The organism is Shewanella sp. TC10, assembly GCF_009663145.1.
In the GTDB taxonomy this organism is placed as follows: Bacteria; Pseudomonadota; Gammaproteobacteria; order Enterobacterales; family Shewanellaceae; genus Shewanella.
In genome coordinates this window covers 1-57,671 of the sequence record NZ_VKHR01000002.1, presented here as the reverse complement: position 1 = coordinate 57,671, position 57,671 = coordinate 1, and the positions used below count along the sequence as shown (strand labels likewise).

At 41.7% G+C, this 57,671-nt stretch carries 33 protein-coding genes; 14 read left to right on the top strand and 19 right to left on the bottom strand.

All coding sequences use genetic code 11. The annotated features are described in order from the left end of the window. Nucleotides 1-118: 118 nt before the first annotated feature. Nucleotides 119-1,042, top strand: a complete 924-nt coding sequence (locus tag FNZ24_RS00930) for a TAXI family TRAP transporter solute-binding subunit (protein ID WP_153912550.1) — start codon at nucleotides 119-121, stop codon at nucleotides 1,040-1,042. A gap of 150 nt (nucleotides 1,043-1,192) precedes the next feature. Continuing rightward, nucleotides 1,193-3,151 carry a TRAP transporter permease gene (locus FNZ24_RS00925; RefSeq protein WP_153912549.1) on the top strand — a complete coding sequence of 653 codons (1,959 nt, stop codon included), beginning with the start codon at nucleotides 1,193-1,195 and terminating at the stop codon, nucleotides 3,149-3,151. Nucleotides 3,152-3,226: 75 nt separating this feature from the next. Here the strand turns inward: FNZ24_RS00925 and FNZ24_RS21865 are convergent, their stop codons facing one another. Next, nucleotides 3,227-3,778, bottom strand: a complete 552-nt coding sequence (locus FNZ24_RS21865; RefSeq protein ID WP_324187460.1) for a prepilin-type N-terminal cleavage/methylation domain-containing protein — start codon at nucleotides 3,776-3,778, stop codon at nucleotides 3,227-3,229. Nucleotides 3,779-4,368: 590 nt separating this feature from the next. Between FNZ24_RS21865 and FNZ24_RS00915 the strand changes: the two genes are divergently transcribed. Then, nucleotides 4,369-7,200: a hypothetical protein gene (locus tag FNZ24_RS00915; protein ID WP_153912548.1), complete on the top strand. Its 2,832-nt coding sequence runs from the start codon at nucleotides 4,369-4,371 to the stop codon at nucleotides 7,198-7,200. 184 nt (nucleotides 7,201-7,384) lie between these two features. Then, nucleotides 7,385-10,057, top strand: a complete 2,673-nt coding sequence (locus tag FNZ24_RS00910) for a TonB-dependent receptor domain-containing protein (RefSeq protein ID WP_153912547.1) — start codon at nucleotides 7,385-7,387, stop codon at nucleotides 10,055-10,057. Nucleotides 10,058-10,930: 873 nt separating this feature from the next. Here FNZ24_RS00910 and FNZ24_RS00905 read toward each other — a convergent pair. The 5 genes from FNZ24_RS00905 to FNZ24_RS00885 all read right to left on the bottom strand — a co-directional run bounded on the left by FNZ24_RS00905 (nucleotide 10,931) and on the right by FNZ24_RS00885 (nucleotide 16,272). Further along, nucleotides 10,931-11,671 carry a cupin domain-containing protein gene (locus tag FNZ24_RS00905; RefSeq protein WP_153912546.1) on the bottom strand — a complete coding sequence of 247 codons (741 nt, stop codon included), beginning with the start codon at nucleotides 11,669-11,671 and terminating at the stop codon, nucleotides 10,931-10,933. 284 nt (nucleotides 11,672-11,955) lie between these two features. Then, complete coding sequence (locus tag FNZ24_RS00900) at nucleotides 11,956-13,041, bottom strand: hypothetical protein (protein ID WP_153912545.1); 1,086 nt, start codon at nucleotides 13,039-13,041, stop codon at nucleotides 11,956-11,958. A gap of 166 nt (nucleotides 13,042-13,207) precedes the next feature. Continuing rightward, nucleotides 13,208-14,341, bottom strand: coding sequence for a hypothetical protein (locus tag FNZ24_RS00895; protein WP_153912544.1), 1,134 nt, complete (start codon nucleotides 14,339-14,341; stop codon nucleotides 13,208-13,210). Between the two features lie 39 nt (nucleotides 14,342-14,380). Further along, nucleotides 14,381-14,749, bottom strand: a complete 369-nt coding sequence (locus FNZ24_RS00890) for a cytochrome c3 family protein (protein WP_102528482.1) — start codon at nucleotides 14,747-14,749, stop codon at nucleotides 14,381-14,383. Nucleotides 14,750-14,760: 11 nt separating this feature from the next. Further along, nucleotides 14,761-16,272, bottom strand: coding sequence for a flavocytochrome c (locus tag FNZ24_RS00885; protein WP_153912543.1), 1,512 nt, complete (start codon nucleotides 16,270-16,272; stop codon nucleotides 14,761-14,763). A 323-nt stretch (nucleotides 16,273-16,595) separates the two neighbouring features. On the opposite strand from FNZ24_RS00885, the gene FNZ24_RS00880 reads away from it, so the two are divergent. After that, nucleotides 16,596-17,387 carry a TetR/AcrR family transcriptional regulator gene (locus tag FNZ24_RS00880; RefSeq protein ID WP_153912542.1) on the top strand — a complete coding sequence of 264 codons (792 nt, stop codon included), beginning with the start codon at nucleotides 16,596-16,598 and terminating at the stop codon, nucleotides 17,385-17,387. A 41-nt stretch (nucleotides 17,388-17,428) separates the two neighbouring features. Here the strand turns inward: FNZ24_RS00880 and FNZ24_RS00875 are convergent, their stop codons facing one another. Both FNZ24_RS00875 and mgrA read right to left on the bottom strand, forming a co-directional pair. Beyond that, nucleotides 17,429-18,031 carry a protein tyrosine phosphatase family protein gene (locus FNZ24_RS00875; protein WP_228768325.1) on the bottom strand — a complete coding sequence of 201 codons (603 nt, stop codon included), beginning with the start codon at nucleotides 18,029-18,031 and terminating at the stop codon, nucleotides 17,429-17,431. A gap of 10 nt (nucleotides 18,032-18,041) precedes the next feature. After that, entirely contained in the window at nucleotides 18,042-19,058 is a 1,017-nt protein-coding gene (mgrA, locus tag FNZ24_RS00870; protein ID WP_153912541.1) for an L-glyceraldehyde 3-phosphate reductase, read from the bottom strand. A gap of 230 nt (nucleotides 19,059-19,288) precedes the next feature. On the opposite strand from mgrA, the gene FNZ24_RS00865 reads away from it, so the two are divergent. Next, nucleotides 19,289-20,569 (top strand): glycerophosphodiester phosphodiesterase family protein, encoded by a 1,281-nt coding sequence (locus FNZ24_RS00865; RefSeq protein ID WP_416384804.1) that lies wholly within the window; start codon nucleotides 19,289-19,291, stop codon nucleotides 20,567-20,569. A 220-nt stretch (nucleotides 20,570-20,789) separates the two neighbouring features. Continuing rightward, nucleotides 20,790-21,287 (top strand): hypothetical protein, encoded by a 498-nt coding sequence (locus FNZ24_RS00860; RefSeq protein WP_153912539.1) that lies wholly within the window; start codon nucleotides 20,790-20,792, stop codon nucleotides 21,285-21,287. 239 nt (nucleotides 21,288-21,526) lie between these two features. Here FNZ24_RS00860 and FNZ24_RS00855 read toward each other — a convergent pair whose 3' ends face one another. Further along, entirely contained in the window at nucleotides 21,527-22,294 is a 768-nt protein-coding gene (locus FNZ24_RS00855; RefSeq protein WP_153912538.1) for a hypothetical protein, read from the bottom strand. Between the two features lie 227 nt (nucleotides 22,295-22,521). Continuing rightward, nucleotides 22,522-22,869: a DUF4156 domain-containing protein gene (locus tag FNZ24_RS00850; RefSeq protein ID WP_228768324.1), complete on the bottom strand. Its 348-nt coding sequence runs from the start codon at nucleotides 22,867-22,869 to the stop codon at nucleotides 22,522-22,524. A 304-nt stretch (nucleotides 22,870-23,173) separates the two neighbouring features. On the opposite strand from FNZ24_RS00850, the gene FNZ24_RS00845 reads away from it, so the two are divergent. Then, nucleotides 23,174-23,491, top strand: coding sequence for a hypothetical protein (locus tag FNZ24_RS00845; RefSeq protein WP_153912537.1), 318 nt, complete (start codon nucleotides 23,174-23,176; stop codon nucleotides 23,489-23,491). A gap of 120 nt (nucleotides 23,492-23,611) precedes the next feature. Here the strand turns inward: FNZ24_RS00845 and FNZ24_RS00840 are convergent, their stop codons facing one another. From FNZ24_RS00840 to FNZ24_RS00825, 4 genes are all read right to left on the bottom strand, one after another. After that, a complete protein-coding gene (locus FNZ24_RS00840) occupies nucleotides 23,612-24,532 on the bottom strand; it encodes a manganese-dependent inorganic pyrophosphatase (protein ID WP_153912536.1) in 921 nt (306 codons plus the stop codon). A 308-nt stretch (nucleotides 24,533-24,840) separates the two neighbouring features. Continuing rightward, entirely contained in the window at nucleotides 24,841-25,161 is a 321-nt protein-coding gene (locus tag FNZ24_RS00835; RefSeq protein ID WP_153912535.1) for a hypothetical protein, read from the bottom strand. Nucleotides 25,162-25,269: 108 nt separating this feature from the next. Then, nucleotides 25,270-25,650 (bottom strand): hypothetical protein, encoded by a 381-nt coding sequence (locus FNZ24_RS00830; RefSeq protein ID WP_153912534.1) that lies wholly within the window; start codon nucleotides 25,648-25,650, stop codon nucleotides 25,270-25,272. Nucleotides 25,651-26,808: 1,158 nt separating this feature from the next. Further along, entirely contained in the window at nucleotides 26,809-29,097 is a 2,289-nt protein-coding gene (locus tag FNZ24_RS00825) for an aminotransferase class V-fold PLP-dependent enzyme (RefSeq protein ID WP_153912533.1), read from the bottom strand. Between the two features lie 231 nt (nucleotides 29,098-29,328). Between FNZ24_RS00825 and FNZ24_RS00820 the strand changes: the two genes are divergently transcribed. Next, a complete protein-coding gene (locus tag FNZ24_RS00820; protein ID WP_153912623.1) occupies nucleotides 29,329-30,768 on the top strand; it encodes a sugar porter family MFS transporter in 1,440 nt (479 codons plus the stop codon). Between the two features lie 75 nt (nucleotides 30,769-30,843). On the opposite strand, the gene FNZ24_RS00815 is transcribed toward FNZ24_RS00820, so the two are convergent. Next, the gene (locus tag FNZ24_RS00815; RefSeq protein WP_153912532.1) at nucleotides 30,844-31,305 is read right to left on the bottom strand and encodes a YhcH/YjgK/YiaL family protein; all 462 of its coding nucleotides are present in this window, start codon (nucleotides 31,303-31,305) and stop codon (nucleotides 30,844-30,846) included. A gap of 206 nt (nucleotides 31,306-31,511) precedes the next feature. Here FNZ24_RS00815 and FNZ24_RS00810 point away from each other — a divergent pair, with 206 nt between their 5' ends. The 5 genes from FNZ24_RS00810 to FNZ24_RS00790 all read left to right on the top strand — a co-directional run bounded on the left by FNZ24_RS00810 (nucleotide 31,512) and on the right by FNZ24_RS00790 (nucleotide 37,990). After that, nucleotides 31,512-32,567, top strand: a complete 1,056-nt coding sequence (locus FNZ24_RS00810) for a patatin-like phospholipase family protein (RefSeq protein ID WP_153912531.1) — start codon at nucleotides 31,512-31,514, stop codon at nucleotides 32,565-32,567. An 892-nt stretch (nucleotides 32,568-33,459) separates the two neighbouring features. Continuing rightward, nucleotides 33,460-34,038 carry an LON peptidase substrate-binding domain-containing protein gene (locus FNZ24_RS00805; RefSeq protein ID WP_153912530.1) on the top strand — a complete coding sequence of 193 codons (579 nt, stop codon included), beginning with the start codon at nucleotides 33,460-33,462 and terminating at the stop codon, nucleotides 34,036-34,038. A 137-nt stretch (nucleotides 34,039-34,175) separates the two neighbouring features. Next, complete coding sequence (locus FNZ24_RS00800) at nucleotides 34,176-35,108, top strand: pseudouridine synthase (protein WP_153912529.1); 933 nt, start codon at nucleotides 34,176-34,178, stop codon at nucleotides 35,106-35,108. 53 nt (nucleotides 35,109-35,161) lie between these two features. Then, nucleotides 35,162-36,688, top strand: coding sequence for an EAL domain-containing protein (locus tag FNZ24_RS00795; protein WP_153912528.1), 1,527 nt, complete (start codon nucleotides 35,162-35,164; stop codon nucleotides 36,686-36,688). A 297-nt stretch (nucleotides 36,689-36,985) separates the two neighbouring features. After that, a complete protein-coding gene (locus tag FNZ24_RS00790) occupies nucleotides 36,986-37,990 on the top strand; it encodes a lipid A deacylase LpxR family protein (RefSeq protein WP_153912527.1) in 1,005 nt (334 codons plus the stop codon). A gap of 94 nt (nucleotides 37,991-38,084) precedes the next feature. Here the strand turns inward: FNZ24_RS00790 and FNZ24_RS00785 are convergent, their stop codons facing one another. From FNZ24_RS00785 to FNZ24_RS00765, 4 genes are all read right to left on the bottom strand, one after another. Next, complete coding sequence (locus FNZ24_RS00785; protein ID WP_194944964.1) at nucleotides 38,085-52,988, bottom strand: VCBS domain-containing protein; 14,904 nt, start codon at nucleotides 52,986-52,988, stop codon at nucleotides 38,085-38,087. 15 nt (nucleotides 52,989-53,003) lie between these two features. Continuing rightward, complete coding sequence (locus FNZ24_RS00775; RefSeq protein ID WP_153912525.1) at nucleotides 53,004-54,329, bottom strand: HlyD family type I secretion periplasmic adaptor subunit; 1,326 nt, start codon at nucleotides 54,327-54,329, stop codon at nucleotides 53,004-53,006. Then, nucleotides 54,322-56,385 (bottom strand): peptidase domain-containing ABC transporter, encoded by a 2,064-nt coding sequence (locus tag FNZ24_RS00770; protein ID WP_153912524.1) that lies wholly within the window; start codon nucleotides 56,383-56,385, stop codon nucleotides 54,322-54,324. Before FNZ24_RS00770 ends, FNZ24_RS00775 begins: the two co-directional genes overlap by 8 nt. After that, nucleotides 56,382-57,671: ATP-binding cassette domain-containing protein (locus FNZ24_RS00765; RefSeq protein WP_153912523.1), on the bottom strand; the 1,290-nt coding region annotated here is incomplete at its 5' end. The genes FNZ24_RS00765 and FNZ24_RS00770, both read right to left, overlap by 4 nt.

Sequence of the window (57,671 nt, the reverse complement as noted above, 5' to 3'; positions counted from 1 at the left end):
CATAAGTGATTATCGATGGCTAATTAAAAATCGTAACTGTTAACAAAAAGTTATTAATAAACAAAGGTTTTTAATCATATCCTAATATAAGGGCGTGATTGAAATTAAGGGGAAGGCTATGTTTTATCGTGCGTTGATACTGTCTTTGTTACTAGTGTTGCCAACTGCGGTTAAAGCCGAAAATTATTCAATAGGTACGGGTGGTCAAAGTGGTATTTATTACCCATTTGGCGGTGCGTTAGCTAAGGTGTGGTCTGATGAAGTTCCACAGGTTAATGTCAAAGCTGAAGTGACAGCTGCGTCTGTTGAAAACACCATTAAAGTGGTTCGCGGCGATATGATTGCAGGTATTGCGATGGGCAATGTTGTGCTTGATGCTTATAAAGGTGAAGGAAAGTTTAGAAGTGCCATGCCAGTGAATACACTGTTTGCACTGTATCCAAATCTTGTACATGCCATTAGCCTTGAAAAGTCGGGTATTAGCTCGCTTGCCGATCTTAAAGGTAAACGTATTTCATTAGGCGCTCCTGCCAGTGGTACAGCTGTGACCTCTGCTGCATTACTTGAGTCTATTGGTATTGATGTGAAAAAAGACATCACAGCGGTGTACCTAAACTATTCAGAAACCACTAATGCATTAGCCAATGGCCAAATTGATGCTGGCTTTATTGTTGGCGGTCAAGGTGTTGGCGCTGTTACTCAAGTGGCGTTAACCCATAAAGTGAACATTATTCCTGTTTCTGCTGAAGAAAGTGCGGCGTTTATTAAGCAGAACGCTGCTTACAGTAGCTACACAATCCCTGCTGATGTGTACAACAATGTAGGCGAAGTGCCGACGTTAAGTGTGTGGAATGTCATTGTTGTTAGCGCCAAAATGAGCGATGAAATGGCGTTTAATTTAACTAAAGCAGCATTTGAAAATATGTCAGAAGTGCAAAAAGTGGTTAAGGTTGCTGAAGCAACAACCCCTGAGAATGCTGACCGCTTGCAAGGTGTGCCATTACATCCAGGTGCGCAAAAATATATAGATAGCCTTAAGTAATCTTAATTAAGTCATCTTTGAGTGACGAGCTTAAGCTAGATTTACCATCTTATGGTGAGTGTTAGAAACACAAAGGCAACTTATGGTTGCCTTTGTATATTTAGGTCAATGATTGTGGCTTAACTCAATCATTGGCACAGAGGAAAAACTATGACCCAAGAACAAGGCAAAAAAGCCGAGCAGTATGTGAGTGGGGATAATGAGCAACAGGTCGATATTGACGCAGGTGTTGCCAGCGCTCTTCCTTATGAAAGAACCGTTAAAATTATTGGCTACACGACGCTAGTTATCGCAGTACTCTTATCATCATTTCAAATCTGGCAAGGTATTACCTCAACGATATCAGCAACCTATTTCCGTCCAGTTCATTTGTGTTGGGTGCTGATACTGATTTTTTTACATTATCCACTAGTTAAAAATCGTCGTAAAAAAGGCTATATGCTTGGCAGGGTATTTGATCTTGCGTTGTGTGGCGTGACCGTGTTTGCTGGTTATCGGATGTCGATCTTTGATTACAACGATATTGACCATTTGCTTTATGGTTTAGGCACAGCCGACTTAGTCGCAGGTAGTGCATTATTACTTTTATTATTAGAAGGTTGTAGACGTACCGTTGGTTGGGTAATGGTATTGATTGCGGGTATTTTTTTAGCTTACAGTGGCTTTGGCGACTTATTACCAGGCGCGATGGCAACCAAAGCGTACTCGCTACAAGAATTGATTCAATTTCAAATATATTCTGCTAATGGTGTGTTTGGATCCGCCTTAGGTATTGCAGCGACTACCGTGTTTATTTTCGTATTATTTGGTGCCTTTTTAGAGGTCACTGGCGCTGGTAAGTTCTTTATTGATCTAGCCTTTTCGATTGCTGGTAAATATCGCGGCGGCCCAGCGAAAGCAGCCGTATTGGCATCTGCTGGACTTGGTTCGATTTCAGGATCGGCAATTGCAAACACAGTAACCACTGGCGCAGTGACGATTCCAATGATGAAAAAACTGGGTTATACCCCAGAGCAATCGGCAGGTATTGAAGCATCAGCATCGACAGGCGGGCAAATTATGCCACCGATTATGGGGGCTGGCGCCTTTGTGATGGCACAGTTTACCGGAGTGCCATATAGCGACATTATGCTGGCATCTATTGCACCCGCTATTTTGTATTTTTTCTGTACCTTACTTTATGTGCATTTAATGGCATGTAAGCTAAACCTTAAAGCCGCGAGTCGAACAGAAGCGGTTATAGAAGTGATGAAGCAAGGAGCACATCATTTAATTCCGTTAGTGATTATTACTGTGCTACTAATGATGGCTTACTCGCCTTTATTGGTTGGTGTCGCAGGTTGCGCCGCGATTCTGGTTACTGCGGCGCTACGTAAACATAGCCGAATTGGCCTTAAAAAGTTTATTGAAGGCATGAAAAATGGTGCGCTATTAGCGTTGCCAATTTCAGTTGCTTGTGGCGCTGCGGGCATCATTGTTGGTGTAGTAGGGCAAACAGGTATTGGACTGCAATTTACTCAATTTGTGATGGATTTTTCCGGCGGTTACATGTTGGTAGCGCTTGGGTTAATCAGTATTGTGGCGTTAGTGTTAGGCATGGGATTACCTGTGACTGCTGCTTACATTGTACTTGCTGTTATGGCTGTGCCAATGCTGGGTGACTTTGGTTTACCATTACTGACAGCGCACTTAATTGTGTTTTGGTTATCGCAAACTTCAAATGTGACTCCGCCGATTGCGCTGGCTGCATTTGCTGGAGCAGGGGTGGCAAATGCCAACCCAATGAAGTCATCAGTTGAGGCGTTTAAGCTAGCAGGCGGCTTGTTCATAATCCCAATTATGATGGCCTATACCGATTTGCTTAACCCTGATGCAGGCATGATGGCATTTACTTTTGCGATTATTCAGACCGCTAGCATTATCGTGGCTATTGCAATATCGATTGAAGGTTACCTTTTACGTCCTCTTTCAACGGTTGAGCGACTGGTTGCAATCACCACAGTCCCTTGGGTGTTGTTTAATCCATTTGGCACTGGTTTTATAGGTGTGGCAGTTGTACTGGGGTTAATGGCTGTACAATGGAAAACGCTAAATAAAGCAGTGGTTTAGCAGGACTAGTTAACAATATAGGTTTAGCTTGAACGGCTAAACCTATTTTTTATCTACATAAAACCACATCGGTGGCTAACAACCTGAAATATCTACAGTTAACGTATAAGTGGTATCTGAACCATTGGTGCCAGTTGGTTCAATATAACGAACATGACAGTTTATCGTTTCATCATCTAAATCATAACCATAGCGAACATTAGACGAACCCACTTCAACATTAGGTGTACAGGTTCCACTACCAAAACAGAAGTCAATTTCAGAGCCTATATCAAGCATTTCTGGGAGTCCGCCACCCGCATTTTCGCCAAAGGCTTCCGGATAGCCTAGCTTCATTTCAATGATTTCACCGTTGTAGTCAATTACGCTGCGATCGTCTTTCTCAACCCCATCAATTGCTGCTCGAGAGTAGGCTAAATCCAGTGATGATTGTATTGCTGCTTTAACACCTTGAACGGTGGAGATTTTGGCATCACTTTGTAAATTGATGAATTTTGGCGCAGCAACGACAGCTAAAATGCCAAGAATAATAATCACTACTACTAACTCAATTAGGGTAAAACCCTTGTTACTTTTTGAGTCGATAGTCATTGAAGATAAAGTCTTAGAGGTGGCGTTAATGGTCATCTTTTAAATCCCTAAATTGAAACGCAAATTCGTTTTTTATCGTTATTTTTAGCTCCCCTAATCCATTCTAGGGCGCAAAAGAAGCTCAATCTTTAGCCTCTATAATATAGCGTTCACGAGAATGTCATACTCAATACTGTTCACACTATTTTTGTTTATTAAGCTTGACTGATATTTGGCGAATTTTAAAGCAAATCAGCAAAATGCGTAAGTAAATATGACTTATTCATATAATTAGTGTTTTTTCAATGGTTTAATGAATGAGGCTTGTTTTTTTAGTTAGGAAATATTATCCGCTTTTCTATCAGATTTTTTTATGGAATTTTCGTCGTTTTTTTGTGGAAATGTATCCTAATATTCTTTTGTACTAAGCACTTTTTATTACCTAGGTAAACTTTTTGTTAAATATGTGACAATATTTTCATATGATTTTCTGTTTTTAAGTGGTTGTATTTAAAGTGTTTTAATAATTCCTTCACATTTGGGAAACTTTTGTGTCATGTTTGCGCAGTCTTTTTGTCATTTAAGCAGGTTAATTTGTCGTCCATTCAAATTACTTAACACGCTTACATCCGTCCTCGGAGATGACAATGGAACTGAAAAACATGTTTAAACTTAGCGCTGTTTCAGCTGCACTTTCTGCAACTTTACTACTGTCTGCTTGTGGTGGAGACATCAATATTGATACAGGTTCAGAAACTGAAACCCCTTCAACGCCAGATACACCGACGACACCAGATATTAGCGATCAAGAAGCTGCATACGGTGGTTTTGCTGAGAAGAGTGCAACTATTGCAGCAATCGACGGTAAAGAAGTTTGGGTATTGTCAGGCACATTAGCGCCTTCTACTGCTGCATCGACAGTGAATGTTGGCGGCCAAGATGGCGACAGCATCATCCTTGGTAACGATGTAGTTTGGATGCTTGATGGCGCAGTTATCGCTGGTAGCGATAAAGCCGATTCAGTTGAATTATCTATCATGCCTGGCACTAAAATTGTTGGTGGTAGTGAGTCTTACCTAGCGATTAGCCGTGATTCAAAAATTATGGCTGAAGGTACTGCTGAAGAGCCTATCGTATTTACTTCACTTGAATCTGCACTAGGTCAAGAAGGTCAAGCGGGTCAATGGGGTGGTTTAGTCGTTTTAGGTAATGCACCTGTTAACTCTTGCCCTGACTTAACCAGTTGTGATGCAGCATTTGAAGTAGGAAGTCACAGCTACGGTGGTGACGACACTGAAGATAACTCAGGTGTTATCCAATATGTTCGCGTTGAGTTCGGTGGTTTTAAAATCAACGATACTCAAGAAATGAACGGTATCAGCTTTGCAGCAGTCGGTGCGGGCACCACGGTTGACCATATTCAAATTCATAAAAACAACGATGACGGTGTTGAATTCTGGGGCGGTAACGTATCGCTTTCTCACGTTGTGTTAACTGAAAACTTTGATGATTCTTTAGACTGGACAAACGGTTGGCAAGGTAGCGCACAACACGTTTATATCCGCCAAGAAGATAACGGTTCTAACCGTGGTATTGAAGCCGACAGCAACAGCAGCGCTGATGCAGAGCCACAATCTCGTCCAACTTTAGCTAACTTTACTATTCAAGTGGCTAATGGCACTAACAGTGGCGGCGACGATGCTGAAGGTATCTTATTCCGTAAAGGCACTGCAGTAGACGCATACAACATGTTGGTTAAAGGTGATGTTGCATCTGGCGAGTGTTTAGAAGTGAATGATGACAACACGGTTATTACTGCAGAAGCTGGCAACTTAAACATGCAAAACAGCTTAATCGACTGTGTTGAGCCGTTTAAAAATGCATCACCAGATGCTGATGAAGGTCGTGAACTTGCTCTTGACGTTGAGCAATGGTTCCTTGAACAAGAAGGTAACCTAGCGGGTGCATCAGACCTAACTGATTACATGCCTAACTCATCTTCAGTGGCATTAACTGGCGGCGCAGCTGATTTAGCTAACATGGATGACCGTTTAATGGATGCTGAGTATATCGGTGCATTTGACGGTACAACTGATTGGACTGAAGGATGGACAACAGCGATTCATGACGAAGCAGATGCAGCGCCAACTGAATTACCTGTTTTAACTTCTTGCCCAGTTGGCACAACTTCAGAAGATGTGGTTGCAGGCCTTTATAAAGATGACAGCGTGACTTTAGTCTGTTCAATCGAAGGTAACATTACCACGAATACAACACTGCTTGCTGGTCAAAACGTGATGTACAAAGTGGATGGCGGTGCAGTGGTTGTTGGCGGTGATAACACTGATTCAGCAACTTTAGCCATTCAAGCAGGTACACAGTTATTTGCAACAGATAACAGCTACATCGCGATTAGTCGTGGCTCAAAAATCATGGCTCAAGGCAGTGCTGAACATCCAATCGTGATGACTTCACAGCAAGACGTGATAGCGGGTGCTGAAGGTGAGCGTGGCCAATGGGGTGGTTTAGTACTTCTTGGTAACGGCGAAACAAACACTTGTCCTGATAAAAATGCTTGTGATGCTTCTTTTGAAGTGGGCGACTTCCCTTACGGCGGTAACGACAATGCTGATAACAGCGGTCAACTTAGCTATGTGGTAGTCAAGTATGCTGGCTTTAAAGTGAACGATACTCAAGAAATGAACGGCATCTCATTTGCGGCAGTGGGTAGCGGTACGCAAGTTGACCATATCCAAGTTCATGCCAATGGCGATGATGGTGTTGAGTTCTGGGGCGGTGCAGTCAACCTTAAATACGTTTACTTAACTGACAACTTCGATGACAGCTTAGATTGGACTAATGGCTGGCAGGGTAAAGCACAATATGTGTATATCACTCATGAAGATGGCCAAGCAAACCGTGGTTTTGAAGGTGATAGCCATAAAGGTACTGACGATACGCCAGTGTCTAACCCAACTATCTCTAACGTGACCATCCTTCCTGGTACTGATATTGAAAATGCCAGTGGCGACAAAGGTGAAGGGATTATCCTTCGTGTAGCTACAGCAGCATCAATTCACAACCTATTGATTCAAGGTCGTAAAGGTTCAACTTCGGAGACTGAATCAGGTGAGTGTCTAGAGCTAGACGGTACGTATGCCGGTCTTGTTGACAATGTTAATGATGGTTCATTAATGATTTCTCACTCAGTAATCGATTGTAACGAGCCATTTAAGTACAGCTCAGATAATGATGCGACAACTGATGCGGTTGATACTGAAGCGTGGTTCTTAGCGCAAACAGGTAACTCTGCTCAAGAAGTTACATTAACAGATGGCATGCCAGCAGGTACTGACACTGTGTTACTGGGTACAGGTCTTGATATGAGCACGACTGATACTTTCTTCGACGCTACTGATTATATCGGTGCATTCGATGGCCAGACTGACTGGCGTGAAGGTTGGGCATTCATCAAGTAAATCAGCCCTGATAATGCCAGCAAGCTTAGCTTGCTGGCATTAATTAAAACCCTTACTCCAGGGTTTTATTAAGTGACATTGAGTCAATAAGACAATACTTTCTGCCTCGTCTGTGTAAGCCATGTAAATAGAGTTTCTCAAGACGAAGGCGCAACCTGAACTGTGTACAGGATTGAAAAACGCTATGAAAACCAAGCCGAGTTTTATCGCTAACAAGCTAAGTCTAGCTGTTGTCACTGCCATTTCTGCAGCCTCTCTTTTTACAACACTACCAGCTTACTCGGAAGAAACACCTGAGGTTGATCCAGGTGAAGATTTCCCAATTGAAGTGATTGCCGTAACGGGTCGCTTGCGCACTTCTGCATCAGCAGCAGTTGAAGAACGTCGTGAACAACCAACGGTTGTTGACATCATGGGTGCAGACCAAATTTCTCGCACCGGTGACAGTGACGCCGCTGCAGCGCTGCGCCGTGTGACCGGTTTGACACTAAAAGATGGCAAGTTTATTTACGTACGTGGTTTGGGCGAACGCTATTCAAGTACTTCTTTAAATGGTGCAGTTGTGCCATCACCAGATCCAACTCGTAACGTGGTTCCGCTGGATATGTTCCCAGCCTCTATTATTGAATCACTATCAGTACAAAAAGCCAGTACAGCCAGTACGCCAGCAGCTTTTGGTGGTGGTCATGTTGATATTCGTACTAAATCTATTCCGGCTGACTTCTTTTTTAAAGTGTCATTAGGTGGCCGATACAACACCAACGATTCTGACGATACCTTCACTTATAACGGTGGCGGTGACGACTGGATGGGCCAAGATGACGGCACCCGCGCAATGCCTAACAGCATTAATGATGTCACTAACATGTATGGCGGTATCAGCCCAATTGATATTGTGACTGGTTCAAATGGTACGATTGATTTTGCTGAGGCGCAGGAAATTAACCGCGGTTTAGCCAGTGACATGTATCGTGACATGACGGTATTTACTGAAAGTACTGACCCAGGTATTCGCGGTAACATCGCCATTGGCGATCGCTGGGATATTACTGATGACATTATTTTTGGTGCAATGTCGGCGGTTTCATATAAGAAACAAGCTGAAAATTACACCAAAACGGAAGTGGAATTAGCGGGTGACGCTGACAACGTGCAAATCGAAAACTCAAAAGATGTTATGGGTACCGATTCGATTGTGCAAATGTCTGGCATGCTCAATCTAGGTTTAGAAATCGGTTACGACCATAAAATTCAGACCTTTTCGACATACCTGCGCGACACTTCAGATGATGTGTCTGTGGCAATTGAAGAAACTATCGATACGATTTCTGAGCCAAATGCTCTGCAAGTGTATGACGTATCATATGAAGAACGTAACCTTATCAGTAACCAAATTCAGGGTAACCATTTCTTCGAATACCTTTGGGACTTAGAAGCAAATTGGATGTACTCAAATGCGAGCTCTAAGCGTTATGCACCTAATGAGCTTTCATACACTTACAACGTATTGTTTGATGATGCTAATAACATGACAAGCCGTAACTTGAATACTCAAGATGCGCCTAAATATGTTTATAGTCGCCTTGATGATAATACCGAAAATTACAAGTTCGATTTAACCCTACCGTTTGAATTTGGCATGAACGTGCTAAAAATTAGTGGTGGTTACGAATACTTTGAGCGCACCCGTGAAAGCTATGCAACACGTTTAGGTTTTGATGTTGGCTTAAGTCCAACGGATCCTAATGGCGACATTCTATCAACTGACTTTGATAATATTTTCTCTGATGACAATATTGCCAATGACACACTTGATTTAGAACTTAAAGATGCTTCAACAGACACCGAAGATTACATTGCTGCAGAAATGATTGATGCAGGGTTTGTGAATCTTGATATCGACTTTGATGACGTATGGCGCTTTGTTGCTGGTGTTCGCTATGAAGATTTCCGCCGAGTGACATTACCACTAACGCCTGATGGAGAAATCTCAGATGAAGGTGGTCGTTATGACATGGAAGACTATGCTATCGCTGAAGATGGTTGGTTCCCATCAATGTCGTTAACTTGGAAATCATCTGATCAAAGTCAGTGGCGATTCGGTGCAAGTAAAACATTGGTGCGTCCTGACTTACGTGAAGTTGCGCCAGTTCGTTTCCAAGACCCTGTTACAGGTTTTGATTTCTTCGGTAATCCAGAGCTTGAAAGTTCAGATATTTACAACTTGGATTTACGCTGGGAATACTACTCAGAAGATGGTGCTAACTTAAGTGTTGGTGGCTTCTATAAAGACGTAGATGCCCCAATTGAAGCGATTCAACGTATTTCTGAAGCTGGCCGTCAGCTTAAGTTTTACAATGCTGAATCAGGCGTTATTTACGGTATCGAAACCGAGTTTTTACATGACCTTGGCTTTATCGGCAGTGAAGGCGGCTTCTGGGAAGACTTCTTTGTCGCGGGTAACTTGACCTTAAGTGATTCAGAAATTGAAATCTTAGCGAATGGTGAGATTGACCCAACTAATAATAAACGCCGTATGACAGGTCACTCTGAGTGGGTTGCCAACATGCAGTTTAGCTATGATTCTGCTAATGAGTCACATAGTGCGACACTGGTATATAACGTGTTTGGTGAACGTATTGCTTATGGCGGACGCGGCGGGTTAGATGATGTTTATGAGCAACCTTTTCATAGTTTAGATTTCACTTATAGCTACCTGCCAACAGAAAGCTTTGGGGTGAAATTTAAAGTTAAGAATATCCTAGGTGAAACAACCGAATATGACCAGCAAGATGTGGTGGTATACGCAAAAGAGCCTGGTACAGAATTCACTCTGCAGTTTGATTACCAATACTAAAAATAGTAATAGGGTTATCTGTCACTGCATTGCGGATATATGATAACCCTTTGGTTTTATTGAGTGTAACAAGGTACTGATTTTTAGCATTATTACTTCATCCTTTTAATGCTAAAAATCCAGTGCATAGTGTGGTTTAGTATATGAAGTCTGGAACACTTCTTTGCAATGAATCACACGCTTCTTTATTGATAAGACGTTATTTAAGACAGGCGTTTTTAAAAGAAGTGATAAGTAAAAATAGCAAGATCAGTGTTTAGTTTAGCAATATTACTTCATCCTTTTATTGCTAAAAAATAACACTAGGCCACTTTCTTCTGGAACAAGAAAGTGGCCGTTTTTGTTTATGGCTATTTGTCTTTTATACAGCTCGCTACAGAGCATTTAAACAAAGACTAGGCTAGTTATTTTAAACTTCTGGAACAAGAAAGTGGCCGTTTTTGTTTCTGGCTATTAGCCTTTTATACAGCTCGCTACAGAACATTTAAACAAAGACTAGGCTAGTTATTTTAAACTTCTGGAACAAGAAAATAGCCGTTTTTGTTTCTGGCTATTTGTCTTTTATACAGCTAGCTACAGAGCATTTAAACAAAGACTAGGCTAGTTATTTTAAACTTCTGGAACAAGAAAGTGGCCGTTTTTGTTTCTGGCCATTTGTCTTTTATACAGCTCGCTACAGAACATTTAAACAAAGACTAGACTAGGCTAGTTATTTTAAACTTCTGGAACAAGAAAGTGGCCGTTTTTATTTTTAAAACATGAATAAGTGACCTACTTTAATAATAAAAGTAGATCACTTATATTTGGAAATGATATTTAAATGGGGATTATTAAATACTTAACTATCGATAAATTATAAATGCCAGTCGCTATTTATTTTTTAAAGATTGCTTCATTTGTTCCGTACGGTCCTAAGTTTAGATCGCGCTTACGGATTTCATCTACGCGGTCAAAGGCTTCTTCTGCAACGCGAAGGTTTTTCACATCACGGCGCCAGTAGTATTTGAACCCGTCAAAGTTAGCATTATTTGGATACCAGTACATTACTCCAAGACCTTTATCTTCAAGGATTGGTGTGTTGTGGATCGCATTGCCTGGGATATAGAAATATTGGCCTTTTTCCAATGGTTGGAATTTGTTTTCTGCTAACGTTTTACTGCCACCGTTTACCACGTAATAACACTCAGGTTGGCCATGGAAATGAGGCTCATGATCTGACTTGCCACCGTTAGTAATACCGATAACCACTGGTGAATCAGCCAAGTCTTTCCAGATGTATCCTACTGGAGAGTTAGCAACTTCACAGTTTTTAGCTTCAAGTACGTTGCCCTCATTATCAAGAGTTTTACAGAAACGTTGATCTTTAGCGATGCTGTCATTGGCTTGGATAGTGTTGAAATCAATCTTGCCTGCTTCCCAATCAGCAATATATGCTTCAACTTCAGGGTTACTACACTGGATTGGCATAGTGTTTTGTGGAGCATGAACACTGCTGTCAAATGGTACAGGCGTTGTTTGTTGGTAAGGAAGTTGTGCGTGATTACATTGTGGGCCTTGGGCAACAGCAGCTGTTGATGCAAGCGCTGCAATGCCAAAAATCATTTTAAGTTTCATTGTTTATCCTATTTGGAACTTTGAGATATTAATCTTTATTTTTGCTATGCATTAACTATAAGTTCATCTTAGTCATTTAAAGGTGAAATAGATCACGCAGATATTGCAACGACAATTTTATTCGTGACTAGTATCGCTAATCTTAATTAATTGAGAATATGTTCAAATATTCATTTAATTTGTTGTCGTTGGTCAATGTTTATAAGTTTTATTTGTTCATTAATTCAAATGATTATATAAAGTTGGATTTTTAATCCTGCATTAGATATTAAATTTCATCTTTATTACCTAAATGAATATTGCATACTGAGCTGGGCGTATTGAGAGTGCCCTGTATCTACTGCCCCATTGCTGTAACTCGGTGATTTATCGTTAATGGCATATTGACCCACTTCAACACCCACTGAAAGCTCAGGAGTAAGGTTAGTAAAAATATTTGCGCCAAAATGATTTCGACGAGTGCGTTCAATTTCTGTCGTTGTATGGCCTATAAAAAAGGTACTTCGTAGTCTGTGAGTCCAGAAATGGCGATAAGCCATCATAGCTGACAGCGTGGTTTCTAATTCACCATCAATAATATCTTTTGCGGCATCAGTCCCAACATAACGCCCTAAATGACCATAATGTAGTTGTAGACGAAGGTCGTCTTTGCCGAAGGTTCTAAACTTTCCAGCCACAGAAATACCTTTACTCAATTGCTGGGTATCCTCAGGGTCGAGATAACGAATAATGCCTGATGCAGATATGTTGCCCCATTCGCCTTTTTTGTTATAGCGTACGATGAGATCAGGTACATAGTCGTTGCGGGTATCAATCCACTCTTGTTGGCTTGAGTCGTTACTTTCAGTGACCGCATCTGTACCGTAGGTATAAGGATTTTCAAGTGCAAATTGCCAATCGTTATGGGTGTAACGAATTAAAGCTTGTCTCACCATAGCCTGTCCAACTAATGGCCCACCTAAATCGGCAGTTTCAGCAAAGGCTGAGGTATTGACTAACGTTGACCAAGTTTGCCCAGCAATAACATCTTGATATTCGATAAAAGCATGGCGTAGACGGGGGCTGTATGAATTTGAAATAACTGGGTTACCTTGAGAGGAACCGACAAAATCCATTTCAATGAAACTTTTTACCTCCTCGGAAGATATAGCGAGATTTAATCGTGATTCTTGAGCACTAAATTGTGTCCGTTTAGTGGGCTCAGAAATTGAACCTCCACCTGTCCACAAGTCTTGAAATTCGACATCACCACTCACATAGCGAGCGTTCATTTTTATGAACCCACCGAGTTCGACATCCATGGCATGTGAAGAATGAGCAACTACCGCCATACAGGCCAGTAGAGGCAGTTTAACTGAAGGTGTTTTCATAGTTGGAGTGATTACTGCTTAGTGGTTTATGGCATTGGCTTTAGTTGATAAAGACAATGTTTGATTGATAAAGTGAGCAATCAAACAGACAGAAATGAGGGAGTCAGTTCCTGCCTGTCTGAGAGTATTGCGTTAACCGTTGGTAACGGTGTTGATTACGACGTCATTAGAAGTAGTAACCAAAGTTGATGTTAATGCGTTTGTCCCAATCATCACCCATTTCAGGTAAACCTACGTGGTCATTATTCGCGGTAGAAAACGTCATGTTTTTGCCTAAAATAAAGTCAATCATGGTGTAAGTTGCACCAGCAGAAATCGCACAACCTGTGACGTTTTGCATGCTGTTGTCATAACTGTCATCAGCAACATCTGGGGTCATTAAACCGAAATCGTTGTAACATTTAACGCTACCAAAGTCAGTTGCAAAGGTTTTAGCTATATTGGCACTATACGCTTGGCCTTTAGAGGCGATTTCGTATTGCCAACTCACTACAGCAATACCGATTTTATTGTCATCAGCAGAATCTGCCGCGTCATATTCGTATTGCATCGCTTGCAGTTGCAGGTTCCAGCCTTTGTAAGTGCTATCTAAATGTAGTGCTACAGCATAACGGTCGCCCATGTTACCTGTTTCACTGTTATAGATTTGACCATATTGAGCAGAACCACCAAACGTTGTAGAACCACCTTCATACTCAGAGGTATAGGTTTGTCTAAAGTTAAACCCATTGGTTTCTTCGTTATGATATTCAGTTCCGTTAATTTCGCCGCTGAATAATGACGCTGAATAACGCTTGTTTTCAGTTGCACTGTAAACTGGGTTTTTGTAGAACGCGAAATCAGTGTTCCAGCCGTTATTGTCGTAAGAGGCTTTAATACCCACATCGTGATTATCTTCAAAACCTAGGTAGTAAGGTAAACCAAACCACCAACTGTTAGAGATAAACTCTGGGTTGCCAAAAGGCACTTTATTAATACCGACTTGTAGTTGCCAATTTGGGTCAATATCATAATAGCCGTAACCATATTTGATGTAATTGGTGTTTGCGGTAAAGCGGTATTCAGCAGCTAAACCCCAGTCACCTTTTTTACCATCAAACTTAATTGCAGCCATATCGAAATCAAGCTCACCTAATTTATCTTTATTAGATTCGTCATAATCTCTATACGCATAATTGACACGCACTGCGCCTCCGATGTTAATACCATCTTCTTGTTCTTCTTCAGCCATTACTGGCGCAGAAGACATAGCAATCGCTGTGGCCACCATCGACAACATAAACTTGGCGGTTTTCTTCATTCTCGTTCCCTATAAAATCATCGTTATTTTATTGTTGTGTTACATTTCATGGAACCAAGTACGGTGACAGTCAGCACAGGTAGGAGCTTTTTTCGTATGCTCACTATGACAGGCTAAACAGCTTGCGCCTTGGTTATAATGCAAAGACTTATGTGGGTGTGCTTCTGGTACTGCTAAAATTGATTCATCAATTTCAATTGTTTCAACAGTGCCATGACATGCCACGCAGGCCTCATCTGTGGTATTCGCTCTTGGTGAACCTTGATGGCAAGCATTACAGCCATCTTGATAAAGCATCTCGTGGTTCACTCTGCCTTGTGTTTTCCCTTTGACGGTATAAAGCTCGCCCGCATTTGCGGTGGCTAAAAACGCAGTAGATAAAAAAGCGACTAGTAATAATTTTTTCATGGTGGTTCAGCCTACAGATCAGATTTAATAGTTTCAGAAACGATAATGCCCATCGCTAAGCACTCAAGACATGAGGTCGAACTTAAGCGAGCTTCACCATGAATGCCGCCAGTAGCTTCACCGATGGCATACATTTTTCTAATCGGTTTCATTGAGCGACCATCAATCACGCGGCCACCTAAATCTGTTTTTAATCCACCCATGCAGTAATGCACTTTTGGCCAAATACGTGAAACAACAAATGGCCCTGTTAAAACCTCAGCAGTGTCCATCTTACGGTTGAATAACGGATCCTTTCTGTCTACAACATGCTGGTTATATTCAGCAATTGTGTCTTTTAAGGCTGTCGCAGAAATATCAAACTTCTTGGCAACATCATCCAATGTGTCCAATTTCCAAGCCATTTCGTCACGTAATGAACGAACAACGCGGTCGTCGTCTTTGTAGTTTTCATAGTTGAACAGCACAATTGGGTAGGCTGGACTGTTGTCTTCATAACGATTTTTCATAATCGCTTCTGAGCAGGTCTTGCGATCTGCGCGCTCATCCATAAAGCGTTTGCCATTAAGCACACTAATAGCTGCACCTTGGTGCCAACCGATCGAAAGTAATGCATTCGACCAGCCGAATCCGCCTTCATCAGGAGAACCCCAATGACCCGTTTGGATTAAGTTCATGTGGACAGGTAGGGCGCCGTTGGCCATTGCGGTTAAGGTTACTTCACCTGTAGCGCCGTGAGCATTGGTGCAATCTAATGTTGGATCCAGTGATGGATCGACCATTTGGCGTAATTCCATATTCTGGGCAAAACCACCGTGCGCGAGGATAACGGCTTTGTTGGCCTTGATATAGATTGTTTTACCAGTTTTCAGATCTGGGTAACGATAATTCTGTCTAACCTTCACACCAACGATCTCTTGGCCGTTCATAATGAAGTCTTCAATGTAATGTTGTAAGCGATATTCCACGCCTACCTTTTTACCTGCTTCGAATAATTTAGTGGTGATATCACCGCCAGTACCATGCTGAGTTCTGATAGCGCGCGCTTTATTATGACCACCCACTTGGATGTTAAATCCTTCGCGAAATTTAACGCCGGTTTCAATACATAGGTCATAAGAATCTAATGAACGATTCGCGATGGTTCTCAGCATATCGACATTTTGCATGCCTCTGCCTGAGATAATTTGGTCTTTAACTAATTCTTCTGGAGAATCATCGTTAATACCTTGAGCTAATTGAATTGGATTTTGAGGAATCGCTAACCAACCGCCATTAATTGCAGAATTACCACCAATTACCTGCATTTTTTCTAATACAAGTACACTACCGATTTGCTGCTTTTTGGCATTAATAGCAGCCGATAGTCCTGCAAACCCAGAACCAACAACAAGAACATCAACTGATTCATCCCAGTTAATTTCTTCACATTGACTTTGTTGTGCGCTAGCTGGCATGGCTGCAGTTAATCCGCCGATTGCGGCACCTGCGCTTAATTTTAAAAAGTTACGTCTGTTGTGCATTTATCTTTCCTCGCATTTTGATGCGACTAAGATAAACAAATTGATGCCGTCCAAATTTGAATGGCATCACGCTTTTTTTGGGGGGGCAATTTTATTCGTGAAGTGGGTCAAGAACATTGTTCATGAGCTTCTGAGTTATCAGTTCTTTTTTACGGGAATAAACAGGGGTTAATTATCACTATTGAAATAAGATATGAACTGAATCACAAAGACCAATCAAAAAGCCTAGCTAGCGTGAACTTAATCCCGATTATCTATCGATTTTATACCTATAAAGAGTAATAAGGATGATAATTGAGTTAATCAAATATTAGGTGTGCATTATGAAATGTCCTACAGAAACATTGACTCAACTTCGCTGTGACCAAATTCTAGATGTCGCTGAGCTTTTGATTGAGTCCCAAGGGATTGTGTCATTTAAATTCTCACAAATAGCCAAAGATGTCGGCTGCTCAACGGGGACTTTGTATAAGTTATTTGAACGCAAAGAAGATGTATTAGTGTGTTTGTTTTTACGAAGTGCGACTTCAAATTACATGCCGCTATTTGTAGAACAAAACCCTCTACTATCTGCGCAAGAAAGATTACTGCTACCTATTTTATTTACTTTTGAAACCATAAAAAGGAGCAGAAGCTTTTTTACCTTACGTTCTGTATCGGTCAATGCAATGATTTGGAAGTTAGCCAGTGATGAAAAGGTAAAACTATTCAAACAACGTATTAATTCGTTTTGGCAATGGTTAACTGATGCGGTGCAATTAGCTATTGAAAATGGTGAGTTAACAGCAACACCTTTACAAGCCAAGGAGTTGGTTCAAGGGATAACTTTTTATTTAACAGGCTCACTGACTCAATTTGAGAGTAAATTAATTTCACCAGAGTTTTTGTCAGATCAATCTACAACATGTTACCGCCACTTATCGAGATTGATGGCTCAATATCAGTGGCAAACGGCACTCAACCAAGAATTGTTCCAGAGCCTAGAAAATAGAACTTCAGAGTTTTTTGAAAAGAACTATAAAAGGCGCTTAAGCTGCAGTTCGTGCAAAGCATTATCCGCTAAACTTGATGGACATCATCGTGGCTGCTTAAGTCACTCAAGTGCAAGCTGCTAAGGTGTAGGCAAGCCACTGATAATTTCCTTTAAACGCTTAGGTTATTGATTTGCATATTTGATCTTTACTTGTTCAATGAGTGCTTGCCATTGTGGATATTTAGCAAAGCTTTGTTGTAAGTTCCCCCAAGGCGATAATGTATCTTCTAGTACTTCTCCAGAAACATCGATACCTTGGGTAGCTAAGTACAAATAGTAAAATGCTGAGGCGCGATAGTTTGCCGCGCAATGTACCAATATCGATTTGTCGTTATGACGTTCCATCACTGTAAAAAACTGCTCAACGTCTTCAATTGTCGGCTGTTGCCAATCCACTTCAATATTTTCGTACTTCATGCCTGACTTTTCGACTAAGTCTGCTTCTTGCTGCAAGTAGTTAGGGTTATTGGTGGGAATTAAATTGATCACGACTTCAACCCCCGCATCTGCAAGCATAGTAAATTCACTTTTAGTGGGCAGCCCTGCGGTGATGACCTGGTTGTTATTGATTTTTATTGCTTTGATATCATCTAGATGAGTTGGGTTTATCTCAGCGGCAACCGGATTAATTATTGTCATCAAAAGTGTCCCAATTAACGCGCATTTTGTCATTGTTTTTGCCAAGGTAGTGTTAAGGTATTGCTGAAAGCTGGTGTCGTTATTCATGGTTTGAGTCCTATTCCTTTAGGATGGTATTAATAAGAGATATTTCATCGATGCTAAATTCAAGATGATTAAGTGCTTTTACTGAATCAGTAATTTGGGCTGGGCGACTGGCGCCAATTAAACAGCTAGTAACAGCATTATTATTTAGTGTCCATGCGATGGCCATTTGCGCTAGTGATTGCTGACGTCGTTGTGCTAATTCGTTTAATGCGGTCACTTTGTTTAGCCTTGCAGGGGTGATGTCTTTATCAGCTAAATAAATCTGGTGATGCTGCGCTGCGCGCGAGTCCTGCGGGATCCCTTTAAGATATTTATCAGTTAACACCCCTTGAGTTAAAGGTGAGAACACAATTGAACCAACGCCTTCATCTTGTAGCACTTGGGTTAAACCATCTTCAATCCAGCGATCGAACATATTATACCGTGGCTGATGGATCAGCAGTGGTGTGCCTAATTCACGTAGTATTTTTACCGCTTGCTGAGTTTGTGCTGGCTGATAATTTGAGATTCCTACATACAAAGCACGTCCTGAACGGACGATATAATCTAATGCTTGCATGGTTTCTTCTATGGGAGTGTCTGGATCCATACAGTGATGATAAAAAATATCAAAATACTCAAGCCCAGTACGTTTGAGGCTTTGATCGCAACTTGCGACTAAATATTTACGTGACCCCCCCATACCATATGGCCCTGGCCACATGTCATAACCAGCTTTACTAGAAATAATTAACTCATCACGATATTGCTTAAAGTCTTGCTGATAAATAGCCCCAAATGTTGACTCGGCTGCACCGTAATGTGGCCCGTAGTTATTGGCTAAATCAAAATGGGTGATACCAGCATCAAAAGCCGTTTGCAGCATGCTGCGGGCATTACTTTGCGAATCATCTGCCCCAAAGTTTTGCCACAAGCCTAAGGATAACTTCGGTAATCGAATACCACTTCGGCCACAACGTTCAAAGGCCATGTTTTTATATCTATCAGGGTTGGCAAGGTAATGAGGCGTTGGCTCGTGAGTGATCATTTATCATCCTAAAAATGAGTCGTTAGTTACGGTTGAGATTAACCATAATTATCCAAATACGATAACGAAAAACGTATATTCGTAATAACTAATTATTGTCATATTTTGTTGTTTTTATAGTCACATATTCTGTTTAGCTTATGCAAGGTTACATTACCCCTTATCACTTACACAAAGCATTTACTGCTTTGTGGTAAGTGTTTCAAATTTAAATGGAGCTAAAAATGTTGATGAAAAGGATAAACAAACTTGCCCTAGTAGGGATGGTAGGGAGTTTGTTGTTGATTTCAGGTTGTAATGACGACGATGACAATAATGAAGCAGGTGAAGTTAGTCCATTGTTAAATCGAACAGTTGTTGTGAGTGTAGGTCCTAGGCCGACTTTTCTAGTTGAGCAAATGCAAGAGAGTGATCTTAAAGCGCAGTTAGCTCAATGCGCAGGTGATGTTATGTATCGACATGACTTTTCCATCGGTCATCGCGGCGCGGCAATGCAGTTTCCTGAGCATACTAAAGAGTCATATCAAGCTGCGATTGATTCAGGCGCAGGGATTGTTGAGTGTGATGTCACTTTTACCCAAGACAAAGAGCTTGTTTGCCGACATTCGCAATGTGATTTGGCGACAACAACTAATATTTTAGCGATACCAGAACTTGCTGCAAAATGTTCAGTCCCTTTCAGCCCTGCAGACTTAGCAAATGGTGTTATGGCGACGGCGCAATGCTGCACCAGCGATATCACCTTGGCTGAGTTTAAAATGCTTGAAGGTAAAATGGATGGGGCGAACCCGAATGCCACAACCGTTGAAGAGTTTATGGCTGGAACGGCTAACTGGCGCACCGATTTATACTCAGGTAGCGGTACTCTAATGACCCATGCTGAAAGTATCACTATGTTTAAAGCGGCAGGAGTCAAAATGACACCAGAACTAAAGTCCGCCAGTGTAGTGATGCCATTTGATGGTTTTAGTCAGCAAGATTATGCCCAAAAAATGTTAGATGAATATGTGGCAGCAGATGTCAGTCCTGCAATGGTGTATCCGCAGTCATTTAATTTAGATGATGTGAAATATTGGATTTCGAATACCCCAGACTTTGCCGATCAAGCCGTATATCTAGATGATCGTTATGATCTTGCTGATTTTGATCCTCAAAACAGCATGACTTGGTCACCGACTATGGATGAGCTTGCGAATGAAGGAGTCAAGATTGTTGCTCCGCCGTTATGGGTGTTGGTGACGCTAGATGCCGAGAATCAAATAGTTCCCTCAGAGTATGCTGTCGCAGCTAAAGCGGCTGGATTGAATATTATTACTTGGACGTTAGAGCGTTCTGGTTTATTAACCCAAGGCGCAGGCGGTTGGTATTATCAATCGATAACTGATGCTGTCGATAATGAAGGTGATGCATTTGAATTACTGGATGTGTTAACAAAAGAAGTCGGTGTTATGGGCGTGTTTTCAGACTGGCCCGCCACCGTCACTTATTATGCTAACTGCGTCGGTATTTAATACGTAAGATTTTTCCGCCAAATGTGTTGAGTTAATTAATATATTTGGTGGTTTTAGACTTTGGGTATAACGTCTTTAAAAATACTCCCATTTAGCAATTAGTTACTAAGTCATTAATCTAATTGATCGTAATGGGTCCCACACAAATATTTGTTTTATCAAATTGGTTAAGTTAGCTTAGATTCAAGTTTATACATCAGCTAATCTAAAGGGATTTAGAGTGGGAAAAATTATAAAATTTGCCTTAATTGGCATTATCGCAATGGTTATATATAAACACTTCAACACGAAGGAACAGGTAGATGGTCAGAATTGGCTTCAGTATCAATTTGACTCTGATAATGTGGTGGTAAAGTTCCCTGATAAGCCTAAAGTTGAGAATATCAGTGTTGAAAATTTACAAATTGAAATGGTGCGATTAAGAAGGGAAAATGTTGAGTATGGAATCAGTGTATTTCGCGGTGAAAGCATATTACATGCGCAGTCTGGTCCAGCTTCCTTAATCAAAAAAGGTGCTGAATTAATCTCATCGAATAATATTTATGTGATGGATTATTTGGGCGATGAATATCATTTGATTTATGAGGGCCGAAATGTCACGCAACGTTTTATTCACTTAGATGATAGCCTAGTGAGTCAAATCGTTTTTTTTGGGGAGGGTGATATTCCTAAAAGAAGTTCGCAATTGTTTTTAGGCTCTCTTAAGGTTTTAAAGTAGACGTGTTATCTATTATGTAACTTCCGCAAAGTAACACCTTGTTGCAGGGCTATCTAAATAGCCCTGCAACAAGGTTAGCTTAACCTCTATCATATCGACTTTGGGCATATAAAGTCTTGGCTACAAAATTCCCAGAAATGCTGAAGGTTCTAAATTGGTATAAAATGATTAAGTAATATCACTCTGCTAGAAATTAGTATCTCTTTAGAAATTGTTAATTACCTTTTAATACCATATGGTTAATTATCGACTTTTCTTGTCAATAACATGTAAGAACTCTCTCCAAACTCTGCTGTTACTTGCTGTCCACTATATTCTACGGGAAGTTTAAAGCTGCTTCGAAACCAAGACTCACTGACTAAGTCTCTAAAAATTGGCATGAGCCCAGATGCATCTTGAGTAAACGCCCATATTTCACAAGTATTGGATTTACAAGTTACTTTAAACTCTTTGAGGTTATCTACATTAGGATGCAACTTGAAGAAATCACTAATTCGAGTTTGTATATCTATTGCCCAATCATAGTCTATTGTTTCGCTATAGAAATCCTGATAAGTAGACACTAATTTGGGATTTTTTGATTCAAAAATCCAATTAGCGAATGTTTCTGGTAATACGGCTTGTAGCTCATCATTGGTAAGGTAGGTTTCAAGTTGCTCTGGTTGCTGCGCAAGTTCTGTAGCCTTGATGTTAGAGTGGCTTTCATTATTTCTTAGTTCATGGCTTTTAGTCGTTGTATCTTCAATATCTGAAGCTTTTGATTCAAGAACGGTTGTAGAAGATGACTCCATTTTTATTCTTGAATCTTTTGCGTTGTTTTCTAGATTAATTTGTTTTTGAGTTAATTGTTGAGTTGACCTCTCGAATTGTTTGTATTGATTTTGGCTCGAGCTTAACTCTTGATTTTTTGAGTTAATTTTTAGTGGGGGATTTGTCAGGTTTTGAAAAAGTAGAGTTGAAATAATGCCCAGTACAAATGAACAACTAATAGATAAAAAGCGTTTCATAAAATTCCTTTTAAAGTAAATTCTTAAGTCCGTTTAAGTATTTGTAATCTTGATTAGATTATTTGTTTTAGTCTATAAAGATTTGGTTGTAAAAGTCTATAGCTCTAAGTAACTAAGTAACTAAGTAACTAAGTAACTAAGTATCTAAGTATCTAAGTATCTAAGTATCTAAGTATTAGTTTTATCATGTAGAAATGACTCCATTTCAAGCTTTAATCTAAAGTGAGTCAAGGACACACATAAGCGTTAGCTAAAAATGTCACTGACGTGGCAAAGGTTTTAGGTTTATAAAGGAAAACCGTGTTAGCGCCCATATCGCTGGCTTCATTGCGTAGCTGGTTAATAGCACCTTGAGTTAAATCTTTATTTGAAATAAATAGATAGTCATACCAATGGCCTTGAGATCCAATCAAAGTGCCTTTTAGTTCACAAACATCCATATTCCCTTGCTCAGACCATAGCACTGATACCTCTTCAGTCTGAGTATTTGGTAAGGTAATACAAGCGCTTAGGCTTGTCATCATAGCGAAGGCTACAGCGAGTTTTGGATATACTGATTGAGGGCTTTTCATCATTTTCTTGTCCATATTTGCTTGGTTCAATGGCTGTTCAGCTATGGCTGTCTATACTTATATTTGAGAGGTTAAAAAGTACTAACAAATAGTGTTGAGAAAGCATTAAGTATCTTGTTATTAAACTACTTGATTATGGTGATTTAGTCAGTACATATAAGTTAGTAAGTAGCTGTTTTTTTATTCGATTAAAAACTCTCATTGTAGCCATTAGAAAGCCTGTTATTAATGTATCTAAATGGAATTTAGTTTAATAAAGACAAATTGTAGATTCTTAATATTGTCACAAGATGATAAGGAACAATGAATGAGCGCGATAGATTTTGGTCATGAAACAATTATCAAATCCACATTTGCTACTGCACAAAATGGTGCTTTCAGTGGTGATGGAAAATTATCGCTAACAGAAAGTCGTTTATGTTTTGAGGCCTCAAATAAGATATTTGAAATGGGACCTTATGAAATAGCGCTTGATGAAATTGAAAAGGTGGAAAAATGCTGGGGTACAGGCGGTGGTATTTTACCTGTGACAGCTGATGCTATAAAAATTGAGCTGAATAATCATAAAAGCTATAAATTTATGGTGGCAGATTCAGAAGCTTGGATTGAGCTTCTTACAGTTTGATAAACAAAATGAGTAAGAAGTAGAAAGAAGAGAAAAGCTTAATATCTTAATACGAAAAAGCTGAATCAAAGGACTCAGCTTTTTGCTTTATAAGATGTTGATTAATATTGCCGAAACAGCTTAGGCAAACACATCTTGCAGTGAAGGAACGACTTGTTTCTTACGGCTTAATACACCGTCTAACCACACTCGACCATCAACAGTTGCTTTACCGTATGCTTGTTCAGTTAAGTCAGCATTGTCTGAAACGACGAGCATTTCAGAGCCTTCTTTCATGATATCGGTAAGCAGTAATAATACGCTGTGACGATTACCTTCCGCTTTAAGTGCTGCAATATCAGCTTCTAACTCAGCTTTAATATCATCAAATACAGCTAGGTCGATCACTTCTAGTTGACCGATACCGACAAGGTTACCGTTCATGTTGAAGTCTTTAAAGTCACGCATAACAAGGTCACGTGCAGGAGTGCCATCTACCGCAGACTTCACTTTGAACATTTCCATGCCCACTTCTTTAAAGTCTTCGATGCCAGCGATTTCAGCTAATGCTTCAACACAGCGGATATCAGCAGTGGTGCAAGTTGGTGATTTGAAGATAACTGTGTCACTTAAAATTGCGCACATCATGATGCCAGCGATGTTTGCTGGGATTTCTACTTGGTAGAAGTCGTACATCATTTTAATGACAGTGTTTGAACAACCAACAGGGCGGATCCAACATTCTAGTGGTGTAGAAGTGGTTAAGTCACCTAATTTGTGATGATCAACAATACCTACGATTGTGGCTTCAGCGATATCATCTGGTGCTTGCGTTAATTCAGAATGATCAACAATATACACTTCTTCGCCAGCATAGCTTTCTTTGAACTCTGGTGCGTCGAAACCGAATCTATCTAAGATATAGGCGGTTTCAGGTGAAAGTTCGCCTAAACGCGCTGCGATTGCAGGCTCATCGATTTGATTTTTTAAGTAAGCTAGTGCGATAGCACCGCAGATTGAATCTGAATCTGGGATCTTGTGACCCACTACATACATTGCCATTTGAAACGCTCCTATAAATTTGCAGCGATTTTAACAAGAAATCACCAAGCGACCAATAACTAAAAAGCCTGAAGTGGTTTTTAAGCGCGGACAGCGCAGCAATGACTGCTGATTACGAGGGAAAAGCTAGCGTTTAATCGTGCAACAAGGATAAGCAGAGAAATAGGTTGCCATTGATAAACCAGCTCATTAGGCATGTTACTTTATTACCGATGTTGGCTTCATAAACACTAACAAATATTTGGACAAGAACAATGTAGAAGATTTAGAGAGTTTAAGGGTAAGAGTAACCATAGTCTCTTGTTAGCTTACGACTGCTCATACTCAGAACGTTCTTCTTTCCAATCATCATCGTCTAAATTGAAAAGTACTTGTTTATTAAATAGTTGCATTGGCATCTGTGACATTTGTATAACACTTTTACCACTTGCTATTTCTGAATCTATAAATTCATCTATAGCTTGATGAAATGCCCATGCAGAAACGCTAAGCCAATGCTCTTTTTCGTGATCGATTTTTTCCTCAACACTCCAATACAGTTGATTTAATTGATCTGGATTGTTTTCGTCAATCACAAGCTCATTAGGCCAATACTTTTTTATATTTTCAAATAAAGTCGAACATTTCATATATATGTATTTAGTAAGCTAACGCCTTACTAAGCGGCGCGAAATTGTTGGCTAAAATTGCGAGGAACGAGCCCTAGCCAACTGTTTAGCGTCCGTTTGAGTAACTTGTTAGTTGCCTTTTGCAAACTGCCAAAAGTCTCTGTTTGCATATAAAACCCAATTTAAACTTTTTGGAACCATATAGAAATAAAGAATATCGGTAGAACTTTGAAAAGCATTAAAGTTTGCCCAGTTTAAATTCAGCTGTTCAGTTAACCTTTTAGTTAAACCTGAATCTTTGAATATACGCTCGAAAGACTCAAATACAAACACAGTATCGTTATTTTGATACTCTAATAGATTTGAGAATACCTGATTAAATTGAGCTTCAGATAACCAAGGCTTTAATTCTGAATTGGAGTTTTTAGTGATTTCCCAATAGTTAGAAGTAAGCTTTAATTCTTGGTCATTGTCAGTATCGATAATCGAATTCAAATCATCAAAATTCAACTGTGACTCCTAAGGCAACTAACAGCTTATTAGCGAGAATTCCGATAAACACCCCTAGGCTAATTACCAAAATTCAATCACTTTTTAGCATAATTTATTAATAGTTTTAAAAACTTAACAGCCATCAAAATTTAAATCAATCGACTAAATACTGGATAAAACCGAGAATTGAGATAACCGAGAATTAACTTGGGTCGTTATGTAAATTTCTTTTAGGCTAAAACGCAAATTTTTCAATGATATAGGGTTGTTTGATTAGTGAATCCGAGAATTTTTGCTTTTACATAGCGAGAAGCAAATGCTCTCAATTACAGCCTTTTATATATAACTGTATATAAATACAGGTATATATAAAAGGCTAACAAGCTTTGGGGCAGAAACGAGTTACCCGTTTTGTACTTCATCTATATTGGCTCAATTACTTAAGACCATCACTTCAATCTAATCTATTGCCTGCCGCAGGCTTATGTGCAGATGCATCCAAGACACGCCGTAAACACATCCATGTGGGCTCTGCGAAAACATCCATGTTTTCGAAGGTCTTGAACGTATCTACACTGGGTTTATTGTCTCTTCGATTTGACTGCATTGGTGATAATTTAAAGAGCCAAAGCTAGTAGTTCTTACATTTAAAAGACTCCATTTAAATTGAGGACGTTGATGAAATTAGCGTGAGCCTGACAGGACGTCAGGCTAGCTTTCGCGGTGCAGGGATGCACCATCGGAAGCGTTAGCATTTTCGAATAAGGCCGAAGCAGTAATCAAACGAAGTCTAAAGCTGGATCAATTCCCGTTGAAAACATGCGCTTTTCAGCATTTTTCGTTAGGGGCGGCAGGGTGCTCCAAGAGGGTATTGCTGTTGATACCCTCTTGGTCGGGCGTGGGTGGAAAACCCACGACCTTAACCCAAACGGAGTTTGGAAATTTACGATCTAAATCAGGTGCCACGATTTTGATTTAGACTTTCACTAAGATCTAAATTTAGATTTTGATTCAAATCTAGAAATCAATACCTGACTAAAGCTGCAAACAAGCTTTGGGACTCAAGCTTGGTAGGGCTTTACAAAAACACACCATATTGAATGTGGTTACGCCAGTGGCTGGTTTAATGGCATTCATTGGTTTGATGAATACCATTAGTGCTAACCCTTACACCGACTAACTACTCAACGCGTATCCGCCCTTAAGATGAGCAACATTATCAAATCCTAAACGTTGCATAGCTTGAGCTGCTACAAATGAGCGACTTCCACTGCGACAGACTAATACCCATTTACGATGCTTTTGCTCTTGCTGTTGTTGAATAAAGTCCACTAAGCGAGTGAGCGGAACGTTTTCACTGGAATCTTCAGTGTGTTGCAGTGCGTACTCGTGAGGTTCTCTGATATCAATTAATGTGACGTCATCATTAGCTAAGGCATAGTTCAAGCTCTGATGGTTATATTCAACAATAGCTTGCCCTGCTAACTGGCTGTCAGTTAATGCTCCGCACATAATTTCGCTGCCAGTTTGATCGCAAAGATGGCTGTCCAACTCGGCTTTTAACTTTTCAAAACCGTCTACGTCGAGCTGTCCATTAAGGGTATTTCTTAAAAGTGGATTACGTTGACATTCTGCGCTGAGATGAGTTGTAAACTCATTATTATAATCATGGCTAGCACATATAAGCGTATTGCTACCAATCAAGCTATGTATCAGCTTAAGGCTTGAGAACATGTCAGTTGCACTACTTGAATCAAAGTTTGTTCGACCTAAGCTGCCCATTAAAACGGTGTCGCCGCAAAAGGCAAACTGACACTGTTGTTCGATATCGTTTTTATCCTTGAATGGACTGCACAGCAATAGCGACATGCTGTCACCGGTGTGACCAGGTGTAGCGACGTTAACTAGCCATTGATGACCTATTTCAATGTATTGAAGTTGCGAATGCTGCAAACAAGCTTGTGGCCAACCTAATGCATCAGTTTGCTGAGTAGGTAGGTGCTTATCGGCTAAGAAAGTTCGGCCTGATTGGTGATCGGCGTGGCCATGGGTATCGATAATGGCCATTAGCTCTAATTGCTGGCATTGCAGTAGGGTATCTAAACGATCGTTAAGCTCTGGCAAAGGATCGATAATGAAAGCTTGCTTGCTTTGCTGGTCGGCGTAAACCCAAGTGCAGTTTGAACCTGAGCGTAGCTGAACTAACCCATTGAGTGGCTGCTTATCATCAATTTCACCATTATCTAATATCATGCAGCTGTGAGTTAACGCTTTAGCCGCTGACTTGATTCGCAGGCAAGCTTCATCGACTTGAGCTTGTGTCATCGCTGGACCGAACGACATTCGAATCGCTGCCTCACTTTGCCATGCAGGTAACCCCATTGCGTCTAATACAAAGCTACGAGTGACTTTTGATGAACAAGCTGAGCCTGAACTGACGCGGATATTAGCGGCATCAAATAAATCCATGATTTCTTTGCTGCTAAAACCTTCAATTGCAAAGTTAAGGGTGGTCGGGACGCTGTTGTTAAAATCGTGATTAAACACCACTGCTGGAAAAACACTTTTAAGCGTATCAACTAGCTGAGTTTGATAACCCCTTAGGGTCTTGATATCAGCGAATGCACTATGCTGGGTATTCAACAACATTTCAAAAATCACATTGATGGCGGCCATGCCTGGGAGGTTTTCGGTGCCTGAACGTAACCCGCTTTCTTGGCCACCGCCAGCAATGATTGAAGTGAATGGTGCTGACTGGCGAATATATACAAAACCAATGCCTTTTGGTGCGTAGAGTTTATGGCCACTAAAAGGGGCGTAGTCAATGCTGGTTTGTGAGAGGTTTAATTTGGTTTTTCCTAGTGCTTGAACACAATCTACCATCCAGAAAATGTCATTGTTAGCGCTGCGGATCACCTGCTCTAATTCTGCTAAGTCTTGATAAACACCCGTTTCGTTATTAACTGCCATAGTGCAAATCATTAAAGCATTAGGTGCTTCATCAGCGATAAATTGTTTATCTAGATTGCCTAAACGATCAACTGGGATCGCTTTAATTTCGGCATTAATCCCTAATATTTGATTCCAATGCTTTAATGACTCAGGCACAGCTTTATGTTCGGTAGCACCGTAAAGCAAGCTATAACTTGTGCTCACATCATTGAGTTTGTCTGCTTCAATTCGTTTTTTCGCTTCAACTAAAGCAGAGATAATGGCTGTTTGAATACCTTCGGTGGCGCCACTGGTAAAAATGACTTTACCTGTGTCCGCGCCAATCACTTTTTGGGCATTTTGACGCGTGGTTTCCATTAAGTCTTTCGCTTTAAGCCCAGTAATATGGCTACTACTTGGATTGCCAAATAACACTTCCATACTGTTCATTGCTGCAGCTGCGGCTTCTGGAAGCACTGGAGTTGTGGCATTAGCATCAAGATAGATCTGACTTAGTGGCGTGGCATTTTTCATGGTGAGCGACTCGTTTGTTAATTAAATGCTATATAGCTTTTGGTTATAACTAATTTCTTGGGGTTATATTAGCAGGTTGAGAATAACGATCAAGATCACATTTTTGCTTTGTGCAGATTTAAGTTGATAAATTGTTTTTTATCGCAAAAATACATTCTCATTTCCGCATGTTACCGATAACAATAATTTCTAGTATGGTGATGATACTTGGGGAGTTTATGCGTTAAATATATGGGGAGTGTTCCATTGGATCTTGAACAAGAACAACAAGAACAACAAGAACAACAAGAAAATACACTGTTTGTCATCCTTGTTAGCTGCGTTGCAACGATTGGTGGTTTTTTATTTGGATTCGACAGTGGGGTGATTAATGGCACTGTCGATGGGTTAAGAACAGCATTTGAATCAGACAGCATGGGAACTGGATTTAATGTTGCCTCTATGCTTTTAGGTTGCGCGGTCGGTGCTTTTTTTGCAGGTCGATTAGCTGATAAATATGGTCGCAGAGCATTACTAATTTCTGCGGCAGTTTTATTTATTGTCAGTGCATGGGGATCTGGCGTTGCTGGCAGTTCCATTGAATTTATCGTTTACCGTATCTTAGGCGGTTTAGCAGTGGGTGCAGCTTCTGTTATGACACCAGCCTATATTGCTGAAGTTGCACCTGCTCGATACCGCGGTGCACTAGCAACTGTTCAGCAGGTTGCCATTATTAGTGGTTTATTCGCCGCTTTTGTCAGTAATTATTTTCTGGCGCAAACAGCTGGTTCATCTACGGATACCTTTTGGTTAGGCTATGAAGCATGGCGCTGGATGTTTTGGATTGAGTTAATACCCGCGAGTATTTTCTTTGTTGCACTATTCTTTATCCCTGAAAGTCCAAGGTTTTTGGTGACAAGAGGCAGAAAAGAGCAAGCGACAGCTGTACTACAAAAACTCTATGGCAAAGCAGTTGGCAGCCAAAAGTATACTGAAATTAAGCAGTCTTTAGAGTCAGATAGCCAACCTAAACTATCCGATTTAATCGATAAGCACTCAGGTAAAGTGCGAAAGATTGTCTGGATTGGTGTTGGGTTAGCTTCATTTCAGCAGTTAGTCGGTATTAACGTGGTGTTCTATTATGGCGCCGTATTATGGCAAGCCGTTGGGTTTTCAGAATCTGATGCTTTACTGATTAATATCATTAGTGGCGCGGTGAGTGTTGCCGCCTGTGTCATCACGATTAGTTTGATTGATAAGGTGGGTCGTAAGCCATTTTTAATGTTGGGCTCTATTGGTATGGCTGTCACATTAGCCTTAATGGTGTTTGCCTTCGCATCAGCCTCTGTTGATGCAAGTGGTAATCTGGATTTAGGTGATTTAGGGACACTTGCGTTGATTGCAGCGAATGGTTATGTGTTCTTCTTTAACATGTCTTGGGGGCCAGTGATGTGGGTGATGTTAGGAGAAATGTTCCCTAACCAAATCCGTGGTTCAGGCTTGGCTGTGGCAGGGCTTGTGCAGTGGGGGTCTAACTTTGCCATCACAATGACTTTCCCAATCATGTTAGCCTCAGTGGGCTTAGTAGGAGCGTACGGTTTCTATTGTATTTTTGCGGTCATCTCGATTGGTTTTGTGGCTAAGTATGTCTATGAAACTAAGGGCCGAGAGTTAGAGCAGATGCAGGGCTAACAAGTAATAGTATTTATTCCAGTAGAGATAAATAAGGCCACTGATAAGTGGCCTTATTGCTGTCTGTGGTTAGGGTTATACCTTTACTTTTATAACCACTTTTCTGACAGCAGTCGGGGTATCCAGTGTGCCAGGCATATGCATATCTCCTGGGAAGAACAAGGCAAACATGCCTGCTTTTAATGGTATAAAAGCGGCATCATTTTTGTTTGATTCATAATCAAATTCGGTAAAGTCATGTTCTTGATGATATGGCGCCAGTGGCGTTTGTTCTGCCAGTGGTAAATAACCAAATTCTTCTTCACCGCTTACCACATACTGGACATCGATATATTGCTGGTGGACTTCAAAAGGCTCTGTGTGCTTTGGCTTAGTATGATAGTCGTTTACGATGACAAAAATGTCTTTGCCTTCAAGCGGGTATGTGCCTACTTCGGCTTGAGTGAAATCAGTTTCGGCTAAATGATTAAGGGCTTTAGCTAACCTTGGGCTTAGCGCATGGTATAGCTGGTGGTGAGTAAGACTGTCGACAACCATGATGATTTCTCTGGGTTTGAGTGAATGACTATTATCGCCTATTCAGTTTGATGGCGCTATTAACTTGTTATTACTCACAGGAATTGCCAATGAGGCTTACTAAGAATCATTGTTTAGACGGTTTAACCCTATGACAAACTTAGTTAAGATGAAATGGCTTGATTGAGCGCTAATATCAATGGACCAGTTTACTTACAGGAAGCTACGTGACTGCATTACGATTACTCGCGGGTAAAACTGCCTACCAACAAATAGAGCAAAATGGTTTAACACCTTCTATGTTCAGCCAGTTATTTGCTGCATCTGGCGGGCCTAAATGGATTGGTGTCGCTGGGCTTGATAAGTATTTATTTGGTGAGTTTTTTGCGAATAGACAAACCCCTTTGTATACCATGGGGGCTTCATCAGGAGCTTGGCGTTTAGCCTGTTTGGCTCAACAGGACCCTCTTGCTGCATATGGCCGATTTGAAGATTTGTATATTGGCCAGCGCTATGACCATGTGCCCAATCGTCAAGAAGTGACTGAGCAAGTCGAGCGGATTATCAGTGGCGTGTTAGGCGACAATGGTGGATTTGATATTGTTCATAATCGAGTTATACAGAGTCATTTTGTGGTGTGTAAAGCCAAACACTTAAACGCTAGTCGCTCTAAAGGGAAGCTGGCAATTGGACTTGCTGCTACAGCATTAAGTAACGTGGTGAGTCGTCGCAGTTTAGGCTGGCATTTTGAACGAGTGGTATTTAGTCACCAACAAGTGAAATCACCTTTTTCACAACTAAGTGATTTACCGACAGAGCATGCACAACTTACCCGAGATAATATCAATCAAGTATTGCTCGCAACGGGTTCTATTCCCTTATTGTTATCACCTGTTAAAAAGATAAATGGTGTGAGTGATGGAGCATATTATGATGGCGGCATAACCGATTACCATTTTGATATGCAAACCTCAGCTCCTGAAGGGTTGAGTTTATATCCTCATTTTTATCCTTATATGAGTCCAGGCTGGTTTGATAAATCTTTGAAGTGGCGCCGCGCGCATCAGCATTATCATAATGCCTTGATATTAGCCCCAACGACAGAGTTTATTCAGTCACTCCCGTATCAAAAAATTCCCGATAGAGAAGACTTTAAACAGTTAGATAGTGATAGCCGGATTGCTTATTGGCGTGAGTCATTGAAGCGCAGCGAGCAACTAGGCGAGATATTTGCTGATATCGTTGAAAAGCAGTCGATAATGGATCGCATAGAGCGGCTTTAAAGTGATCAAGTGACTTTATTTACTCATAAATTTTTATTGATAAATGTTCATTCAAAAAGTTTGAGTTAAGTACGATAACGCTATTTGAAAATGAAAAAGCGTTTATAAGTCACTTTACACTGTTAGTCGATAACGACTTTCATAGCAGAGACTCCATCAAGATATAACTGAATAATTTTTTAAAGAGACTGACAAAGTGAGTCTCTTTAAACATAGCTCTAGGGCCTGTTGTTCTTTGCTGGTTAAGTTTTGTTCAAAATAAAAGCGTTTTAATCGAGGCGAATGAATTGATGCCTAGTTATCTAAGCACCTTTTATAATCAAAGATGCATTCAACAAAGAGTAAAACGCTTTTAGTCGAACCCTTCGGGCAGCGTTTGTTGGCCATTTTTACTGCGTTATCGACTCTTCGAGTAGAATAACTACACCACAAAGTCTCTGCCTTGTATAAATGACCGACAATTCGCTGCAAAAACAACCTTGAAAGATCAACAGGCCCTAGCATAAATTTTATTTTAGCCATTCTCTTTTTAATAGGCCCAACGCTTGTATCTCAAATAGCGGCCTTAACTCAAATAGTGCCCGTACCTCAAATAGTGATCACTTACTGAAACTATTTCGTATCTTTGCCTGTCTAATAAATAACCGACTGCAATTACAAATTTGATAATCGACAAGATGTATTCTTGTCTAATCATAAAGTTGTATTAGCTTTTTCAAAGCTGGAAAACTCCAACTTGGCTGCTAAACTTATTCTTGTAATTCAAAAGACAACGTGTTGATTTTTATTGGTCCTTGGTAGCGGTAGGCTACTATCTCTGCAGCATTCTTAAGAGGTTTTTTGCCTCCTCATAAATGGAATATTCGAGAAGCGCTGTGGTCTGGAGGTTGCTATGCAAACGATAGAAATGGCGTTACTTATCCAAGAGGCTGTATTGCTTCCTGGTGGCCGACAAGAGATGAGAATGGTGACACCAAACCAGTTAATTATGGTGGCTAATGTCCTAAAAGGGCATTACCGATTGGCTCTGGCTGCCAATAAAAGTAACTGTGTCCCGCCTTGCTATGACACCGCAACAGAGTGTGAAATTATCGACTTTCATCAGTTAGATGATGATTCATTAAGCATTGTGGTGGAAGGTCGTCAGCGGGTAAAAATACTCTCAGGCGCTCAACTCAGAGATCAAAGCTGGATAGCGCGTACATTGCCATGTCAAAATTGGCAAAATGAACCTATTGGTGAAGAGTTTGAGATCATCAGCGCAGCGTTAGAGCAGTTTTACGAGGTCAATCCTGATCTATTGGATTTATATAATCAGGTTCACCTAGAAGACGCTACTTGGGTTAGTCAGCGTTGGCTTGAAGTCTTGCCTATGTATAACAAAGATAAATTGTTATTAGTTGAACAACCTGATTGTCATAAAACGATGGACTTTGTTTTACAACTATTGAAGTCCCATGTAGATGTTTAATGACGGTTTGACGCACTAAATTTTTAAACTCTACCTTAATTTGTGCTTAGGTTAACTATTGCGTCCGTTTCGCTTTAGTTGACCTTAAGTTGTTGGTTATACTGTATCAAAATGTAGTCTTTTGCTTATATGGAATTATGCCTGTCGATACTTCAGCCCGCGCCGCTCAACCATCTTATGTTGTTCTTCCACAACAATCGGTTCACCCTGAAACCGTATTGGCATTCTTAATTGGACATTTTACTCAGATCCCTGCATCGGTTTGGCAACAAAGAGTAGATTTAGGCAAGGTGCATTGGGCTGATGGTGAGTTAGTCACGCCTACAACGGCATATCGACCTGCTACTCGAGTCTATTATTACCGCGAGGTTGCAGTTGAAACTAAAATCCCGTTTCAACAAAAAATCCTGCATCAAGACGATCATTGTATTTTAGTATTTAAACCGCACTTTTTACCTGTGACACCCAGTGGTAATTTCGTTAATGAATGCTTAATACATAGGTTAAGAATTGCCACTGGCATTGATACGATTTCCCCTGCTCACCGTCTTGATAGGCCAACAGCAGGGGTGATGTTGATGACGGTGAACCCTGAAACAAGGCATGCATACCATGAGTTATTCACTACTGACAGTATTAAAAAACAGTATCAAGCGATTGCTAAATTAACTCCTGAATTACTTGCTAAATATCAAGCTGGAACCTTAAATTTACCTGTGCGTTGGACTGTTAAAAATAGAATGGTGCGTTCAACGCCGAGCTTTTTAATGAAAATAACAGAAGGTGAATCGAATACTCATTCTGAAATCAGTTTAATCGCTGTAAAAGGTGATAAGGGTTTATTTGAGTTAAGTCCAATTACGGGAAAGATGCATCAATTAAGAGTGCATATGATGTCACTCGGTATGCCATTAGAAAACGACACTAACTACCCAGTGCTGGCTGAGAAATCTGCAGATAAATTTGATAAACCATTGCGACTGATTGCTAAGACATTGACCTTTGTTGATCCGATCAGCAAGATAAAAAGACAAGCGAGTTGCGAAGGGTATGATTCAGAATTTGAATAGGTAAGGCCATAAGGTTTCATTCGTTTTTAATATACCAAAGGATTAGGTAACAAATGGAAAGATTACAGTGCTATGCGGTATTCATTGTTAGCTTTTTTATTTTAAACATGGGTTTAAAGGCGTTAGATTATCAAATCGCTGACACTATGATTGAGCGTGACGCCCATATTTTATCTGATAAATTAACCATGTACATTGAGGATACCACTCAAGAGCTTGAAGCTTTACCGCAACTGGATGACAGCTATATCTGCTCTGAAAGTAATCAAAAGTTACTTACTATGTCAGTGTTTAACTCGACCTTTATTCGTTGGGTTGGGGTGATGGATGATCTAAAGATTATCTGCCGTTCACAGGTGATTCCTCGTCAGGTTGAAAAATTGGTAAGACATAATATTGGACCGGATCTAAAACTCGCAGTCATAAACCAACCTCACTCAGATATACATGAATTGTTTTTAGCCCACGATAAAGGTGATAAGCAATATGTGGCCAGTATCGTCCCTATGAATCCTAGATACTTTATACCGGTGGATTGTGAAAATTGTTTAGAGTACACCATTACCATTGATGGCTTTAAAGATAACTTATCTGCAGTACCTGTGATGGAGTTTGGTTTTGAAGAGTTCGAGGGTGAGCACGTTATTATTGAAGAGGTGGTTCAGCAAAATGAATTCTACATTGCTAAATTTAGCCTGACTGGAAATGAAGAATACCTTAAACAATATCAATCGCTAAACTGGGAATATCGTGCGCTGATTAGCTTTTTAATTGCGTTCGCGTTTACTGTCGCATTTTGGTATCGCAAACAATCGCAAAGCTCAACCCGGGCGAATATAAAAAAGGGTATCAAGAACAAAGAGTTTATTCCGTTTTATCAGCCTGTGATTAACTCTCAAACGAATGAAATCGTAGGGGTTGAGGTATTAATGCGTTGGCGTCAATCTAACGGAGAGTTAATCCCGCCTAATCAATTTATTCCTTTTGCTGAGTCAGCAGGCTTAATTGTTGATATGACTTATTCGATGCTGAATGTGATGGTTGATGAGGTGGAGATAACAGGCCAGCAAGTTAGTCCATTGTTTATCAGTATTAATATTGTTCCTGAGCATTTGGAAAATGACAAACTTTATCAATATATTAAGGCACTAAAAGAATCCGGAAAGCTTGGAAAACACAGAATTTCACTAGAAATTACCGAGCGACAACCTATTACTGACTTAGTGAAAGCGCGCAAAATGTTAGATAAGTTTTATGCTATTGATGTGGACTTAAAGCTTGATGATGCGGGCATGGGCTACGGTGGTTTTAGTTACGTGCAAAACCTCGGGATCAGTACTTTAAAAATTGATAAAGCCTTCATTGATACTATTGGGGTTAAAGATAACTTTAATGAGAAAACGCTTGATGCAATTATCTCTTTTGCTAAAAAGTCTGGCTTAAGTGTCATTGCTGAAGGAGTTGAAACTGAGTCTCAAGTCAGTTATTTATCCCAACAAGGTGTGGACTTAATTCAAGGATACTTTTTCTCTAGGCCTTTAGAGTCAAAAGAGCTTTTTGCCAACTACAGTCAAGCATAATTGTTTGCCCGCTGAGGTTTAATCTTGTTTTGTGTGTGGCTAAGTACAGGCGATTATAAGAGCTACTTGGATACACTTTTATACTTTCGAAGTGTTAATGTTTTGCATGTTTCCTTTATGGTGGCTATCGACGTAATTGTGTATTTAGAGTGGGGTTTAGGTTGCCAAAAATGCTTGTTTTTATTCTATGTTTGATAGTTATTTGAGTGCTGCTAGCTAATCGTTACACTGGCTATAATCTTAGATAGTTGAGATACATGAAATGATAACGAAAGTTGCAAGTACTAGGAGGCTATCTTGAGTCAGAAATACTTAAATGCTTTCTCAGTTCCAATCACAACATTGACCAGTGTTTTACTGGTGTCAGTTCCTTTGAAAGTGAGTGCTGAACAAATTTATTTTAGTTTTGATAATGATGTGATTATCGGTGCAGATGGTGATTATTCCAGTGGTTTTGTTGTCGGCTGGCAATCCTCTATGGAGCAAGATTTCTCAAACGCTGGATCATTTTTTCAATTGCAATCAGCATTAATGTTTCCTCAGCAGAGTGAGCAAAGTCTTCATGGCGCTAAGATGTATAGCAGAATGTGGACGCCAACTGAAATAGCCTATGACTATCCCCAACCAAATGAGCGACCTTATGCAGGGTTGTTAGAATTAGAATCATTTACAGGGCAATTCAGCTCTTCATTGGCGCAAAAAAACTGGTTAACCCTTGGGGTGATGGGACCTGCTTCTTTTGCTGAAGAATTGCAAACTGTTGTCCATAAAATTACAGGTTCCACCACGCCAAAGGGGTGGGATTACCAAATTGAAAACCAAGTAACGTTTCAATTGGCTTATGAAGTCGATGCGTTGCTAAATCGTTGGCAAGCATTTGATAATAGTGAGTGGGATATCAGCGTATTTAACCACACGATGGCAGGTAATTTTCGCTCTCAATCCAGTGTGGGTTTAACCTTACGATGGGGTGATGATTTAGCAGAAACCTTTGGGCAATTGTCTAGTCAGGCAGGGCATATGGGCAATTATACTTCGGCTGCAAATCGTTATGGTAGCTGGCAAGCGTATTTACGTATGCAAGCGGGCTATCGTTTCAATGACTTAACCATTGAAGGTGACTTACCTTATGATTCGTCGTTAACTATCGAGCATCAGCAAGCACAAGCCAACTTAGGTGTTATTTGGGCCTTTCCGACTTGGTCTGTCAGTTGGAGCTTTAATTTTTACAGTAAAGAATATGAGTCAGATGTCGATGATTGGCATGGTTACGGCGTGATTAGTTACACTAAAGTGTTGTAATTATAGCTACAAAAAACGATGTTTTAGAGGCGCAGCATGATGGATCATGCTGCGCCTTTTCAGTCTATTACAGAGTTATTATGACTTAAGTTTTTTAGACCTGATTGTGCATGTCATTTAATGCTTGATGCAGCAAATCATCGTCATTAGCCTGATTAATATCACTCTGATCTGGTTGGTCATTTAAATCAGTTAATAACTCATCCTTATGTTGCTGATGGTGCTCATCATCTAGTGGGTTTTCAAAAGCATCACCTTGACTCACATCCAGCATATCTGCATCTACATTCTCAATGGCCATTTCAGGAACACCTGGCAAATCGAGAGGGTCGATACCCGCTGTATTTGTCGGTGCTATGTCCGCCTGTGAAATACCTACCATATTTAAATAGTGATCAATCGGGGTACTTACTGCAGCTGCAGTCACTGGCGTTGGTGATAATGGTTGTGACGTCGATTCCGTCTCAGCTTCTGTTTGAACTTGAACTGTTGCATCATCTGATGATTGTGTGTCTTGCCCAGTGTGAACCGCGGCATCATCAACCAATATATCGTGTAAATCTACACTGATGTCAGCAATGGCGTCATTTTGGGGAGCATCATTAGCATCGGCTGCTGTAGGAGGTGGCGGTGGTGCGGAATGAGTAATGGTTGGCGTCACCGTCATATCAAGAACTTCAGAGCCTAAAGTGAGTTTACCACTATGTCCTGGGCCGTGGCTTAATATACTCACTTGAACATGCATGATGACATCATCATGGTGTGACCCTTGAAGCGCGACCTCAAACTTATCCTCATGCACACCAACATTCTGAGCGCTGCCATGAGGACCAGTATGAGTATTTGCGTGTTCTTGATAGTTTAACTGACCTGTTTTGGGGTTTATGGTCAGGGTGCCCCATTGGCTGGTATAGCTAGTCTGATAGTGGCCATTGACTAAAATTTTCCAGCCTTGTTGAGCTGTAGGAACAGGTGTTTGAGTAGGTATTAAGGTCGGTACTCCCAAAGAGGCACCAATATGGTGGCTACCAGGCGGGGCGGTGACGACGATAGGTTCAGGCTTCGCGCTTGCAGCAATATTGAGGGCAGAGTTAACGTTACCGTGCTCATCGGTCATGATCGCTCTGACAATACTACTGGGTGCAACTTCAAGGTTGATACCATGGGCTAAACTGTTGGCATCGAGTACATGGTCAACGCCATTAATACTCAGGTGCTCGCCTACTTGGGCATCAGCTGCAGCATGCACCGTTGCGGTCACGGTACCTGCATGACCTTGAGCTATTTCGGCTTTGCTGTAGGCGTTGTCACTGCCTGGGTTTTCAAAGGTAATGGTTGGCATGCCTACGTGTGTATCGCTGCTATAGTGTATCACTTGCGAAGCACTGGCTGTATTTCCTGCGTCGTCGGTGGCTATAACGCTAGCTGTTATCGAGGAGTTTGATGCTAATTCAGAGCCTGCGATATTCACGTTAAAGTGGCCGCTGGCGTCAACAGTTGCACTATAACTTTGTTGCCCGACGACTAATTTTACATTATCCCCTTGATGCACATCGCCACTGACTTGGCCTGAAACTCCTATATCGGTTGCGCTTTCTTGGGCGTTAATAATATTGTCTGCAGTGATGGGGTCAAGCTGGATAGCTGCGCTGGCTTGAGTATCTACATCAAATCGGTCAAATATGCATGCTTGTCCAGATGGAGTTTGGTTTCCTGCTTTGTCTGTGGCTTGAATATAAGCGGTGTAACTACTGTCGGGTAGATTAGTAGCGTCAACGGTGTAGCCACCTTTGCCATCTAGAGTCGCGTGTAGGGTTTCAATGATGGTGCTTCCATCTTTGATCACTATATCAACGCTAACGGTATCTAGAGCAACGGTCCCATTGAATGTAGGTTGATGAGTGGTGACTGTTTGCAGATTCAGATTCGAAATTGTTGGCGCCGTGTAGTCAACTTCGATAGATAAGGACGCGCTTTTATGGTTACCAGCTGCATCTGTAGAAGATACAGTGAAAGTATGCTGGCCCTCAGCAATATTCGATGTGGTCAGTTGATAAGTACCACTACTGTTTGCTGTTCCTGTCGCAATGACTTTGCCCGTTTCATCAATAATAGAAATGGCAGCATTTGCTTCGCTACTGCCGGTAATGATCGGGGTATGAATGTTCGTTAGGTCGTCGGTTGCGGAAGATCCAGAGTCAGTTGATGATTTCAAATTAATAGAAGGTGCTGTGACTTGGTTATCAAGAGTGAACGTTAATGATGCTGGAGCCGACACATTTCCTGCGGTATCAGTCTGCCTCACACTAATGGTGTTTGACCCTTGTTGTGGCGTAAAACTTGATGACCATGTTTGCCCGCTGTCAGTGGAATATTCAACCGTTGCCCCGGGTTCTTGTCCCGTAATCGTTAATGCGCCATCGGTAGTGATTAAGTCAGAAGTGTTGTTTCCGGTGTCATGAGTAAGTGTCACCGTTAGCGGAGATACTTGAGTGTCTACACTAAATCGGTCAAATACACCTGCTTTTGCCGACGGTGTTTGGTTGCCTGCATGGTCAGTAGCTTGAATATACGCGGTATATCCCCCATCCGGTAGGTTGCTTGCATCGACACTATAGCCACCTTTACCATCTAAAGCGGCATGCAGAGTTTCTATAATGTGGCCACCTTGTTTAATGACGATATCTACTTGCGCAGTATCTAAGCTGACCTGGCCTTCAAATGTTGGGTGATGACTGCTTACTCCACTTAAATCAACTTTTTGGATGGTCGGGGCTGTATTGTCCACTTCTACGGTAAGGCTTGTAGATTGTCGATTTCCCGCTCTATCTTGAGCTTCAATTTGTAACCTGTGATCGCCTTCCCTAAGTCCAGTGGTTTGAATGTGGTATTCACCCAATCCGTTAGCACGTGCAAAACCTAGTGGTTGACCATATTCGTCCCGAATGACCACTTGAGAATTCGGCTCAGTCATCCCCACTATCACAGGTGTGGCTTGCCGGGTAATACCATCTTGGTGGGATTCTCCTGTATCCGATTTAACCGTTACTTTTGCTGTTAAGCCATCAACTTGGGTGTCTACTTCTATACCCATAGGTAACGACGTTGCTTGGCGACCACCAGGGCCAGTTACAACGGCTGTTAATTGATGTTGACCATCGGCAAGAAGCGTTGTTGTAATTTTGAAGTCACCGTTGCTATCAGCCAAACCATGTCCAACAAGATTATGATTTTCATCATAAATGTTAACTTTAGCATTGAGTTCGGTGGTGAAGCCGTCTAGCACTAATGCCTCGATGTTAGTGATATAATCTTTAGTACCACTATCGCTGTTAGGATCAAGCGATAGATAAACTTCGGGTGCTGTGACCAATGCAGATGACGGGTTAAGGGTCTGATCCAGTGCATACGATTGTGTGTGTGATGAACTGGCAGGGTTACCCCATTGATCAGTGGTTTCGACAGTTGCTATTACATGATGATTCGCATTAGCTATTAGCACCGAAGCGGGAACATCAATATGGAAACTACCATCGTGAAGTAACAGGCCTTTATAATGACTGCCATCGGGCTTTGACAGATTCAAAGTTACAATATCGTTTTCGTTAGCATTAGCAACGACACCAGTAATTTCTATATCTTGAGTTGCTTCTTGGTTATCAATAACGCCGTCGTGAGATATTGGGTCTAACCCTAAATTGACCGCTGGGGGTGAAATTTCAGCGCCATAGTGCTTAACAACAGGTACATTGCTCGCTTCGTTTCCTGCTTCATCTTGAGTTGTGACTTCAACTGTGAGTGAAGCAGCACCGGTCAATTCAGCTCCCGGAACATCGATACTAAAGTATCCATTTCCATGTTCATCAAAAGCTACTCGTCCGTTATGATGATGCCCATCAACAACGACTTCAACGTTGTCACCATAATGGAAATCCCCTGAAACTTGTCCAGTAACAGCTACTGTGCTTTTTGCTTCTGCGGCGTTAATGACATTGTCTGAGGTAATATCATTTACCGTGACAATAGGCATAGGCGTTTCAGTATCGACTTGGTAGGTGTGATCGCCTGTTACTGTCGAACCATCGGCTTTATGCAGAACCACTTGCATCGTCATGTCATGCACGGCTGATTGGTGGTTATTATTGACCAATATTACTCCTGGAACTTCAATATCATATGTTCCATCGGCGTTTACCGCAGCTTGGTAATTTTCTGGATGTCCGTCCACGGTAATTGATACTAAGTCACCGGTATTAAAGTCACCAAATACGCGTCCAGTCACATGTACTGGCGCCATAGACTCATCCTGATTAACGATATTGTCAGGGGTAACATAGCTAATACCTACGGCAGTGGGAGCGGAATTGTCTTTACCCCCAACGGTTATTTCGAATGTTTGAATGGTGCGACCACCGTGCCCATCTGTAATCTCTATTTGGAAGCTATCATGCAGAGTGTCACCTTCATGTAACGCGATTACTGCAGGGTTATTGCGGTCTAACCGATACCACATGGTGTTAGAATACACGTCAATATGGCCGAAATGACTATCACCACTACTCGATATCAAGCGCCAATGTAAGGTGTCACCTTCAGCATCTTTAGCATCTCTAGTCAGTACCCAGCCGGTATCCGGTCCATGCCCATGGTGATCATCTGTAGGTATATCATAAACCCAACCATTAGCAGGACGTCCTCCAGTAAAACTTGGGGCTTCATTCGCACCATGAATGGTGATATCCATACCATGTTGAGTGCCATCCGCTGACGTTACGGTCAGCGTATCAATAAGCTGAGTATTACCGAACAAAGCTGTAACATCAGGGTTTTGATTATTAAGTGTATAAGTCCAGTGCCCTGACGCATCAATATTCAAATCACCATACATGCCATGAACAGTTGTCGCGGTAAAGCCAATGTCACCTTGGTCGGGATCTACAACGGTCAGGGTACCACTGGTGGTCAAGTGATGATCTTCTTCAACTGTGCCACTACTATCACCTGAGATTGTGGCGGGTGTATTGTCAGCGACAGCTGCTAAACTAGTTGTCGCCCCCGTATGTGTAACACCGTGGTGCGCGTCTTGAACGTCATAGCTAAAGTGGACCAGGCCGTTATAGTCTTTGGTTGGCGTAAAGGTATATGTGCCATCTTTGTTGTCAACCACAGAGCCGTGGTCGACTAACAGATTAGCAATGGAAAGCTTACCAGCGTCATTTGCATCCACATCGACAGTATTGGCAAGCAAATCAGCCTTTGTAAAAGTAAGAGCTGTGTCTTCGGTACCTGTAGCAAGTGACACTTCAGAGCTGATGTAAGGTTTGTCGTTATCGCCATGAATGGTAATCACAATGTCTTGTGCAGTACCATCTTTAGAATAAACGGTAATCGTATCCGTTAATTTTTGCCCATCACCTAATTGATCGATCTGTGTGGCCACGTTTTGTTGGTTGCTACCGACGGTCACTTTATAATGCCAATTGCCATCTGCATTTAGTATTAATTGACCATAGGTACCATGGTACGAGTAGCCCACACCTTTTGTATCAAATTGGGCTTCGCCAGTGTCTGGGTCAATAATCTCTAACTTACCATCAGCATATAAAGGATCATTGGTTAATTTAGCCATCCCCGGCTGTGCGTAGTTTGGTGACCTGTCATGATAGGTGCCATGTCCTTCATCGACATCGCCTGTTGTCGTTCCTGTGATTACTGCTGCGTCCCCAACTGCATCAATATGAAGTGTGTTGCTAGCCTCTGTAGAGTCAACATGCCCATCGTTAACAGTATATTTAAATTGAATATCGCCATTAAAATCTTGTGCAGGAACGAACTGAAGTTTAGCTATATCGGCAGTAGCAATACTCTGACCTGAGGTGATATCGTGGCCATCTAAGACGAACTTACCTTGTGTTGCAGGTGGTAAATCTGTGATTGCTATGGAATGTAGCGTATCGCCAGTGTCGATATCGGTAAAGCCAAACTGATTGGCCTGCATTTGGTAATGCGTGTCTTCAGTGCCATGTGCGAGTGTCGTTGCAGAAATGGTTGGAGCATCGTTAGTACCGACAACCTTAATATCAATGACATGAGAATCGCCACCGACCGTATGCACGTTGTATTGGACATGCTCAACTTGTCCGGCGGCTAGGTTCTGAATCTGACTGTTGTTGACAGTATAAGTCCAAGAACCATCTTTGGAGATATGTAGCCCACCGTGAACACCACTGTTGAATGGGTCATGACGTTTACCAACATCAAGTGAAAATGCTGATTGGTCATGATCTGGATCTAAAGCAGTAAGTTTACCTGATATGATCTCGACTGAACTTCCGGGTTGATCTTCATGTACGTCAGGATTAGAAGTTACCGATATTGTTGCCGAGTCGCTCGAACCTTGAACTAACACTTCAATATGCTTGGTTGCGGTTGAACCATCAGTAGATATAGCCGTGATATCAAAGCCTTCTGCTTTGGTTTCGCCTTGTTGTAGCAAATTGGCCTTTGCATGGTCTAGGTCATAATGCCACTGGCCATTAGCATCAACGTGCAATGTGCCATAGGTGCCCGCGTTATCACTAGCAGCAAAGGTGACAGAGTCTTTACTATCTGCATCATGCGCAAGCAGTGTGCCAGAGATAGTGGTGACTTTATCTTCTACCGCAGTACCAAGTGAGGCCGTTAGTGCATCTGGTGTATCGATAATGACATGGTCGTCGGTGCCTTGAATAGTCGCTGTTAATGGAATTCGAGTTCCATCTGCTGTAATTAACGTGATCGTATCTGTTAACGAATCACCACTACTCAATTGTTGAATTTCTGTATGACTATTATCCGCACTATAACTCCACTTATTGTGGCCATCAGTAGAGTGTGTGAAGTTAAAGGTGCCGTGGGTACTTGCCAAATTCATAGCGAAGTCAGTCGGAACCGTGTGTTTGACACCATTGACTTCTATCTGAGTGACTTTAGCTTCTGATGGAGAGTCAATATCTTGAACATCAAGGTTTTTCCACCCTGACCATAATTCGTTGTTGTTCGTTCCTGACTGTAAGTTATCTTCGGTTACTGAGTTTGCTGCCTGTGCAGATGGTAATGTTGCAGGGTCATTGTGTGCCAATAGTGTCGTTGACGCTCCGGTATGCGTAACCCCGCCGTGAGCATCTTGTACATCATAAGTGAAGTGAACCTGACCGTTATAGTCTTTGGTTGGCGTGAAAGTGAAGGTACCGTCCTGATTATCTAGAATAGACCCATGATCGGCATGAAGATTCGTAATCGTCAGTTTGCCTATGTCGTTTGTATCTACATCTATGGTGTTTGCTAATAGTTCAGTTGCAGTGATGGTTTGAGCAAGATCTTCTTTACCGCTGTTAAGTTGCACCTCACCAGAACAATACGGACGGTCGTTATCGCCATGAATGGTGACAACGATATCGTGTGTGGTGCCATCTGCAGATTTAACGGTGACAGTATCGGTTAGTGATTCCCCTGTACCCAGATGGTCAATAGCTCTGCCGGTTGCATCTTGGCCGATGGAAGCATAGTAGGTCCAGTCCCCGTTAGTTTGAAGTATGACACGACCATGAGTGCCATAATAAGTGCCTGTTTGGGCATAGCTTTCACCTGCATCAGCATCCACTATCGATAGGTGGCCATCGGTATGGATATCATCGTTCCACAATTTCCCTATGTTTCCGTGCTGATGATCAGGTGAGCGGTCATCAACATAGCCGCCAGTCATACTGCCGTCTGATGCTGTGAAAGTGTGTCCTTCATGAACATCACCTGTATCGACACCTGAGATGGTAGCTGCATCTCCAGCAGCAGCAAGAGTAGACGATGCAGTGGCTTGTACTGATCCGCCATGAGCGTCTTTGATATCATAGGTGAATTGAACCTGACCGTTATAGTCTTGGTCTGGATGGAAGGTAAACGAACCATCGGTATTATGGGTAACCGTGCCGTGATCGGCGGTTATAGCATCAACGTGCAAAGTGCCAGCATCGTTTTTATCAATATCAGTCGCACCAGCTAACAACTGACTTTGCGTGATAAGAAGAGTTTGATCCTCAGTACCAGCAGGCAATAATCTTGAACCCGTAACCCTTGGGTTATCGTTTGTCCCAGTTATGGTAATTTGTAGCTCTTGTGTGGTTCCATCTACAGTATGCACGGTCACTTTATCAACGTAGGACTGCCCTTGACCTAAAGATTGAACGGGAGAAATATTATTATCTAATTGATAATGCCAGTCGCCATCTGGAGTTACGATAACCTCTGCACCTAGCGTGGATGTATAGCCAAGACCAGCGTAATTGTGCGCATGTAAAACAGGATCGAAATGAGCCTCTCCTGTGTCTGCATCAGTAACGTTCATGTGGCTATTTACAACTAACCATTGCATGCCATAAATACGATCTTCTGTTACCGCACCTGTCGTTGTGCCAGAAATGACAGCGGCATCGTTCTGACCGTTTACCACTATTGAAATTTGATGCGGTGTCCCATCGGCTGATTGAACAGTGATGATATCTTTTACTTGCTGACCATTTGCTAGAGCTTGAACGGCAGAGCTTGAGTTATCAAGATCGTATGTCCAAGCACCGTTGTCAGTTAAGTGCAGCGTTCCTAACGTGCCAACAACATCGGTATTGGAAAAGTGTGCTTCGCCAGTATCGCCATCGGTTACTGTGAGTGTGCCCGAGGTACTAAGTTGAGACTCTTCAGTTACAGTACCTGAACTTGTTCCGCCAATAACTGCTTTGTCGTTAGTGCCATTGACCGTAATAGTCACTTGATGCGGCGTGCCATCAGCTGAACGAACAGTAATGGTGTCAGTGGCGGTGGCGCCTTGTCCTATGGCTTGTACTTTAGGGTTGGTGTTATCCAGATCGTAAATCCACGCACCATTGTCAGTTAGGTGCAACGTACCTAACAGGCCTTGTATATCGGTATTGGAGAAATGCGCTTCTCCCGTATCTATATCGGTAACAGTAAGTTTGCCCGAGGTTTGAAGCTGAGATTCTTCGGTGACCGCACTTGAGTCGGTGCCTGTAATCACCGCTTTATCATCAGTACCGTTGATGGTGACTGTTATTTTTTGCTCAGTGCCATCGACAGAATGAACAACTAGCGTATCGGTAAGTGACTCACCTGTTTTCAGGCCTTGAATAGCCTGTTGTGAGTTGTCAGCTGTGTAGGTCCAGTGGCCTAGGTTATTGATCGACAGAGTGCCGAACTGACCTTGTAAAACGTTCGCTTGGAATTGGTTTTGACCATTATCTACATCAGTAACGGTTAACGCACCATCGACATGCAGTTGTCCTTGATGCAGGTCTTTGTCTTCGGTTAATTGTGCTGTGCTGGTTCCTGCAATAACGGCCTTATCGTCAGTGCCGTTGATGGTGACCGATATTTTTTGCTCAGTGCCGTCGACGCTGTGAACGACTAGCGTGTCAGTTAATGATTCACCCGTTTTCAGACCTTGAATAGCCTGTTGGGAGTTGTCTGCAGTATAAGTCCAGTGGCCTAAATCGTTTATGGAAAGCGTACCCAATTGACCTTGCTGTACTATGGCTTGGAATTGATTTTGACCATTGTCTACATCGGTCACAGTCAGTGAACCGTCAACATGAAGTTGTCCTTGATGAAGGTCTTTATCTTCAGTTAATTGTGCTGTAGCTATACCACCAATCACCGCTTTATCATTAGTACCGTTGATGGTGACAGAGATTTTTTGTTTAGTACCATCGACGCTGTGAACAACTAGCGTATCGGTAAGTGACTCACCTGTTTTCAGGCCTTGTATAGCCAGTTGTGAATTATCAGCGGTGTAGGTCCAGTGGCCTAGGTTATTGATCGACAGTGTGCCAAACTGTCCTTGTAAAACATTGGCTTGGAATTGATTTTGACCATTGTCTACATCAGTCACAGTCAGTGCGCCATCAACATGAAGTAGCCCTTGATGCAGGTCTTTATCTTCGGTTAATTGTACTGTGCTGGTTCCTGCAATAACCGCCTTATCGTCAGTGCCATTAATGGTTACTGAGATTTTCTGCTCGGTGCCATCAACGCTGTGAACGATTAAGGTATCCGTTAATGACTCACCCGTTTTCAAGCCTTGAATAGCTTGTTGGGAGTTGTCAGCGGTATAAGTCCAGTGGCCTAAATCGTTTATGGAAAGCGTACCCAATTGACCTTGCTGTACTGTGGCTTGGAATTGGTTTTGACCATTATCTACATCAGTAACAGTGAGCGTACCATCGACATGAAGTTGTCCTTGATGCAGGTCTTTATCTTCAGTTAATTGTGCTGTGCTGGTTCCTGCAATGACTGCCTTATCATCAGTACCATTAATGGATACAGTGATTTTTTGTTCAGTGCCATCGACGCTATGAACGACTAAAGTGTCAGTTAATGATTCACCTGTTTTCAGGCCTTGAATAACCTGTTGTGAATTATCAGCTGTATAGGTCCAGTGGCCTAGTTCATTTAAGGAAAGCGTACCAAATTGACCTTGCTGTACTGTGGCTTGGAATTGGTTTTGACCATTATCTACATCAGTAACGGTTAACGCACCATCAGCATGAAGTTGACCTTGGTGCAGGTCTTTATCTTCGGTCAATTGTGCTGTTGAAGTGCCAGCAATCATAGCCTTATCGTCAGTGCCTTTAATGGTCACAGAGATTTTTTGTTCTGTGCCATCAATGGAGTGAACGACTAAAGTATCGGTGAGTGATTCACCAGTTTTCAGACTTTGAATAGCTTGATGGGAGTTGTCTGCAGTATAAGTCCAGTGGCCTAAATCGTTTATGGAAAGCGTACCAAATTGACCTTGCTGTACTGTGGCTTGGAATTGATTTTGACCATTATCTACATCAGTAACGGTTAACGCACCATCAACATGAAGTTGTCCTTGATGAAGGTCTTTATCTTCGGTCAAATAAGCTGTAGCTATACCGCCAATAACCGCCTTATCGTCAGTTCCATTAATGGATACAGTAATTTTTTTTTCAGTGCCGTCAACACTGTGTACGACTAGCGTATCGGTAAGTGACTCACCTGTTTTCAGGCCTTGAATAACCTGTTGTGAATTATCAGCTGTATAGGTCCAGTGGCCTAGTTCATTTAAGGAAAGCGTACCAAATTGACCTTGCTGTACTGTGGCTTGGAATTGGTTTTGACCATTATCTACATCAGTAACGGTTAACGCACCATCAGCATGAAGTTGACCTTGGTGCAGGTCTTTATCTTCGGTCAATTGTGCTGTTGAAGTGCCAGCAATCATAGCCTTATCGTCAGTGCCTTTAATGGTCGCAGAGATTTTTTGTTCTGTGCCATCAATGGAGTGAACGACTAAAGTATCGGTGAGTGATTCACCAGTTTTCAGACTTTGAATAGCTTGATGGGAGTTGTCTGCAGTATAAGTCCAGTGGCCTAAATCGTTTATGGAAAGCGTACCAAATTGACCTTGCTGTACTGTGGCTTGGAATTGATTTTGACCATTATCAACATCAGTAACGGTTAACGCACCGTCAACATGAAGTTGTCCTTGATGAAGGTCTTTATCTTCAGTTAATTGTGCTGTAGCTATACCACCAATAACCGCCTTATCGTCAGTGCCGTTGATAGTGACTGAAATTTTCTGCTCAGTGCCATCGACGCTGTGAACGACTAGCGTATCAGTAAGCGAATCACCGCTTTTCAGGCCTTGAATAGCCTGTTGTGAATTGTCAGCGGTATAAGTCCAGTGGCCTAGTTCGTTTAAAGAAAGCGTACCAAATTGACCTTGCTGTACTGTGGCTTGGAATTGATTTTGACCATTGTCTACATCAGTCACAGTGAGTGCGCCATCAACATGAAGTTGCCCTTGATGCAGGTCTTTATCTTCGGTTAATTGTGCTGTGCTGGTTCCTGCAATAACGGCTTTATCATCAGTGCCGTTAATGGTGACAGATATTTTTTGCTCAGTGCCRTCGACGCTGTGAACGACTAGCGTATCAGTAAGCGAATCACCGCTTTTCAGGCCTTGAATAGCCTGTTGTGAATTGTCAGCGGTATAAGTCCAGTGGCCTAGTTCGTTTAAAGAAAGCGTACCAAATTGACCTTGCTGTACTGTGGCTTGGAATTGATTTTGACCATTGTCTACATCAGTCACAGTGAGTGCGCCATCAACATGAAGTTGCCCTTGATGCAGGTCTTTATCTTCGGTTAATTGTGCTGTGCTGGTTCCTGCAATAACGGCTTTATCATCAGTGCCGTTAATGGTGACAGATATTTTTTGCTCAGTGCCGTCGACGCTGTGAACGACTAGCGTGTCAGTTAATGATTCACCCGTTTTCAGGCCTTGAATAGCTTGTTGGGAGTTGTCTGCCGTATAGCTCCAGTGGCCTAGGTTATTGATCGACAGTGTGCCGAACTGACCTTGTAACACATTGGCTTGGAATTGGTTTTGACCATTATCCACATCAGTAACCGTGAGAGCACCATCAACACGAAGTTGCCCTTGATGGAGGTCTTTATCTTCGGTTAATTGTGCTGTTGATGTCCCTGCAATGACTGCCTTATCGTCAGTGCCGTTGATGGTGACAGATATTTTCTGTTCAGTGCCATCGACGCTGTGAACGACTAGTGTATCAGTGAGGGACTCGCCCGTTTTCAGGCCTTGAATAGCCTGTTGTGAATTGTCTGCAGTATAAGTCCAGTGGCCTAAATCGTTTATGGAAAGCGTACCCAATTGACCTTTCTGTACTATGGCTTGGAATTGATTTTGACCATTATCTACATCAGTAACAGTAAGTGTGCCATCAACATGAAGTTGCCCTTGATGCAGGTCTTTATCTTCGGTTATTTGTGCTGTGCTGGTTCCTGCAATGACTGCCTTATCGTCAGTACCGTTGATAGTGACAGATATTTTTTGCTCAGTGCCATCGACGCTGTGAACGACTAGCGTGTCAGTTAATGATTCACCCGTTTTCAGGCCTTGAATAGCCTGTTGTGAATTGTCAGCAGTATAACTCCAGTGGCCTAGTTCGTTTATGGATAGCGAACCGAACTGACCTTGTAAAACGTTCGCTTGGAATTGATTTTGTCCCGCATCAACATCAGTAACCGTGAGCGCACCATCGACACGAAGTAGCCCGCCATGCAGGTCTTTATCTTCGGTTAATTGTGCTGTGCTGGTTCCAGCAATAACCGCTTTATCATCAGTGCCGTTGATGGTGACAGATATTTTCTGTTCAGTACCATCGACTGAGTGAACTAACAAGGTGTCAGTAAGCAACTCGCCAGTTTTGAGTTCTTGAATGGCGGTTTGCGTATTGTTAGCTGTATAAGTCCAATGACCAAACTCGTCAATAACCAGATGACCAAATTGGCCATGTAAAGATGATGCTTGGAAATGATTTTCACCTGTATCAGTGTCAGTAACGGATAATTGTCCCGTCACTGATAAATGTTGCGCTACTAGGTTCTTATCTTCGGTAATGCTGCCTGTGGATACGCCAGAAATGACAGCGGCTTCATTTTTACCAATAACTACAATAGTGACTTCTTTTGAAACTGGCGTTCCTGAACTATCAGTAGCAGTTACTGTAAAAGGTTCACTTGCTTGTTGCCCTGAATGAAGTCCTAAGGTCGAACTTGATTGGTTATCTAAGTGATATTGCCATTCGCCTGTATCAGGGTTAATTGATAATTGACCAAACTTGCCATGGGGCTGCTCAACGTTCCATACACTTTGATCATGATGATCAGGATCTGAACTTGTTAATGTCCCACTGACGTTATCAATGGTGCCTGCTGTATTAATACTCGCATTGTGAGTACCTGAAATAGTGGGTAAATCATTACTGCCTTCAATTTCGATAGCGATATTGCTAGAGACTTGGTGGCCATTATTATCAGTTGCAGTAATGACGAATTGTTCAGATTGCTGCTCGCCTTCAGACAGTGAATTGGTTTGAGCGTTGCTGTTATCAAGTAAGTATTGCCATTGACCTGTGACAGGATCGATGACGAGATGGCCATATTGCCCTTGAGTGGTATCAACTGACCAAGAAATATGTTCACTATCAGAGCCTTTTGCATGCATTTTCCCTGAAGCACTGCTAATAACATTATCTTCTTTTAATTGTGGTATTTGTTGTTGACTTGCAATGCTTGTAGGCGTTTTATCAGTGCCAGTGCCAGTGCCAGTGCCAGTGCCAGTGCCAGTGCCAGTGCCAGTGCCAGTGCCAGTGCCAGTGCCAGTGCCAGTGCCAGTGCCAGTGCCAGTGCCAGTGCCAGTGCCAGTGCCAGTGCCAGTGCCAGTGCCAGTGCCAGTGCCAGTGCCAGTGCCAGTGCCAGTGCCAGTGTCAGTGCCAGTGCCAGTGCCCAGTGTATTTGCATTACCTGTGTTATGAATATTATGGCTGGTTGAGCTGATATAGAAATTGGCAGGCAAAGAGTGTTCAGGAAGTTCTATAGTGGGCGTTCTGAATTGACTGATATCTTCAGTGCTCAAATTACCGTTTCTAAAATGACTATGAGGATTAATCCCTGTCGTTTCAGTCGAACCCGTTTCGGCGATAAGGGTATTTTTTACTGTTTGAGTGGTAGCAGTACTGGGTTGCTCTTGAAGCTGACGGTCTAATTCTGATTTAGGTTGGGTAGATTCATTTTGTTGCGTTAAGGCTATATCGGTTTGCGCTGAGTCAGTTGCATCTCGCTCTTCAAGTTGACCTTGTTGACTCTCTTTGTTTTGCTCAGCGATACGGGCATGTGTTACCGTTCTGCCTGCAACGATATCTTGATTCGTGAGAGTCGTTGCTTTTACATTGTCACGTGACTCTTTGGCTTGAAGTTTTTTCGCTTCGCTTTCTATTTTTTTTAGCGCGATTTGGGACTTTTTATCACGCTTATGTTGCTCACTTTTGTCGACTGATTTCTCTTTCGCATCAGTACTTCCAATAACCGTTTTTGAGTGGGATGATTTTTTATCATTGTCCTGAGTCATACTAAATTCCTTGGGTTATCGCTCACCGAATGCTTGATTGATATTGGTAAAAACAGGCTTCCATAAGTACTGGAAAACACTTTTTTCACCTGTGACGATATCCGCTTCACCTGTCATGCCAGGGATAAGTGCAAACTCGTCCGGATTATCAAGAAAGTAGGGTTTATCAATGGCAATTTGAACTTTGTAAAAGACGCCGCCTTTTTCATCTGAATCAGTACTTGGAGAGATGCGTTTTACTACGCCATCCAACGCGCCATAACGGCTGTAGTCGAAGGCGTCGATTTTAATGCGAGCAGGTTGATCAACATGCACAAAACCGATATCTCGAGGTGACAATTTAATTTCCATCAATCCTCTGGTCGTCATAGGGACAATGACCGCCACAGTGCCACCAGGTTGAATCACACTTCCTGTAGATGAAGTTGGTATCGATTGAATGATACCGTCAACAGGTGCTGTTACTGTGTTTTGGGATACTAGCGAGTTCGATGATTTTAAACGCGCAATGACGCCGAGTAATTCTGCTTGTGCATCGGTTCTTTTTTCACCCACTTCTTTTAATAACGAAGCCTGCTTTTGTGTAAGTTGTTTTTCCAGATTAACAAGGTTTTTTTCAAGTACTCTCTGCTTACTTTCCATGGCTTTTAATTCACGAATGTAAGAATCAAGTTTTTGTTGAGATTCAAGAATACGTAACTTTGAAACGGCTTGTTCTTCTGTCACTGACAGCATCATTGTTAACGTTTGCTTTGCCGTTTTAATTTGATCACTTAAAGGAGGGATCTCTTGTTTTAAGCCATCAAGCTGAGCTTGGTTTTTGGCAATATCAGATTCAGATAGTTGCTCCATGGCTTGACGTTCATCTTTCATTCTATTGAGCGATGCTTGATGTAACTTGACCAATTCAGGGTACTCAAAGTCAAATTCACTAAAATCCGCTTCTCTTGTTTCAATGTAAGCTTCATAACGTTCAATTCGCATTGATAAATTGGCGCGTTTGCTGGCTAGTTCTTCTTCGGCAGATTGACTGTCAATGGAAACAAAACTGGCTAATATATCGCCTTTTTTCACCACGTCGCCTTCTTCAACAACAACTGATGCTATGGTGCCACCCGTTCGGCTTTGAATCACTTGACGATGACCTAAAGGGACAACTTGACCTTTTGATTTAGATATTTCTTCAACATCAGTAAAAATTGACCAGATCAGCATCACCAATATTGAACCAGTAATTAATAAAATGATGTTTCGGATAAGTTTACGTTCTGCTGGGGCTTCGATAGCCTCTGCGAACTCATGCTCAGGCCAGACTCGATTAGCTAATTGACGATTATCCATTGGGGGTTTGCTCCTGAGAACTGGCTGGCGCCGTTTGATCTGGGATAGGGCCGGCATATACCACTGCGCCCTTATCAAGAATGATGACTGTATCAGCCTGCTTTATTAAATCTTGGTCATGACTGGTAAATAATACGGTGCTGTTACCTTTTAGGTTTAACAAGGTTTTGATAAGTGCTTCTTTAGCTTGAGGGTTACGATGTGGTATCGGTTCATCCAGCAAAAGTAATGGGGATTGCTTGATAAACGCTCTTGCTAAGTTGATGTAACTGCCTTCAATCGCTGACAACATGGCATTATTCTCACCGAGTAAATCGATGCTTAAGTCATTATTGATACTTTGAAAAAAGCTCTCGCCACCGGCTGCAATAAGGGCTTGTTTCATTTCACTTTCACTGGCGTCTTGTTTAGCGATTCGAATATTGTCGGCTAATGAACCTGGAAATATGTCAGGTTGAGAAGGGCTATAGCCAACCCATTGCCTAAAGGTTTCAGTGTCATATTGTTTGAGGTTCTTACCATTTATAGTGACGAAGCCAGCTTGCGCTTCTAGTACACCTAACGCGCTAAGTAATAGCGTTGATTTACCGCAGGCGTTGGGACCAATAATCGCAACCAGTTCACCTGGTTCAATATCCACATTTACCCCAGACAGTGCTGGCTCGCCCTCAGCTTTGTAACGTAAAGTTAAATGCTGAAATGAAATCGCTGGGGCTTTATGCTTGTCAGGAATATCTAAACGCAACTCAGATTGTTCTGTATTGGCTTGCATAAACCGATCAAACTGCTTAACCGCCATATCCATCATGGTAAATTTTTGTTTCGATGAAAACGCCAATTGCGCTGGGCCAGTAATTCGCCAAATCATCATCACACAAGCAATTAAAGCTCCTGGGGAAATGGTTTGATCTAATACTAAAAATATCCCGCTAAACACGGTAATCAAGGCTGTGAATAAACTTAATGAATGAGCGACCGCAGCATTAAGGCCATTTCGCTTTGCGTATAAAAAGTTTTGATGGCTGTTTTCTCTACTTAGGCGAATAAACTTGGTTTGCCAAGCTTGGGTATCACCGGCTGCTTTAAGTTGTAATAAGTTTTTTGCCAATTCACTCATGGCATTCTGATACTCACCACCCACAGTCGGTGATGCAGCTTGTACATATCGACTCAGTAGTTTCATCACCAAGTAATACAAGATCAACATGCCAATGGGGACGAGTACTAACCAACCACTGAGCAACATAATGGCAATCAGGGCAATAAGCGTGAAAGGTAAGTCAACTAAACCACCTCCGCCAGGGCCAGATAAGAGCATTCTTACCTTTTCAGCATTACGCATTCTGGCAATATGATTAGAAATTCCTACCCGCGACAACACCATTAATGGCATGTGTAAAAGGCGATAAAAGGTGAGCTGAGATAGGTCCCGTGCAAATCGGTTACTGGTGAGTGCGAGTATTTGCGCTCTGGCAAGGCGGGTTGAGACCATGACGGCGATAGCTAATGCACCACCCAAAGCAATGCTCGGTAATATCGACGGAGCTTGTCCGCCAATGACGCGATCGTAAACAGCCATGGTAAAAAATGGCACTGCAAGTCCGGTGATACTTGAGAGTAAACTTAACCAAAAAACCGGTCGATACCATTTTGTTCTTTTGCTCATTTGAGCGGCAAATGCTTGGATTGATTTTTTACTATTGGGCAGGGTTTCAATGACAAATGTATATGCAGATCCCCCTATTTGAGTTAAATCCACTGTGCGCCATTGGTTGTCATCATCCAGCTTTTCAAAAGTATGCCCCTGCCTTTTAGCAATAAAAGCGGTGCCATTGTCAGGAAACACCATAAAAGGATGGATGGATAAATGCAGGCTACTATCATCCGCCTTTTTGACTGAGTAGCCCACTTGATGCTTTTTCAGCAGTCTTGATAATCCCAATGTCGTTAAGTCAGTGTCTTGAGCATTGGCGATATTTGTGGCTTGAGTATAAAGACCTAATTGCTGAAATAGACTGACAGTTAAGTTTCTTATTTCGTTGGCAGAGGTATTCATGAGTTGACCTCCGCAGTGTCTAAGCCTTGATTATTGTTAACTGAGCCTTCAGCTTGTGCTTGACCATTAACGCTAATGACTTGGTCACTGATGTTAGCCATTTCTGGATAATGGGAAGCACAAATGATGGTCATATTTTGTTTGTATTCTTGCAGAAGAGACAATAATTTACCTTGCGCATCGGCATCTAACGAAATCATCGGTTCATCAAGCAGTAAAATCGAAGGTGATTGCACTATGGCTCTGACGATTGCGATGAGTTTAATGGCACCTTTATTTAGCATTTGGCTGTCATTGTCGCCGACAATGGTTTGATAACCATTAGGGAGTTCAGCAATTTTAACTGTTAAGCCTAGTTTATCGGCAATGGCCATTGCCTGAGGCTCATATTCGGCTCTAAACATGGTCATATTTTCAAGCAAGCTGCCTGAAAATAAAGTTGGCCAAGGAGCGACGTAACTCACTGATTGCCTAAATTCGTCGGCTTGATGATGTTGAAGTGTTACACCGGCAATTTTAATGCTGCCTGATGAAGCTTGTTTAAACCCTGCAGTAAGCCCTAATAAGTGGCTGGCATGGCTTAGGGGGTTAGATTGTAATGTCACGAGTGAATCAGCTTCAATGGTTGCACTAAACTGACTCAAGCGGGTACCAATATTATTGCTATCGACACTGTCATATTGAATCGGACCATGGGGCAATTTTTGTTGGTAAACTTTTTCTGCGCTAAAGGCCTCAGTGGGGAGTTGGGTTAAATCATCAACATGTGCCATTGCTGTTTTGGCGCTAACAATTCGAGAGCGTAAACTAATAATCGCGCTTAACGGTGCTATCGCTCTGCCAGCTAAAATCGAACATGCAGCGAGTCCACCTGTTGTTAATGTGCCATTTAGCACTTCAAGACAACCTAGCATGACCAATAGAAGTGTCGTACCTTGTGAGGCCGCTTGAATGACTTCTTGAAGCTTGGCTGACAACCAGTCAACCTTTTGCTGCTGAGCTAATCTTTTATGATTAATTTTGTTGTAGATACCAGACAGTCGATCTTCAATAGATAGGGCTTTAGCTGTCGTCATCCCAGAAAGTACCAATATTAGCATTCTGGTTCTTTCGGCATCTGATAATGCGAGTGATTCTGTGGCGATGGCCAGTTGTTTTCCTATGGTGTAAACCAAGGTGCCAACAATTACCCATACTGCAATGGGAATAAATACTAAAGGGCCGCCAATATAGGCGACAAGCCCTAAAAATATAATCACAAAAGGGAAGTCCATCAGGGCAACAKC

Excerpts from the sequence above, each read along its gene's own strand:
- FNZ24_RS00930 (WP_153912550.1), top strand. The coding sequence starts at position 119 with ATGTTTTATCGTGCGTTGATACTGTCTTTGTTACTAGTGTTGCCAACT.
- FNZ24_RS00925 (WP_153912549.1), top strand. The coding sequence starts at position 1,193 with ATGACCCAAGAACAAGGCAAAAAAGCCGAGCAGTATGTGAGTGGGGAT.
- FNZ24_RS21865 (WP_324187460.1), bottom strand. The coding sequence starts at position 3,778 with ATGACCATTAACGCCACCTCTAAGACTTTATCTTCAATGACTATCGAC.
- FNZ24_RS00915 (WP_153912548.1), top strand. The coding sequence starts at position 4,369 with ATGGAACTGAAAAACATGTTTAAACTTAGCGCTGTTTCAGCTGCACTT.
- FNZ24_RS00910 (WP_153912547.1), top strand. The coding sequence starts at position 7,385 with ATGAAAACCAAGCCGAGTTTTATCGCTAACAAGCTAAGTCTAGCTGTT.
- FNZ24_RS00905 (WP_153912546.1), bottom strand. The coding sequence starts at position 11,671 with ATGAAACTTAAAATGATTTTTGGCATTGCAGCGCTTGCATCAACAGCT.
- FNZ24_RS00900 (WP_153912545.1), bottom strand. The coding sequence starts at position 13,041 with ATGAAAACACCTTCAGTTAAACTGCCTCTACTGGCCTGTATGGCGGTA.
- FNZ24_RS00895 (WP_153912544.1), bottom strand. The coding sequence starts at position 14,341 with ATGAAGAAAACCGCCAAGTTTATGTTGTCGATGGTGGCCACAGCGATT.
- FNZ24_RS00890 (WP_102528482.1), bottom strand. The coding sequence starts at position 14,749 with ATGAAAAAATTATTACTAGTCGCTTTTTTATCTACTGCGTTTTTAGCC.
- FNZ24_RS00885 (WP_153912543.1), bottom strand. The coding sequence starts at position 16,272 with ATGCACAACAGACGTAACTTTTTAAAATTAAGCGCAGGTGCCGCAATC.
- FNZ24_RS00880 (WP_153912542.1), top strand. The coding sequence starts at position 16,596 with ATGAAATGTCCTACAGAAACATTGACTCAACTTCGCTGTGACCAAATT.
- FNZ24_RS00875 (WP_228768325.1), bottom strand. The coding sequence starts at position 18,031 with ATGAATAACGACACCAGCTTTCAGCAATACCTTAACACTACCTTGGCA.
- mgrA (WP_153912541.1), bottom strand. The coding sequence starts at position 19,058 with ATGATCACTCACGAGCCAACGCCTCATTACCTTGCCAACCCTGATAGA.
- FNZ24_RS00865 (WP_416384804.1), top strand. The coding sequence starts at position 19,289 with ATGAAAAGGATAAACAAACTTGCCCTAGTAGGGATGGTAGGGAGTTTG.
- FNZ24_RS00855 (WP_153912538.1), bottom strand. The coding sequence starts at position 22,294 with ATGAAACGCTTTTTATCTATTAGTTGTTCATTTGTACTGGGCATTATT.
- FNZ24_RS00850 (WP_228768324.1), bottom strand. The coding sequence starts at position 22,869 with ATGATGAAAAGCCCTCAATCAGTATATCCAAAACTCGCTGTAGCCTTC.
- FNZ24_RS00845 (WP_153912537.1), top strand. The coding sequence starts at position 23,174 with ATGAGCGCGATAGATTTTGGTCATGAAACAATTATCAAATCCACATTT.
- FNZ24_RS00840 (WP_153912536.1), bottom strand. The coding sequence starts at position 24,532 with ATGGCAATGTATGTAGTGGGTCACAAGATCCCAGATTCAGATTCAATC.
- FNZ24_RS00835 (WP_153912535.1), bottom strand. The coding sequence starts at position 25,161 with ATGAAATGTTCGACTTTATTTGAAAATATAAAAAAGTATTGGCCTAAT.
- FNZ24_RS00825 (WP_153912533.1), bottom strand. The coding sequence starts at position 29,097 with ATGAAAAATGCCACGCCACTAAGTCAGATCTATCTTGATGCTAATGCC.
- FNZ24_RS00820 (WP_153912623.1), top strand. The coding sequence starts at position 29,329 with ATGGGGAGTGTTCCATTGGATCTTGAACAAGAACAACAAGAACAACAA.
- FNZ24_RS00815 (WP_153912532.1), bottom strand. The coding sequence starts at position 31,305 with ATGGTTGTCGACAGTCTTACTCACCACCAGCTATACCATGCGCTAAGC.
- FNZ24_RS00805 (WP_153912530.1), top strand. The coding sequence starts at position 33,460 with ATGCAAACGATAGAAATGGCGTTACTTATCCAAGAGGCTGTATTGCTT.
- FNZ24_RS00800 (WP_153912529.1), top strand. The coding sequence starts at position 34,176 with ATGCCTGTCGATACTTCAGCCCGCGCCGCTCAACCATCTTATGTTGTT.
- FNZ24_RS00795 (WP_153912528.1), top strand. The coding sequence starts at position 35,162 with ATGGAAAGATTACAGTGCTATGCGGTATTCATTGTTAGCTTTTTTATT.
- FNZ24_RS00775 (WP_153912525.1), bottom strand. The coding sequence starts at position 54,329 with ATGGATAATCGTCAATTAGCTAATCGAGTCTGGCCTGAGCATGAGTTC.
- FNZ24_RS00770 (WP_153912524.1), bottom strand. The coding sequence starts at position 56,385 with ATGAATACCTCTGCCAACGAAATAAGAAACTTAACTGTCAGTCTATTT.